Source organism: Burkholderia sp. USMB20, from assembly GCF_000949135.2.
In the GTDB taxonomy this organism is placed as follows: domain Bacteria; phylum Pseudomonadota; class Gammaproteobacteria; order Burkholderiales; family Burkholderiaceae; genus Burkholderia.
The window spans coordinates 56,663-114,333 of record NZ_JTAN02000008.1 but is presented as its reverse complement, the minus strand read 5'-3'; the positions used below and the strand labels follow the sequence as shown (position 1 = coordinate 114,333).

Genomic DNA, 57,671 nt, shown 5'->3' with positions numbered 1-57,671 from the left:
GGCAAGGGCCACGGCACCGACCGCGGCGTGATGCTCGGCCTGCTCGGCGACGCGCCCGACACCGTCGATCCCGAGACGATCGACGCGCGTCTGGAAGATGTCCGCAAGTCGAAGAAGCTCGCGCTGCTCGGCACGCATCCGGTGCCGTTCGTGCTGAAGGAGAACATCGCGTTCTACCGGCAGGCGCTGCCCGAGCACCCGAACGGCATGAAGCTGCGCGCGTCCGACGCGAACGGCGACGTGCTGGTCGAGCGCACCTACCTGTCGGTCGGCGGCGGCTTCGTCGTGACGGCCGGTGCGCCGAACACGAAGGTGCTGAGCGCGGCCGAGCAGATGACGCATCCGTTCCGCACCGGCGCCGAGCTGCTCGCGCTGACCGAGTCGACCGGCAAGTCGATCGCGCAGCTGATGTGGGAAAACGAGCGCGCGTGGCACACCGAGGAAGAGACGCGCGACGGGCTGCTGAAGATCTGGGCCGTGATGCAGTCGTGCGTGTCGCGCGGCTGCGGGATCGGCAACCCGGAAGCCGACGGGAACCTGCCCGGCCCGTTCCAGGTCAAGCGCCGTGCGCCGCAGCTGTATCGCGCGCTGACTGGCAATCCCGAGCGTGCGCTGCAGGATCCGCTGTCGATGGTCGACTGGATCAACCTGTATGCGATCGCGGTCAACGAGGAAAACGCGGCCGGCGGCCGCGTCGTCACCGCGCCGACCAACGGCGCGGCCGGCATCATCCCGGCCGTGCTGCACTACTACACGCGCTTCACGCCGGGCGCGAACGAACAGGGCGTGATCGACTTCCTGCTGACCGCCGCCGCGATCGGCATCCTGTACAAGCTCAACGCGTCGATTTCGGGTGCGGAAGTGGGCTGCCAGGGCGAAGTGGGCGTCGCGTGCTCGATGGCGGCCGGCGCGCTCGCGGCCGTGCTCGGCGGCACGCCGCGCCAGGTCGAGAACGCGGCCGAGATCGGGATGGAGCACAACCTCGGCCTCACCTGCGACCCGGTCGGCGGGATGGTGCAGATCCCGTGCATCGAGCGCAACGCGATGGCGTCGGTGAAGGCCGTCAATGCAGCGCGCATGGCGCTGCGCGGCGACGGCTCGCACTACGTGTCGCTCGACTCGGTGATCAAGACGATGCGCGAGACGGGCGCCGACATGAAGACGAAATACAAGGAAACGTCGCGCGGCGGGCTGGCGGTGAATATCGTCGAGTGCTGATGCAGGGTCCGGCGGTCATGCGGGTGGATCGATATCCCGCATGACCGTCGGACACAATCACCGCCATCAATCGTTCAGCCAGTTCTCCAGCCGCAATCCCGGATAGCTGACGAAATCCCGCTCGTTGTTGGTCACGAGCGCGACGTCGAGCGACACCGCGTGCGCGGCGATCAGCTTGTCGAGATGATCCCTCTTCCGCTCCCGGGTTGCGTCGCGGACCGGACCGTACGCTTGCGCCGCTGCGACGTCGAACGGAGCAACGGGGATATCGTCGATCAGCGCGGCGAGATGGCGACGCTCCCGCGCAGGATTCGCACATGCGGCGACGCCGTACTCGAGCTCGGCATACGTGATCGCCGACATCACCACATCTCCCGTGTAGCACTGCGCAAATCGTTTCGCGACTTGCTCAGGCTGGTTCTTCATCAGATAGATGCACATGTTGGTGTCGAGCATGTAGCGCGGCATTACAGCTCCTCGCGATCGGCCTGCTCCTGGTCGCCGCGCCCTTCGGCCATGAAATCCGGCCCGAATTTCGCGAATTTCTCGAGTACGCGGGTCAACGGCCGCCGTATCGGTCGAATACGGATTTCGTCACCGATACGCTCGATTTCCAGTTCGATATCGCTGCGCTCGTAGGCGAGGTCGGCAGGAATTCGCACGGCCTGCGAGTTGCCGTTCCGAAATACCTTCGTCGTGTGCATGTCGATCTCCGCATGGATGTACATGGGATGTACATTATCCGATGCGGTCTGCGATGTAAATCCATGTGTGTACATAACATGCGTTCCCTTGAAATCCTTCATCCGCCGCTCGACGCCGACTTGCGGATATCGGGCATCACGGCCACTGCCGTCGCGCATGCAGCACGCGGAGGATCTCGACGATCCCGTCAGCCGGTCTGATGCGATACACGAGCACGTAGTTCGGCGCGACCACCAGTTCGCGCGTGCCGGCCACTCGCCCTTGCCGATACAGCTCTGCACGGGCCGGCAACGCGGCGGCCCTTTGTTCCAGCAGTTCGTCGAGTTCGATTGCGGCCTGCGGGTCGTCCTCGCCGATGTAGTCCATGATCGCGGCGCGATCCTCGTACGCCTTCGGATTCCAGTGCAGCGCGAAGGTCAAGAAGCATCCCCTCGCCTGCCCGCGAGCCGTTCACGCAGCGCCGCACGGCGCGACGCGAAGTCGGCGCTCACCTCCGCGTCGGGAATCGACGCGCGCGGATCGTCCAGCGCCTGCTGCACCTGCTCGCGAAACCAGCGATCGTGGGCCGCTGCCTCGTGTGCCGCCCTCATCGCGGCCGCCCGATCGGGCCGGGTCGCCCGGCCGGCCGCATCCGGGTCGAACTCCGACGCATCCACATCGAAACGGCTGATGCCGATGTCGCGCAGAAAGCCGACCAGCGTTTCAAAGCGGCGAAACACCCGCACGTCGCCGCGTTTGGCCGACAGAAAGCGTTCATTTGTGCCGCAACGAGCCGAGATCGTCCACCCGCTGCCGCAGCCAACTACACGGGCCGCGTGCACGGCGCCGGCTTCGACCAGTTCCGTCAGCGTCTTTTGATCGATCGTTTCGGTTGCCATGGTGATCCTCGATCCAGCTAACCATCCGTTGGCCAAAATTTTACTATTGAATGGCATCCCACTTTATTATTGCTTGGGGTTCGATTTCCCTGCCGGGACAAGCATTCATCCCGACTCCCATCGTGTCCACTTTTCACTCTTGGCCCAGCGCGCACAAGCTGGCCGTTCGGCGAGCCGCACCGGCGAACGTGCAACATCCACGACCCGAGCTCCCCGCGTTCCGACACTTTTCACCGGCCAGCGTGCCGGCGCCCCGACAACAGGCGTAATCTGTACATCCCGCTACCCAGGGAGACGGCAGCCCATGTCGCATTCCAAGGATCTCGAGCCGCGCGCCACCACCGGCGCGCGACTGCTCGTCGATGCGTTGCTCGCCAATCACGTCGAACGCGTGTTCTGCGTGCCGGGCGAGAGCTTCCTCGCCGTACTCGATGCGCTGGCGGACGACACCGCGCGGATCCAGACGGTCGTCTGCCGCCACGAGGCGGCGGCCGCGAACATGGCGGAAGCGGTCGGCAAGCTGACCGGCCGCCCCGGCATCGCGTTCGTCACGCGCGGGCCCGGCGCGACCCACGCGTCGATCGGCGTGCACACCGCATTCCAGGATTCGACGCCGATGATCCTGTTCGTCGGCCAGTGCGCGCGCGAGCACCTCGACCGCGAAGCCTTCCAGGAAATCGACTACCGCCGGATGTTCGGCCAGATGGCGAAATGGGTCGCGCAGATCGACGACCCGCGCCGCACTCCCGAATACCTGAGCCATGCCTTCCACGTCGCGACGTCCGGCCGGCCCGGCCCGGTCGTGCTCGCGCTGCCCGAGGACGTGCTGTCCGACGCGTGCGCGCCGCAGCCCGTCGTGCCGGCCGCGAAACGCGTCGCGGCGTCGCCGTCGGCCGCGCAGGTCGACGAGCTGCGCGAACGGCTCGCGCGCGCCGAGCGGCCGTTCGCGATCGTCGGCGGCAGCGGCTGGACGCCCGACGCATGCGCGAACCTGCGCACCTTCGTCGAGCGCTGGCAACTGCCGGTCGCGTGCGCGTTCCGCTTCCAGGACACCTTCGACAACGCGCACCCGAACTACGCGGGCGACGTCGGCCTCGGGATCAATCCCGCGCTCGGCAAGCGGATCCGCGACGCCGACCTGCTGCTGGTGCTCGGCCCGCGTCTCGGCGAAGCGACGACGGGCGGCTACACGCTGCTCGACATCCCGAAGACGCGCCAGACGCTGATCCACGTGCACCAGGGCGCGGACGAGCTCGGCCGCGTGTATGCGGCCGACCTGCCGATCGTGTCCGGGATGCCGGAAATCGCGGCGCCGCTCGCGGCGCTCGAACCACCGGCGCACCCCGCGTGGGCCGGCACGGCCGCCGACGCGCACCGCGCGTACCACGAATGGCACGCGCCGCTGCCGATGCCCGGCGACGTCCAGCTCGGCGACGTGATGGTGCAGTTGCGCGAGCGCCTGCCGCACGACGCGATCCTGACCAACGGCGCCGGCAACTACGCGATCTGGCTGCATCGCCACTTCGCGTACCGGCACTTTCGCTCGCAGCTCGCGCCGACCAGCGGCGCGATGGGCTACGGGCTGCCCGCCGCGCTCGCTGCGAAGTCGCTGTATCCGTCGCGGGCCGTCGTCGCGCTCGCCGGCGACGGCTGCTTCATGATGGCCGGCAACGAACTCGCGACCGCGATGCAGTACGGGCTGAACATCGTCGCCATCGTCGTCAACAACGGGCATTTCGGCACGATCCGCATGCATCAGGAGCGCAACTATCCGGGGCGCGTGCACGGCACCGGGCTCACGAACCCCGATTTCGCCGCGTATGCGCGCGCGTTCGGCGCGCATGGCGAGACGGTCGAGCGCACCGCCGACTTCGCGCCGGCACTGGAGCGCGCACTGACCTGCGGGCTGCCGGCGCTGATCGAGATCCGCATCCCGCAGGACGCCAGCACGCCGGCCGCGACGCTCGAGCAGATCCGCGAGCAAGGCCGCCGCGCGCGCGGCGCGTGACCATGGAAATGCGCGCCGCGCCGGCCAGCCTCGCGCTGTCGCGCGACGACGCGCTGATGCATCCGGGCACGCTGCTCGCGCCCGACGGCACGCTCGTCGCACCCTACGACCTCGAGCACGGCAGCGGCCCCGCGGAGGATCACGTGCCGGCCGCGCCGGCGCTCGGCCTGCTGCACGCCGCCCACCGGCCGTTCCGGCTCGACTACGGCCGCACGGCGGACGTGTACGTGATCAACGGAATGGGCGTCGCGCTCGGCGACTCGGTGATCGGGCTGACCGCGCTCGCCGCGCTGCGCGCGATGCATCCCGGCCTGCGCTTCACGCTCTACCGGCCGGCCCGCGCGCCGCGCTACGTCGCCGCGCTGTATGCGCTCGCCGCCGACGTCGTCGCGCCGTCGCGTGCGCTGCCGTGCGCCGCCGACACACTGCCCCAGCACGCGCCGCGCATCGATCTCGGCAATCACCTGTACTGGCCCGCTTTCGCGCGACAGCCGATGATCGACTTCTTCCTCGACGCGCTCGGCGCGGACCCGGCCACGGTGCCGGCCGCCGCGAAGCGCAATCGCTGGCTCGCGCGGCTGGCCCTGCCCGCCCTGCCGGCCGAATGGCGGCGGCCGTACGTGCTGTTCTGCCCGAGCGCGAGCACCGCGGTGCGCAGCGTGCCGCCGGCGCTGCGCGCGGCTTTCGTGGAGCGGCTCGCGCGGCGTTACGGGCTGCCGGTGGTCGGCTTCGGCCCCGTCGCGCATCCGGCCTATGTCGACGTGAGCCGCGACGCGGCCGATACCGCGCGCTTCATTGCCTGGGTCAGGGGGGCGAGCGTGCTGTTCGCGCCCGACACGGCCGCGCTGCATCTCGCCGACGGTTTCGACGTGCCGACGCTCGGCTGTTTCACGACGATCGGCCCGGCGCTGCGCGTGCGCGACTATCCGCACTGCGTACCGGTCGCGCTCGATGTGCCGGACGCTTTGCACGGGCTGCATCGCAGCGAGCGGCCGGACGACCTCGCGGCGGTCGAAGCCGCTTACCGGGCGATCGACTGGGATGCCTTGCCGTGGCCTGCGCCGCGTGAAGCGGCGGCTACCGCCGGTTAGGGATGGAGAAAAGGGAGTCGCCCGGATGACCGGACGCACCGCGGCATCCGCGCGCCGCCGCCCGCCTCACCCGGCCGCCACCGTCACCGCCCGCTCGCGCAGCGTCTCCGACGGCCGCTTGCCGAACAGCCGCCGATAGTCGGTCGCGAACTGGCTCAGGTGCCAGAAGCCCCACGCCTCCGCGACGTCCTGCACGGAACCGGCCGCCCGCCCGCACAGGTCGCGCCGCGCGCCGTTCAGCCGCAGCGTGCGCAGATAGGTCGCGGGCGCCATGCCGAGCACGTCCTGGAAACAGTACTGCAGCGTGCGCCGGCTCACGTGCAACTGCTCACACAGCTCGGGCACGCCGACCGGGCGCGTGCGGTGTGCGAGCACGTACTCGCGCGCCTGCTCGACAATCCAGCGCCGTGTCGACGGGGCGCCGCCCGCGCCGTCGTCAGCCGGTTGCGCGCACGCGTCGAACAGCGCGGCCAGCACCTCGGCCTGCAGGTCGTCGCGCTGCGCGTCGGGCAGCGGCCCGCCCGCGGCCGCCGCGCCGTCGAGGCGGCCGCCGAGCAGCGCACACAGGCGCGCGAGCCGCATATCGCCGATCTGGATCACGCGCTGCGCGAACAGCCGCTCGTCGAGCGCGCGGTGTTCGACTTCCTCCGCGTAGCGGCGCAGCACGTCGCCGCGCACGACCACGCCATAGATCGAGAACTGCGCGGGTGTCAGCAATTCGAATTCGACGTTGCCGGGCCGGAACGCGAGCGCGCCGGGGCCGATGCGGCACGCATCGACCCGCGCGGTGCCGTCGCTCGTCAGCGGGATGCCGAACCAGTATGCGTCGCCGCGCACCTCGCACGCCTGCCGCAGCAGGTGGCTGGTCGATTCGCGAAACAGCTTCATCGTGTCGAGCGGCAGTTCGGTCAGCGTGCCGACGAAGCGGCCGGCCGCGAGCTGGTCGTAGGTCTGCCGCCAGCCGATCAGGTTGCGCGCCTGCTCGTCGGCGTCGTGCGCGACGCTGACCACGGCCTGGCCGGCCAGCGCGTCGTCGCCCTGCGCGCTGCACCGCGTGTCCTCGGCCGTCGGCTCGGCCATGCACTCCACTCGTTGACCCATCATGTTCTCCTCACCCGCCCGGGACCACGTCCAACACGCAAGTCCCGTGCCGATCCGCGTTGTCCGGCGACAAGCCCGTCATTCAACGCCGTGCGGCCGATGCGCGCCATGCGGGCGCACCCGGAGGCGGCATGCCGCGCACCGCGCGGGTGCGGCATGCGTGCCGCCGGCCGCTCGGCGACGCGCTACGCGCCCGGCCGCAACCGCACGACCCGCGTGCCGCAATTGCCGTACGCCTGCGCGACCGCCAGTTCGACGATCGGACTGCCCGCCGGCCAGGGCGCCGCGTCCGCTTCCGGCAGATCGGTGCGCAACGTCGCGCGGCCGTTGATCCGGTAGCGGATGCCGCGCACGAAATCGATGAACAGCAGCCCGACGCCGCAGCCGTCGCACGCCAGCGCATCGAGCCGGTGGCCGCCGTGCGCCGGCAGCGCGAAGCGCAGCGTCTTCGTGTCGATCACGCGCACGACCGGCCATAGATCGCCGTTCGCGTCGCGCATGCCCTGCACGATGTCGCAGGCCATGCGCGCCGGGGCCGGGCCGCCGCTCGTCGTGCCGACGAACATGAACGGCTGCGATTCGACGAACTGGCGCACACCGATGCTCAGCCGCGTCGTCACGACGTCGCTCATCCGCTCGGCTTCGTCGGCGACGCCGAAGCGGTGATGCGCGTCGAGCTCGCCCGCGTGAAACACCGGGTGACGCGGATAGGATCCGGGCAGTTCTGACATGCTGGTTTCCGTCGGGGCGATCGGGGTGCGATACGGGCACGATACGGGCGCGAACGCGCACCGGCCGGTGCGAATGCCGACGCCCGTATCGAAGGTCGGAACACGAAAACGGCGAAGTGCCGGACGAACCGGCGCCAGCGCATTGCCGCCTCGCCGCGGACGCCGCCCGACGGCCGAAGGCTGGACAGCCAGCGCCCGACCGCCGCACCTTCCACGGCAAGCCGGCACCGGACGCGTCGCCGTCGTCCGGCACCGGCCGCCGTACCGGGCAGCGTTGCGCTGCCGCCCGGCCGGCCCCGGCACTTCGCCCCCTGCTGCGGCGATCAGAAGAACCCGAGCGCCTCGGCCTGGTAGCTGACCAGCAGGCACTTCGTCTGCTGATAGTTCGACAGCGCCATCTTGTGCGTCTCGCGGCCGATGCCGGACTGCTTGTAGCCGCCGAACGCCGCGTGCGCCGGGTACAGGTGGTAGCAGTTGGTCCACACGCGGCCGGCCTCGACCTCGCGGCCCATCCGGTACGCACGCGTGCCGTTGCGCGTCCACACGCCCGCGCCGAGCCCGTAGAACGTGTCGTTCGCGAGTTCGATCGCCTCCTGCTCGTCCTTGAACGTCATCACCGACGCGACCGGCCCGAAGATCTCTTCCTGGAACACGCGCATCTTGTTGTTGCCGAACAGCATCGTCGGCTTCACGTAATAGCCCGTGCCGAGGTCGGCGGCCGGTGCCGTGCGCTCGCCGCCCGTCAGGCATTGCGCGCCTTCGTCGCGGCCGATGTCGATGTACGACAGGATCTTGTCGAGCTGCTGCTGCGACGCCTGCGCGCCGATCATCGTCTGCAGGTCGAGCGGGTGGCCGCCCTTGATGCGCTCGACGCGCGCGACGGCCTTCTCGATGAAGCGTTCGTAGATCGATTCCTGGATCAGGATCCGCGACGGGCACGTGCACACTTCGCCCTGGTTGAGCGCGAACATCGCGAGGCCTTCGAGCGCCTTGTCGAGGAACGCGTCGTCCTGGTCGAGCACGTCGGCGAAGAAGATGTTCGGGCTCTTGCCGCCCAGTTCGACCGTCGACGGGATCAGGCTCTCGGCCGCCGCGCGCAGGATGTGCTTGCCGACCGGCGTGGAACCGGTGAACGCGATCTTCGCGATCCGCTTGCTGGTCGCGAGCGCCTCGCCCGCCTCCTTGCCGAAACCGCTGACGATGTTGATCGTGCCGGCCGGGAACAGGTCGCCGATCAGCTCCATCAGCACCAGCACCGACGCGGGCGTCTGCTCGGCCGGCTTCATCACCACGCAGCAGCCGGCCGCGAGCGCCGGTGCGAGCTTCCACGCGGCCATCAGCAGCGGGAAGTTCCACGGGATGATCTGGCCGACGACGCCGAGCGGCTCGTGGAAGTGATACGCGACGGTGTTGTCGTCGATCTCGGAGATGCCGCCTTCCTGCGCGCGGATGCAGCCCGCGAAATAGCGGAGGTGGTCGATCGCGAGCGGCAGGTCGGCCGCCATCGTCTCGCGCAGCGGCTTGCCGTTGTCGATCGTCTCGGCCACCGCGAGCAGCTTCAGGTTCTTTTCCATCCGGTCGGCGGCGGCGAGCAGCAGGTTCGCGCGCTCGGCGACCGACGTCTTGCCCCACTTGCGGCGCGCGGCGTGCGCGGCATCGAGTGCGACCTCGATGTCGTCGGCGCTGGAGCGCGGCACGCGGCAGAACGGCTTGCCGTTGATCGGCGACACGTTCTCGAAATACTCGCCCTTCACCGGCGGAACCCACTTGCCGCCGATGTAGTTGTCGTACTGCTGACGGTACGGGTATTCGACGTCGAGGCCCAGTTGTTTCAGGTCAAACGGGTTCATACATGTCTCCTGTTCATCGTGCTTGTGTGAATGCAGCGCCGGTTGGATCGCGCTGCACGGTTTACGCAACATGCGTGCCAAACCGGGCGAAAACGGAACAGGAGCGGTGCGTCCGGGCGCCCGCCGGGGGCGATGCCGGCGCACGGAACACGAGTGTCCCGATTCTGAACACCGGGACGGCACAGCGGGTACGACGGGTGTTCGGATTTTTCACAGCGCAGCTGCGCATGCACCGCTGCGCGCCACGCTCGCCGCATGGCATGTCGCTTGCGTGCGGAACGCGGATCCGCACGCATCGGCCACGCGCCGACCGAACCATGAACCAGCCGGGCCCCTTGAGCGACGATGTCATCGCGTTCATCCATGAACAGGCATTCCTGATCGTCGCGACCGCGAACGCGGCGGGCGACGCCGACTGCTCGTATCGCGGCCGGCAGCCGCGCGCGGACGGTTCGTTCGCCCCGCTCGTCGACCTGCCCGATCGCCGCACGCTCGTGCTGCCCGACTTCGCGGGCAACAACCTGTTCAACACGATCGGCAACCTGCTTGTGAATCCGGCGATCGCGCTGCTGTTCGTCGATTTCGTCCGGCAGACGACGTGGCTCGTGCAGGGGCGCGCGACGATCGACGAAGACGCGGGAAGCCGCGCGCAGCTGTGGCCGAATGCGCTGCGTTATGTGGTCGTTAACGTGGAAAGCGCGCACGCGCGGGCCGATGCGGAATTGCCGCCGCTCGTGCTGGCGTGAGTCGCCGCACCATGCTGTCGTTGCGGCGCGGCGCGCGTGCCTGGGCCGGTGAGGCGCCGCGGCCGCTCGTGCTGGCGTGAGGCGCCGCACCATGCCGTCGTTGCGGCAAGGCGGGCGCGCATGGGCCGATGAGGCGCTGCGGCCGCTTGCGCAAACGTGACGCGCCGGGCGAGTCGTCGGTGCATGAGCGCGCCGGCGCCGTTCCCGATGAACGTGTGCCCGGCGACGCAACGCCCTACGGTCATTCGCGCGCGGGGCCGATCGTCGGTACGCGGATTCGCGCCATCGCAAAATGCCCGGGCGTGCGGTCCGCGATTGTCGACCTGCACGCCCCCGACGACGCCCCGCTCACCGCACACTCACCGCCCGCTTGCTTCCACGCAAGCCGGTTCGGTCCGGCGACGCGCCCGGGCGTCGGTATGCGCCTGTTCGCCGTCATCGCCGCGCGCTTCCGCCACTGCCGGCCGTGCACCGAGAAACGCGAACACCACCACCGCACACAGCACCGTGACGACCGCGAGCCCGATCAGCAGCCGATCGAATGCATGCACATAGCTCGCGAGCAGCGCCGCACGACCGACGCCCGGCAACCCGGCCGCCGCACCGGCGAGATCACCGGTCGCGAGGCGCGCGGCCGCCCGCAGCGTCGCGTCGGATGTTCCCGTCGCCGCCTGCCGCAAATCGGCGTGCGCGAGGGTCGCCAGCACCGCGCCGGCGATCGCTAACGCGATCCCTTCGCCCGCCACGCGCGTCGTGCTGAAGATCCCGGTCGCCATCCCCGCGCGCTCCTTCGGCACGACGCTGACCGACAGCCCGTCCATCAGCCCCCACGGCATGCCGGCCCCGACGCCGATCGCGAGCATCGGCGCGATCGCCGCCGGCCCCGCGCCGCCGCGCAGCGCGACGCCCAGCCATACGAGGCCCGCCGCCGCGAGCAGGAGCCCGAGCCCCGAGATCACGCCGGCCGACAGCCAGCGCGTGAGCGTCGCCGCGACGAGCGGCACGACGAGCATCGGCGCGGAGATCGCGAGCATCAGCCAGCCCGCGTCGATTTCGCTGAAACCGTCGATGCCGATGAAGCGCAGCGGCAGCACGACGAGCAGCACGATGTAACAGCAGCAGGTCGACACCGGCAGCACCTGCACGCCGACGAAGCGCGGAATCCGGAACAGCGAGAGGTCGAGCATCGGCCGCGCGACGCGCGTCTCGATCGCGACGAATGCGCACGCGCCGAGCACCGCGCCCGCCAGCAGCACAACGACGAGCGGATGCGTCCAGCCGCGCGCGGGTGCCTCGATCACGCCGAACGTGAACAGCGTGAGCGCGGCGGTGAACGCTGCGGTGCCGGGCCAGTCGAGCCCCGTCGCATGCGGATCGCGCGACTCGTGCATGCGCGGCAGCCCGAACCCGAGCGACGAGGCGCCCGCCGCCGCGCCCGTGACGAAGATCGCACGCCAGCCACCGTGCGCGATCAGCCAGCCGGCGAGCACCGGCCCGAACGCGAGCCCGATGCCGAAGGTCGTGCCGAGCAGGCTGAACGCACGCGTGCGCGCCGCGCCGTCGAACTCCTGCGCCAGCGCGGCCGTGCCGCCCGCGAGCGCCGCAGCCGCCGCGAGCCCTTGCGCGCCGCGCAGCAAGTCGACCGCGAGCATCGACGGCGCGAACGCGAGCGCAACCGACATCAGCGTGAAGCCGCCGACGCCGATCGCGAACACGCGCTTGCGGCCGAACTGGTCGGCCAGCGCGCCCGCCGCCATCAGGAAACTGCCGAACGCGAGCATGAACGCGTTGGTGATCCAGTTCATCGCGACCGGGCCGCCGTGCAGGTCGCGGCCGATCGCGGGCGTCGCGACCGCGCCGCCCGAAAACGACAGCGGCAGCGCGACGGCGGCCATGCAGACGGCGGCCAGCACCCACGCGCGCCGGCGTGCCGACGTGGCTGAGTCGGCTGAAAACGGGTGATCCATCATTGCTCCTCGAAAAGCCGGCGCGGATGCGCCTCAAGCGCGATCAAGGATAATTTCGATTCAATCACCGAAAAACAATGCGTTGCTCCGTATATAACGGACTAAAATTCCTCAATTCACCGCATCGCATCCGCTCGCCCGACAACGTCGATGGAAAACCTGAACGGCATCGCCGCCTTCGTCCGCACCGCCGAAGCGCTCAGCTTCGTCGCGGCCGGCCGCGCGCTCGGCATCTCGGCGTCCGCCGTCGGCAAGACGATCGCGCGGCTCGAGCAGTCGCTCGGCGTGCGCCTGTTCAACCGCACGACGCGGCGCGTCACGCTGACCGACGAAGGGCGCCATTTCTACGAACGCTGCCAGCGGATCCTCGAGGATTTTCGCGACGCGGAGGCGACCGTGACGGCCGCCGCGCAGCGCCCGCGCGGCAAGCTGCGCGTGAGCCTGCCGGTGATCGGCTACCGGTTCCTGCTGCCGGTGCTGCCCGAATTCAGGCAGCGCTATCCGGACGTCGAGCTCGACCTGGATTTCAATGACCGGATGGTCGATGTCGTCGAAGGCGGCTTCGACGCGGTGATCCGCAGCGGCCCGCTGTCGGATTCGAGCCTGATGTCGCGGCGGCTCGGCCCGTTCGCGTTCGTGCTGTGCGCGACGCCCGCGTATCTCGCGCAGGCCGGCACGCCGCGGGCGCCGCGCGATCTCGAAGCGCACGATTGCGTGCGCTACTGTTTCCCGACCACCGGCAAGCTGCAGGACTGGGCGCTCGCCGCCGACGACGGCACGCCGCTGAAGCTGCGCACCGCGATGACCTGCAACAACATGGAAGCGCTGCGCGGCGCGGTCATGGCGGGGCTCGGCATCGGCTACATGCCCGATTTCCTCGCGCGCGACGCGCTGGACACGGGTGCGCTCGTCACGGTGCTCGACGACTACCGGATCGCGCCGGGGCAGTTCTCGATCGTGTGGCCGTCGAGCCGGCAGCTGTCGCCGAAGCTGCGCGTGTTCGTCGACTTCCTGTGCGAGCGGCTGTTCAAGTAGACAAGTAGACGGACGGCGCGGTCGCGCCATCGATCCTCAACGATCAGCACCAATCCGCGCCAATCCGCCTCAATCCGCGCCGATCCGCTCCGCTTCCGCCTGCGGCAACAGCGCATCGCTGTCGTCCTTCAGCCCGACGCCCGTGAGGCCGAGCCGGCGCGCGTGCGTCATCAGGTAGTGCAGCTTGTGCGCGGCCGCGGCGTGCGGCAGCCCTTCGGGCCGCACGTTCGAGATGCAGTTGCGCAGCGCGTCGTGGCAGCCGACCTTCGGCGCCCAGGTCAGGTACACGCCGAGGCTGTCCGGCGAGCTGAGCCCCGGCCGTTCGCCGATCAGCATCGCGACGACCTGCGCGCGCAGCAGTTCGCCGATCTCGTCGCCGAGCGCGACGCGCGCCTGCGTCGCGACCACCACCGGGCCGATCCGCCAGCCGTCCGCTTCGAGCCGCGGGCACACGGCCTGCAGCAGCGGCAGCGCCTGCTTCGCGGCCGCGAACGCCGACAGCCCGTCGCCGACCACGAACACCACCTCCGGCGCGTCGTCGAGCGCCGCGCCGTAGCCGGCCAGCAGCGCGCGTCCGTCATCGGACAGCTTGCGGCCGAGATCGGGCCGGCGCAGGTAATGCTGGCGGTCGGGCGCCGCGCTCTGCACGCCGAGCGTCGCGAAGCCGGCCGCGTCGATCTCGCGGCGTAGCGCGTCCGCGTCGAGCGGCTGGTGCACCGCGTCGCGCGCCTGCGCGTGCGACAGGTTGAACGCGAGCAGCGGCGCGGTCGGCAGGCTGCTGCCCGCGCGGCCGAGCGCGATCCGCGCGTTCGTGAACGACTTCAGCTGCGCCCACGGGTTCTTTTCGACGGCGTCGCTCATGCCGAAATCCCCATCCAGTCGTTCGCGCCCGCGAGCAGCGGCACGCGCGCGCTCGCGGCGCGCAGCGCGCCGTGCGCGTCGGCGATCTCCATCGTCTCCAGCCATTCCTCGAACTCGGGCGCGCGGCGCAGGCCGAGCACCTCGCGCACGTAGAGCTGGTCGTGAAACGACGTGCTTTGATAGTTCAGCATCACGTCGTCCGCGCCCGGGATGCCCATGATGAAGTTGATGCCGGCCGCGCCCAGCAGCGTCAGCAGCGTGTCCATGTCGTCCTGGTCGGCTTCCGCGTGATTCGTGTAGCAGATGTCGCAGCCCATCGGCACGCCGAGCAGCTTGCCGCAGAAGTGATCCTCGAGCCCCGCGCGGATGATCTGCTTGCCGTCGTACAGGTATTCGGGCCCGATGAAGCCGACCACCGTGTTCACGAGGAACGGATCGAACTTGCGCGCGACCGCATACGCGCGCACCTCGCAGGTCTGCTGGTCGACGCCGAAATGCGCGTTCGCCGACAGCGCGCTGCCTTGCCCCGTCTCGAAGTACATCAGGTTGTTGCCGACGGTGCCGCGCTTGAGCGACAACGCGGCCTCGCGCGCTTCGCCGAGCAGCGCGAGCGAGATCCCGAAGCTCGCGTTCGCCTTCTCGGTGCCCGCGATCGACTGGAACACCAGGTCGACCGGCGCGCCCTTCTCGATCGCCGCGATCGTGTTGGTCACGTGCGTGAGCACGCACGACTGCGTCGGCACGCCGTAGCGTTCGCGGAACCCGTCGATCATCGCGAGCAGCTTCACGATCGCCGCGAGGCTGTCGGTCGCCGGGTTGATGCCGATCATCGCGTCGCCGCAGCCGTACATCAGCCCGTCGAGCATCGACGCGGCAATGCCCTTCACGTCGTCGGTCGGATGGTTCGGCTGCAGCCGCACCGACATCCGGCCGGCCAGCCCGACCGTGTTGCGAAAGCGCGTGACGACGCGGCGCTTGCGCGCGGCCGCGATCAGGTCCTGGTTGCGCATCAGCTTCGACACCGCCGCGACCATCTCGGGCGTGAGGCCCGGCGCGATCCGTTCGAGCGCGGCGCCGTCGGCCGCGGGCGACAGCAGCCAGTTGCGGAAGTCGCCGACGGTGAGATGCGAGATCTCCGCGAACGCGGCCGCGTCGTGATCGTCGAGGATCAGGCGCGTGACCTCGTCGTGTTCGTACGGAATCAGCGCTTCGTTCAGGAACGCCTTCAGCGGCACGCCCGCGAGCGCGATCTTCGCGGCCACGCGCTCCTCCTCGCTCGCCGCCGCGACGCCGGCGAGCTGGTCGCCCGAGCGCAGCGGGCTCGCCTTCGCGAGCAGCGTCTTCAGGTCCGCGAAACGGTACGTGCGCGGACCGATCGTCTCCGTGTAGGACATCGTTCGAATCTCCTTGCCAGTCCTTGCCTTGCCTGACGCCGACGGCGCGCCCGTTCGACGGGGCGCGCCGCATGCCGTCACGAACGGCCGTTCGGGTCGGCCATCCTCATTCCCCGAGCAGCGCGTCGCCCGGTGCGCTCGCACGCTGCGAACGGGTCGCGAGGAAGTACGCGTAGCCGAGCGCGAGGAACGCGATGAACACCATCGCCACCAGCCCGTTGAAGTACACCATCGTCGCAAGGCAAATCAGGGCTGCAACGATCGCGAACGCCGGGAAGAACGGGTACAGCGGCGCGCGGAACGGACGCTCCAGGTTCGGCTGCGAGCGGCGCAGCTTGAACAGCGCCGCCATGCTTACGATATACATCACGATCGCGCCGAACACCGACATCGTCACGATGTTCGCGGTGAGCGTCTGGCCGCCGAACTGGATCAGCTCGTCGCTGTAGATCGCGGCGATGCCGACCACGCCGCCCGCGAGAATCGCGCGATGCGGTGTCTTGAAGCGCGGATGCACCTTGCCGAGCCACTCCGGCAGATAACCTTCGCGGGCCAGCGCGAAGATCTGGCGCGAATAGCCGAGGATGATCCCGTGGAACGACGCGACGAGCCCGAACAGCCCGAGCCACACGAGCATGTGCATCCAGCCGCTGTTCGCGCCGACGATGTACTTCATCGCCTGCGGCAGCGGGTCGTTGATGTTCGCGAGCTTGGTCCAGTCGCCCGCGCCGCCGGCGAACACCATCACGCCGATCGCGAGCGTGACGAGCGTCAGGATGCCGGCCACGTACGCGATCGGGATCGAGCGCTTCGGGTTCTTCGCCTCCTCGGCGGCCATCGCGACGCCTTCGATCGCGAGGAAGAACCAGATCGCGAACGGGATCGCGGCGAACATGCCGTGGAATGCGCCGACGCTGAAATGATCGGCACCCGACCAGCCGCCCTTCATGAAGTTGCTCCACGCGAAGCCCGGCGACACGACGCCCATGAACACCAGCAGCTCGAAGATCGCGAACAGCGTGACGACCAGCTCGAACGTCGCGGCAATCTGCACGCCGACGATGTTCAGCGCCATGAACACGAGATACGCGCCCATCGCCGCGTGTTTCGGTTCGAGCCCCGGAAACTGCACGTGCAGGTACGCGCCGATCGCGAGCGCGATCGCGGGCGGCGCGAACACGAACTCGACGAGCGTCGCCGCGCCGGCGAGATAGCCGCCCGCCGGGCCGAACGCGCGGCGCGCATACGCGAACGGGCCGCCCGCGTGCGGGATCGACGTCGTCAGCTCGGTGAAGCTGAAGATGAAGGTGGTGTACATCGCCGCGACGAACAGCGCGGTGACGACGAAACCCAGCGTGCCGGCGCTCGCCCAGCCGTAGCTCCAGCCGAAGTATTCGCCTGAAATCACGAGGCCAACCGCGATGCCCCACAGTTGCCAGGTCCCGAGCGTCTGCTGCAGCGCGGGCTGGCCGGACGACTTGGCGCCGGCGGCGGGCCGGCCATTCGACTCTGCTTTCATCGGATTCTCCTGAAAGGCGCCGGCCTGCGGGCCCGCGCGACTGAGAATCGATGCTAGAGAGTCATTAAACGACGTGTTATCGAAATTCGGCAAAGATGACGGCTGACGTTTCGCTGACGGCAACGGTGGGCGGTGGGCGGCTCTCCACGAGCGTCATGCACACACCGTCCGGCCGCGCGAAGCGGCCGGACGGCCGACGCGTCACCGGCGTTACTGACCGCCGCCGCGCTGGTTGAACCAGCGGTCGAGCAGCTTGCCGGCCGCCTCGCGGCCGCCGAGGCCGAACGACAGCGCGACCGCCACCGCGATCGCACCGAGCACGAGGCCGAATGCGAGCTGCACGATCTCGTTGGCGATGCCCATCGCGCGCAGCCCCATCGCGAACACCAGGCCGAGGATCGCGAACTGCGCGATCCGTGCGAACAGCACGCTGTGCTCGCGGTCGGCCTGCTCGATCACGCGGCGCGCGAGGCCCGCGAGCCACACGCCGATCACGAGGATCACGCCGCCCGTCAGCACATGGCCGCCGAATTCGATGAACAGCGTGACGACGTCGCGCACCTGCGTGAAGCCGAGCCGGTTCGCGGCCTCCACCGACGCGAACAGCATCGCGAAGAACACGATCAGCCGCGCGACCAGCACCGACGGCTGCAGGATCCCCGAGAACACGCGCTCGACGCCGAGCACGGCCGGCAGCCCGTCGGCGCCGGCGGCTTCCAGCAGCTTCTGCGCGAGCGACGCGACGAAGCGCGCGAAATAGAACGTGACGAGCACGATCACGATCGCCGCGACGATGTCGGGCACCGCGCCGAGGAACTGGTTCAGCATGTTGGTGGCGGGAATCGAGATTGCGTCGATCTTCAGCGCGTCGAGCGCGGAGATCAGCGTCGGCACGAACACGAACACGTAGACGATGGTGCCGATCAGGCTCGACACGCGCACCGGCGTCGGGCTGTCGAGACCCTGCGTGAGGCGATCGGCGCCGGCGGCAACCAGCAGGTTCGTCACGAGGCCGCGCAGCACGCGCGCGACGACCCAGCCGACGAAGCCGATCACCGCGGCCGCGAACAGGTTCGGCACGATCGCGAGCAGCCTGTCGACCATCCCCTGCACCGGCGACAGCAGGCCGGACAGCGCGAACGACGCGAGAATCGCCGGCAGGAACATCAGGATCACGAGCCAGAACAGCACGTCGCCCAGATAGCCGCTCATCGGCTGCATGCCCGCGCTTTCGGACAGCTTGTCGTCGACCTTGCTCGCCTTCAGCGCACGGTTCGCGAGGCTGCGCAAGAGCGACGCGATCAGCCACGCGATCAGCGTCAGCGCCGCGCCGCCGATCAGGTTCGGCAGGTAGTTGACGATGTGGGTGACGAGCAGCGAGAACGGATTGGACACCGCGTACAGGTTGAGCACGTTGAAGATGCCCACCGCGGTGACGAGCAGTACGAGCCAGAACAGCCCGCCGGCGATGATCCGCTCGACGCACGCGCCCTGGCCGGTGCTTTCGTTGATCCGCTGATCGACCTTCAGCGCGTTGAGCAGCCGGAGCGCGCCGGCCCGCACCGCGACGGCGATCAGCCAGCCGATCACCAGGATGCCGATCGCGCCGGCAATCTTCGGCAGGTATCCGCCTAGCGTGGTCTGCAGCGACGTGATGAAGCTGGAAGCATCCATTTCTTCTTCTCCCGAAAAACGTGGCGTTGCGATTGAACATCGACGAACTACCTGCGTACTTCGAAAACCGTGCGTTGCCGCCCCAAGCAACTTACCCGAGAAAAATGACGCGATCACCCGATTTCACCGTCTTTAACTTTAGACATATCTCGACGGGGACGAGACCCCATTTCGGCGAAATTAAAAAGGGGCGGATTTTGTTGGCCTACGCATCTCCGCAAGATTTATCAATCGGCGGCGTGCTACCGTGACGTCGATTCCTGCCGGGGGACGTACGCATGACCGTCGACACGAAAGCCGAAACGCCCGCGTGGGCCCGCTATGCAGCACGCATCGCGCGCGTTCACGACCACATCCGCACGCACCTCGACGACACGCTCGACCTGAACCGGCTCGCCGACATCGCGTGCCTGTCGCCGTATCACTGGCAGCGCGTCTATCGCGCGCTGTACGGCGAGTCGATCGTGCTGACGGTGCGGCGGATGCGGATCGTGCGCGCATCGGAGGACCTCGTCTGCACGGCGCTGCCGCTCGACGCGATCGCCCGGCGCGCCGGCTACGGTTCGACGCACGCGTTCGCACGCGCATTTCGGGATGCTTACGGCGTGCCGCCCGCGCAGCACCGGCGCGCCGGGGTCCACCGGCCGATCTATCCGTTACAGCGAGGAGAGGAAGACATGTTCAAGCATGAAGTCGAGATCCGGCGGCAGCCGGAATTGCGCGGTTATGCGGTGGCGCATACGGGCGCTTACCTGAAGGTCGGCGACGCGTTCGGGCAGATCGGCGCGTGGATCGGGCAGCACGGGTTGATCGGCCCCGGCGCGAAGATGATCGGGATCTTCTACGACGATCCGGATACCACGCCCGAAGCGCAATTGCGAGCGAAAGCGTGCTTCGTGCCTGCCGACGGCGCGCCGGACGTCGAGCCGACGCCGCCGGTCGAGCGCGTCACGATCGCGGGCGGCGAGTATGCGGTGCTGCTGCATACCGGGCCGTATGCGGACCTCAAGACCGCTTACCAGTGGCTGTATGGCGACTGGCTGCGTCACTCGGGCCGCGAAGCCGCCGATGCGCCGCCGTTCGAGCTGTATCTGAATACGCCGATGGATGCGGCGCCGGCCGACCTACGCACCGAGATTCATTTGCCGCTGCGTTGAGCGGCAGGTCCCGGGTTCGGGGGGGCGGGGGTCGGGGTTCGGGGCTCGGGGCTCGGGGCTCGGGGCTCGGAACTCGGAACTCGGAACTCGGAACTCGGAACTCGGAACTCGGAACTCGGAACTCGGAACTCGGAACTCGGAACTCGGAACTCGGAACTCGGAACTCGGAGACTCGGAGACTCGGAAGCTCGCTCGGAGCGAGCCCGCACGCCGTGGCCCGGCGACGCCCGTTGCAGGCGCCACGCCGCCCTTGGAGATCGGCCGTCACGCCGGCATCGAGGCCGACGCTCGAGCCTTACCCGGCCTGCGTGCCGCAGCCCGGACAGAAGCGCGCGTCAGCGGCCAGCGCCGCGTGGCAGCGGCTGCATGCCTTGCCCCGCTGCGCTACACCACACTGCGCGCAGAATCGCGCATCCGCCGCGTTGATGGCGCCGCAGCCCGCACAGGCGAGCTGACGCAGCGGCACGTTGCTGCCCGGGCCGCCCTGCGCGTCGGCCGACGGCTGCCAGCCCCAGCCGTGACGATCGCGGCCGCGCGCATCGTGGCCGCCATGGCCTTCCCGGCCCGCTCCGCCATGATGCTCGCCGCTACCGTGGCCGCTTCCATGCCCACCGCCATGACCGCCGCCGTGGCCACCCAGGATCCGTTTCAGAAAGCTCATCGCCCGCTCCTCGTCACTGCGTCCGCGCGCTGTCGAACACGCCCGTCTTCGACAGCAGCCGCAAGCCGTTGCCGACGACGATCAGGCTCGCACCCGCATCGGCGAACACGGCCATCCACATCGTGCCGAGCCCGGCGACCGTCAGGCCGAGGAACACGATCTTCACGCCGAGCGCGAAGCCGATGTTCTGCACCAGCACGCGGTGCGTCGCGCGCGACAGCCGCACGAACGCGGGAATCTTGCGCAGGTCGTCGTCCATCAGCGCGACGTCGGCCGTCTCGATCGCCGTGTCGGTGCCCATCGCGCCCATCGCGAAGCCGATGTCGGCGCGCGCGAGCGCCGGCGCGTCGTTGATCCCGTCGCCGACCATCCCGACCGCGCCCGCACCCGCGCCGCCCGCCGACAATTCCTCGACCGCCGCGAGCTTGTCCTCGGGCAACTGGTTGCCGCGCGCATCGTCGATGCCGGCCTGCTGCGCGATTGCCTGCGCGGTGTGCGGGTTGTCGCCGGTCAGCATCGCGGTGCGGATGCCGAGCGCGTGCAGGTCGGCGATCGCCGCGCGGCTGGTGTCCTTGATCGTGTCGGCCACCGCGAAGATGCCGAGCACGCGCGTGTCGTCGACCAGCATCACGACGCTCTTGCCCTGCCGCTCGAGTGCGTCGAGCTTCGCCTCCAGCGCCGGCGAGCAGCGTTCGAGCTCCTCGACGAGCCGGTGGTTGCCGAGCCAGTAGCGCGCGCCGTCGATCGTGCCGCGCACACCGCGCCCGACGATTGCTTCGAATTCCTCAACATCGGAGAACGCTGCCGTCTGCGCGTCGCGCGCCGCCGCGGCGATCGCCTGCGACACCGGATGATCGGAGCGCGCCGCGAGGCTCGCGCCGAGATGACGCACGCGCGCCGCGTCGACGTCCGTCGCATGCAGGTCGAAATCGGTCTGCACCGGCTTGCCGTGCGTGATCGTGCCGGTCTTGTCGAGCGCGAGCCACGCGAGCTTGCGGCCTTCCTCCAGATACACGCCGCCCTTCACGAGAATCCCGCGCCGCGCGGCGGCCGCGAGCCCCGACACGATCGTCACCGGCGTCGAGATCACCAGCGCGCACGGGCACGCGATCACGAGCAGCACCAGCGCGCGGTAGATCCAGTCGTGCCACGCGCCGCCCATGACGAGCGGCGGCGCCACCGCGACCAGCAGCGCGACCGCGAACACGATCGGCGTATAGACGCGTGCGAACCGGTCGACGAAGCGCTGCGTCGGCGCCTTCGCGCCCTGCGCTTCCTCGACCGCGTGGATGATCCGCGCGAGCGTCGAGTTGGCGGCAACCGCGGTCACGCGATAGTCGAACGAACCCGCTTCGTTGATCGTGCCCGCGTACACCACATCGCCTGCCGTCTTGTCGACCGGCAGGCTCTCGCCGGTGATCGGCGCCTGGTTCACCGTCGAGCGGCCCGCGACCACTTCGCCGTCCAGCCCGATCCGCTCGCCCGGCTTCACGCGCACGATCGCGCCGAGCGCGACCTGCGCGGCCTCGATCGTGCGCCACGTGCCATCGACGTCCTGCACGGTCGCGGTGTCCGGTGCGAGCTGCATCAGGCCCTGGATCGCATTGCGCGCGCGATCGAGCGACTTCGCCTCGATCAGCTCGGCGATCGTGAACAGCACCATCACCATCGCGGCTTCCGGCCACTGGCCGATCGCCATCGCGCCCGTCACCGCGATGCTCATCAACGCGTTGATGTTCAGGTTGCCGTTGCGAATCGCGATCCAGCCTTTCTTGTAGGTGGTCAGCCCGCACGTGAACACGGCCGCGAGCGCCAGCACCGCCGACAGCCACACCGGCAGGCCGGCCCAGCTCACGGCCTCGGACGCGATCGCGGCGACGCCGGCGACCGCGAGCGGCCACCACGGCTTCGCGGGCGGCGGCGCGACCGGCGTTGCCGGCGCGTCGGCCGACGCGGCCTCCGGCGTCATCCCGAGCGTACGGATCGCGCTTTCGATCGCAGGCTGCGCACCGGCCACGTGGTCGACGGTCAGCATCCGCTGCATCAGGTTGAATTCGAGCGCCGACACCTGCTGCATCCCGCCGAGCTTCTTGCGGATCAGCATTTCCTCGGTCGGGCAGTCCATCTGCATGATCCGGAACGCGGAGCGCACATGACCCGACGCGGTCGCGCGCGCGGCCGGCAGCGGTGCGAGCGTCAGCGCGGCCGGCGCGCAGCAGGCACCGGCCGCATGGTCGTGGTCGTGGTCGTGGTCGTGGTCGTGGTCGTGGTCGTGGTCGTGGTCGTGGTCGTGATCGTGATCGTGATCGTGATCAGCATGGTCATGCGCGCCGTGCCCGTGCCCGTCGTCGTGCGCGTGGCCGTGCGCATCGCCATGCCCGTCGCCGTGCGCGTGGCCGGCATGGCCACCGTGGTCGTGCCCAGCGAGGTGCGCCGATGCCTGATCGTGGTCATGGTCGGGGCCGCATCCACGCGACTGCCCGTCGCGCGCCGCCGCGTCGCCGTGCGCGTGCGCGTGCTCGCCGGCCGCCGACGCCGCGTGACCAACTGTCGCCGCCTGCGGGTCGCGCGCATCGGCGCAGCAGGTCTCGGCGCCGCCGGCATGACGGTGTCGTGGGTCGTGGGTACGCTGCGCGTCGGTCATGACAACCTCCTCTATGGCTTGACGGAGTACAGTTAACACCCTGAAGCCACTACAAGGTCAACCCTTGCAAAGGAGAAAGCCATGAAGATCGGCGAACTGGCCAAGGCGGCCCGCTGCACACCCGAGACGATCCGCTTCTACGAGAAGGAGGGGTTGATGCCGGATGCGGAGCGCACCGATTCGAACTACCGCAACTACACCGACGTGCACGTCGAGCGGCTGCGCTTTATCCGCAACTGCCGCGCGCTCGACATGGCGCACGACGAAATCCGCGCGCTGCTGCAGCTCACCGACACGCCCGCCGACCCATGCGATTCGATCAACGCGCTGCTCGACGAACACATCGGGCACGTCGATGCGCGCCTCGCGGAACTGACGCATCTGCGCGACCAGCTCACCGAATTGCGCCGCCAGTGTGTCGGCGAACATTCGGTCGAGGACTGTGGAATCGTGCACGGTCTCGCGACGATGGAAACCGTCGCGCCGGCCGCAAAGCGCTCGCACCTCGGCTGAAACCCTTGCGGAATATGATAGTCTATCGGATACTAGTTATATTCTTACTAGGCATAACATAACTATTCATGTCGACAAGCCGCCCGTCTCCGCTCGCGCTCGCGGTCCTCGCGACGCTCACCGAAACGCCGATGCATCCGTACGGGATGCTGCAGCAGCTGAAGGTGCGCGGCTACGACGAAGTCGTCAACGTGCGGCAGCGCACGAGCCTCTACCAGACGATCGACCGGCTGCTGCGCGACGGGTTGATCGCCGTGCACGACACCGAGCGCGACGGCGCGTTTCCCGAGCGCACGCTGTACACGCTGACCGAAGCCGGACATACGGCCGGCCAGGCATGGCTGCATGCGCTGCTCGCCGAGCCCGCGCGCGAGTTTCCGGCATTCGGCGCCGGCCTCGCGTTCCTGCCGCTGCTCGATGCCGACGATGCACGCCGGCAACTCGAGCGCCGCATCGCCGCGCTCGAAGCCGAACGCGAACGTCTCGAGTCGCTGCGCAACGCCGCGCAGAACGACCAGGTGCCGCGCCTGTTCCTGCTGCACAACGAGCATGCACTCGTGCTGCTGAACGCGGAGCTCGACTGGGCGCGCAGCGTCGTCGAACACCTGAAGATCGGCGCGCTGCGCTGGGTCGACGGCTGACGCGCAGCCATCGGCGCGCGTCGCTCAAAGCACCTTGCCGGGGTTGAGCACGCCGACGGGATCGAGCGCGGCCTTCAGGCGCCGCATCAGGCCGATTTCGGCTTCGCTGCGCGTGTGCGCGAGATAGGCGCGCTTGAGCATGCCGATGCCGTGCTCCGCCGACACCGAGCCGCCCAGGTCCCGGACGACCGTGTAGACGCAGCGATCGATCGCATCGGCGTTGGCGTCGCCCATGCCGTCGAGCGATACGCCGACATGCACGTTGCCGTCGCCGACGTGGCCGAAGAAGAGACACACGATGTCGGGCCAGGCCGCGCGCAATGCCGCTTCGCAGCGCTCGGCGAACAGGCCGAGTTCGCCCGTCGGCAGGCTCACGTCGAAGTTCACCAGATGCGGCAGCGCATCGATTGCGAGCCCTTCGCGCAGCGTCCACAAGTCGCGCGCCTGCCGCTCCGACGTCGCCAGCGCCGCATCGTCCACGAGCCCCGCGTCGATCGCATCCGCCAGGCCGTTTTCCAGCGCCGCGCGCGCATCGCCGCCCGGTGCGCTCGTCGCGCACTCGATCAGCACCGCGAAGCCGCCGTCGCCCGAGAACGGCGCGACGACGCCGGGAGTATGACGCGCCACGTAGTCGTAGAAGGCCGGCCACATCGCTTCGAAACTGACGAGCTCGGGCAGTGCGCGCAGACGGTTCCACAACCCGACCACGGCATCGTAGCCGTGCACGCGACAGAGCGCGGTGGCCGGTGCGGCCAGCTTCGGATGCAGCCGCAGCACGGCACGCGTGACGATGCCGAGCGTGCCTTCGCTGCCGATGAACAGCTGCTTCAGGTCGTAGCCCGCGTTGTTCTTCAGCATCCGGTTCATCGACGACACGACGGTGCCGTCGGCGAGCACGGCTTCCAGGCCGAGCACCTGCTCGCGCATCATGCCGTAACGGATCGCGCGCGTGCCGCCCGCGTTGGTCGCGAGCATGCCGCCGATCTGGCACGAACCGCGTGCGCCGAGATCGACGCCGAACGTGAAACCCGCCGCGTCCGCGGCCTCCTGCACCGTCTGCAGCGGCGTCCCGGCGCGCACCGTCATCGTGCCCGCCGCCGCATCGATCGACTCGACGCCCGCGAAACGCTCCATCGACAGCACGATCTCGCCGCCCAGCGCGACCGCGCCGCGCGCGAGCCCGGTGAGGCCGCCCTGCGGCACGACCGGCTGCCCGAGCCGCGTGCACAGCGCGAGCGTGCGCGACACGTCGTCGACGCTGCGCGGCCGCACCAGCGCACGCGGCCGCACGCCGGCCGGCTCGTTGTACGCGGTGAAGTAGCGCGGATCGATCTCGGCCGCCCGCGTGACCAGCGTGTCGCCCAACGCGGCGACGAGCGCCGCCTCGAGCGCGTCGGCCGCCGGCGCGGCTACATCGTGGCCGCCACGCGCGGCGGCCGTCTCCAGGCTCTGCATCGTGCGCGTCCGCTTACTTGGTGGAGATGTCGATGTCGCCGAAGTACTTCTGGCCGAGCGACTTCACCGTGCCGTCCGCCTTCAGCTTGTCGATCGCCGCATCGAGCTTCCCCTTCAGCGCGTCGTCGCCCTTGCGCAGGCCGAACGCGATCCCGCTGCCGAGAATCCGGTCGTCGCGCACCGGCTGGCCGACGAACGCGAAGCCCTTGCCGTCCGGGCGCGACAGGAAGCCGCGCTGGCCGGCCGGCGCGAGCACCAGCGTCGCGTCGAGGCGGCCCGACACGAGGTCGGCATACACCTGGTTCTGGTCCTGGTACGCGACGATCGACACGCCGGCCGGCTCCCAGTGCGCCTTCGCGTAGGTTTCCTGGATCGACGCCTGCAGCACGCCGACGCGCTTGCCCTTCAGCGCTTCCGGCGTCGGCAGCAGGCCGCTTCCGGTGCGCGCGATCAGCTGCGTCGGCACGCGGTAGATGATCGTCGTGAAGTCGATCGCCTGGCGCCGCTGCTCGGTCGCGTTCATCGCCGAGTTGATCGCGTCGAACTTGCGGCCCTGCAGCGCGGGAATGAGCCCGTCGAACGACGTCTCGACCCACTTGCACGACAGCTTCGCGGTCTGGCAGACGGCATTGCCGACGTCGATGTCGAAGCCCTGCAGGTCGCCGTTCGGCGCCTTCGACTCGAACGGCGGATATTGCGCCTCGAGGCCGAAACGCAGCGTTTGCCCGTCGGCCGATGCCGCGCCGGAGCCGAGCGCGCACGCGAATGCGAACGCGAGTTTGAGGGTGTGTGCATGCTTCATCGTGATCTCCTGGCTGGCCGGTCGGCGCCGCGCTTCGGCACGTGCGCCGGTCCCGTCCGTGACTTTCGGTGCGACGTACACGTCGCCTGCTTGGGTGCGGGCCGCGCCCGCGATTACAGCGAACGCAACCGCCGCGCGCCCTCGATCAGCGTCGCGTCGTCCTTCGAGAAACTGAGGCGGATCACGCCCGCGTCGGTGCCGTCGGTGTAGAACGCCGACAGCGGAATCGTCGCGACGCGCGCATCGCGGATCAGGCGCAGCACGAAGTCGCTGTCGCGCTCGTCCGAGACGTGGCGGAACCGCGCGAGCATGAAGAACGAGCCTTCGCTCGGCAGCAGCTCGAAGCGCGACCCGGCCAGCTCGCGCGCCAGCAGGTCGCGCTTGGCCTGGTAGAACGCCGACAGGCCGAGATAGCTTTCCGGCCGCGCGAGGATCTCCGCGAACGCGACCTGCATCGGCGTATCGGCCGAAAACACCATGAACTGGTGCACCTTGCGGATCTCGTCCATCAGTTCGGCCGGCGCGATGCAATGCCCGACCCGCCAGCCCGTCACGTTGAACGACTTGCCGAACGACGACACGATCACGCTGCGCTCGGCCAGCTCGCGGTGACGCGCGACGCTCTGGTGCTGCGCACCGTCGAACACGACATGCTCGTAGACCTCGTCCGACAGCACCACGATGCCGGTATCGCGCGTGAGCTGCGCGAGCCGTTCGAGATCGTCGGCGGAGAACACGGTCGCGGTCGGGTTGTGCGGCGTATTGACGACGATCATCCGCGTGCGCGGCGTGATCGCGGCGGCCACTTCGTCCCAGTTCACGCGGAAATGTTCGGGCGACAGCTTGATCGCGACCGGCGTCGCGCCCTGCATCCGCACGATCGGCGCATAGCTGTCGAACGACGGCTCGAAATAGATCACTTCGTCGCCCGGATGCACGAGCGCGCTGATCGCCGCGTAGAGCCCTTCGCTCGCGCTCGCGATCACCGTGATCTCGGTGCCCGGGTCGTAGCGCGTGCCGTACAGCGCCTCGGTCTTCTCCGCGAGCCGTTCGCGCAGCGACGCGAGGCCGGCCATCGGCGCGTACTGGTTGTGGCCGTCGCGCATCGCGCGCGCGACGCCGTCGACGAGCGCCGGATCCGGCGCGAAATTCGGCGCGCCCTGCGACAGGTTCAGCGCATCGTGCTGTGCGGCAAGCTGGCCGATCACCGTGAAGATCGTCGTCCCGACGTCCGGCAGTTTCGAACGGGGCCTGGTGGCGCTTCGCATGAGTTCTCCTTCTGATGTCCTTCGGGCCGGCCCGTGCGATGCGCGCGGCCGGTCTCATCGGGAATGATTTAGCCCGAGCCAATATCGGCGGACAACCGAAAGTTCGTCATGGCGGCCATGCGTTTTTCTCATGAGCGGCCATACGCTTGGCTCGACGCCAAGGCCGAGTGACCGGCAATGCATGCGAATCGGGCATTTCCCCCGGACGCGCGCGGCCACGCCGCGCGTCACGCGCCCGCGGCCGCCAGGTAGGCGCTCAGCACGGCCCGCAACTCGCCGCGCAACGCCTCGAGGTCCAGTGCCGGCCCGAGCGTGAGCAGCGCCTGGGAGACGCCGCCGTAGCAGACCGCATGCGCCATCCGGGCGATCCCGTCGAGCCGCGCGGCCGGCGGCGGATCGTCGGCCTGCGCGAGCGCGTCGCGCCACAGCGCGACATAGGCGTCGTAATGCCGCCGGTACGCGGCGAGCGGCGACACCTGCCGCTCCAGCGCGAAAAACGCGCTCCACAGCGCGGCGTCGGCGCCGATCGCGTCGACCTGCAGGTCGGCGAGCGCGGCCGCGAGCTCGGCGCGCGGCGCGCCGCGCAACCCGTGCGCCGCATCGCGCAGCCGGTCGGCCAGCGCCAGCACGCGCCGGTGGATGCACAGCGCGGCGAGGCTCTGCTTGTCGCCGAAGTATTCGTAGAAGGTGCCGACGCTCACGCCCGCGACGGCCGCGATCTCGCGAATCGTCGCCTTCGCGTAGCCGCGCTCGAGCAAAAGCTGAACGAAGGCCTGCTGCAGCGCGTCGGACGTGGCCTGCGCGCGCGACTGGCGCGGCCGGCGACGCAGCGCGGGCGCGGGTTGCGCCGCCGGCTGGCCGGGCGGCGCCGGAACCTGAACATGTCGCGGCGGCATATTTGCTACTCTGAAATTCAGCGGAAACGCGTTTGACCGGCAGACCGCGACGCACGAGACCGGAGACAGCCCGATGACCGAATCGACCCGAGACGTCACGAACCAGTTCGACGAACTGGTCGACTATAACCTCTTCGCCACCGACGTCGCGCTGCGCGACGCACTCGCCCGCGCGGGCGCCGACTGGGCCGTGCCGCGGCTCGACGCGTACGGCGCGCGGCTCGGCAGCGCCGACACTGCACAGCTCGCCGACGAAGCGAACCGCCACGCGCCGGAACTGAACGCGTTCGACCGGCGCGGCCGGCGCATCGACCGCGTCGACTTCCATCCGGCCTGGCACACGCTGCTCGGCATGTACCGCAACGAAGGCTTCGTGTCGCTCGCGTTCCGCGACACGCGCCCCGGCCGCTGGGCCGCGACCGCGGCCGGCTTCTACCTGCACGGCCAGATCGAGGCCGGCACGCTGTGCCCGGCGACGATGACGCAGGCCGCGATTCCGGTGCTGCAGAAGGAGCCCGCGCTGTGGGGCCTGCTGCGCGACAAGCTGTACAGCGACGACTACGATCCGCGCGACGTGCCGGTCGCCGACAAGCGCTCGATCTGGTTCGGCATGGGGATGACCGAGAAACAGGGCGGCTCCGACGTGCGCGCGAACACGACGCTGGCGACCCCGGTCGGCGCGGGCGGGCGCGGCGGCGAATACCGGCTGCGCGGCCACAAGTGGTTCTTTTCCGCGCCGATGTGCGACGCGCACCTGGTCGTCGCGCGCACCGAAGCGGGCAGCCCGTCGTGCTTCTACGTGCCGCGCTGGCGGCCCGACGGCACGAAGAACGCGGTCGAGATCCAGCGGCTGAAGAACAAGATCGGCAACCGCAGCAACTCGAGCAGCGAGATCGAGCTGAACGACGCATGGGGGATCATGCTCGGCGACGAAGGCCGCGGCATTCCGACCATCATCGAGATGGCCACCTACACGCGACTGAACTGCGTGCTCGGCAGCGCGGCGATGCTGCGCCAGGGCGTCGTGCAGGCGATCGCGTACACGCGGCGGCGCCACGCGTTCGGCCGCGCGCTCGCCGAGCAGCCGCTGATGCGCACCGTGCTCGCCGATCTCGCGCTCGAAAGCGAGGCCACGCTCGTGCTCGCGATGCGCCTGGCCGACGCGTTCGAGCGCGACGACGCGCCGCGCGAACGCGCGTGGAAGCGGATCGTCACGCCCGCCGCGAAATTCTGGGTCTGCAAGCGCGCGGTCGAGCTGACCGGCGAGGTGATGGAGGTGTTCGGCGGCAACGGCTACGTCGACGACGGCCCGATCGCGCGCCTGTTCCGCGAAGCACCGGTCAACTCGATCTGGGAAGGCTCCGGCAACGTGATGTGCCTCGACGTGCTGCGCGCGGTGTCGCGCGAGCCCGACGCGGCCGCGGCGCTGCTCGCCGAACTGGCCGACCTCGGCGCGGGCGAACCGCGCATCCGCGCGGCGCTGGATACGCTGCGCGCGATGCTCGCGGCGCCGGCCGACACGCTCGAGGCGTCGGCCCGGTTGTTCGCGCAACGGCTCGCGCTGGTCGCGCAGGCGTGCCTGCTGCGGCGCGACGCACCCGCGTTCGTCGCCGACGCATTCGTCGCGACCCGGCTTGCCGCGCCCGACTGGGGCCGCATCGCGGGCGGCTTCGACCCGCACGCGTTCGACGTCGGCGCGCTGCTGCAGCGCGCGTACCCGGCCTGACGCGCCCGCTCGTTCTCCTCGCGTGGAGCCATGATGAACCTCGTCGCCGCCCTCGACCGCGCCGCCCGTGCGACGCCCGACAAGCCGTTCCTGATCCACGACGACACGACGATCACGTACGCCGCCGCGCGCGAGCGCTCGCATCGCGCGGCGGCCGTGCTGAGCGCACTCGGCGTCGCGGCCGGCGACCGCGTCGCCGCGATGTGCCTGAACACGCCCGCGTTCGTCGACCTGATGTTCGGCGCGTGGCGGCTCGGCGCCGCGTTCGTGCCGATCAACCACAAGCTGCAGGCGCCGGAAGTCGACTACGTGCTCGAGCACAGCGGCAGCAAGGTGCTCCTGTTCGACGCGGCGCTCGCGCCGGTGCTGGCGCGCGTGATCCATCCGGTGCGGCGGCTCGTCACCGAAGGCGACGCCGCCGGCACGCCGAACTTCGACGCGATGTGCGCGGCGATGGACGGCGTCGCGGGCATCGAGCCGGCCGACGGCGACGTCGCGCAGATCCTCTACACGTCCGGCACGACCGGCCGCCCGAAAGGCTGCGTGCACAGCCATCGCGCCGTGACGCTCGCAGCGATGCAGGCGGCGCTCGCGACCGGCATCGGCCGTAACGAACGCACGCTGATGGCGATGCCGATCTGGCATTCGTCGCCGCTGAACAACTGGTTCGGCGGCACGCTGTACGCAGGCGGCACCGTCGTGCTGCTGCGCGAATACCATCCGCTACGCTTCCTGCAGGCCGTCGAGCGTGAGCGCGTGACGCTGTATTTCGGCGCGCCGGTGTCGTATACGCTGCCGCTCGACACGATCGAGCGCTTCGCGGCGTTCGACCTGTCGAGCGTGCGCGCATGGCTGTACGGCGGCGGCCCGATCGGCGCCGCGCAGGCCGAACGGCTCGCGCATGCGTATCGCAGCAACGCGTTCTTCCAGGTGTACGGAATGACGGAAACGGGCCCGGCCGGCACCACGCTGTATCCGGACGAACAGATCGCGAAGGCCGGCTCGATCGGTCGCCAGGGCGGCCCCGGCGTCGACCTGCGGGTCGTGCGGAGCAATGGCGCCGACGCGCTTCCGGGCGACACCGGCGAGATCTGGCTGAAGGCCGACAGCATGATGCTCGGCTATCTCGACGACCCGGCCGCGACGCGCGCCGCATTCGCGCCGGACGGCTGGTATCGCACCGGCGACATCGCGCGGATCGATCAGGATGGCTACCTGTTCATCGTCGACCGGCTGAAGGACATGATCGTGACGGGTGGCGAGAACGTCTATTCGAAAGAAGTGGAGGACGTGCTCGACGCGCATCCGGACATCGCGGAAGCGGCCGTCGTCGGCGTCCCGCATCCGGAATGGGGCGAGACGGTCGTCGCGCACGTCGTGCCGCGCGCGAGCGCCGCGCCCGATGCGGATGCGCTGCGCGCGTTCTGCGGCGAGCGGCTCGCCGCGTACAAGATTCCGCGCGAATTCGTGTTCGCGGAAACGCTGCCGCGCACGCCGACCGGCAAGCTGCAGAAGTTCCTGCTGCGCACGCGGCGCGAGCGCGAGTAACGCCGAAGCCAAAGAAAAAGCCACCGGACCCGACGGCCCGATGGCTTTTTCGCACGCGATGCGGGACGGGGCATTGCGACGCCCCCGCCCGCGCTCACGCCATGCTTACTTGCCGCCGATGCTCTTCAGCGGCTTCCACTCGCCCTTCTCGACCTTGTACATCGTGATGCCGCCGTTCTTCAGGTCGCCCTTCGCGTCGTACGCGACGTGCGACGACGTGACGCCGGCCATGTCGGTCTTCGCGAGCACCGGCAGGTACTTCGCCGGATCGGTCGAATCGGCCTTCTTCATCGCGTTGAGCATCGCCATCGCGCCGTCGTACGCGTACGGCGAGTACGTCTGCACTTCTTCGCCGAAGCGCTTCTTGTACTTGTCGGCGTAGGTCTTGCCTCCGGGCATTTCTTCGAGCGGCAGGCCTGCCAGCGATGCGATCGTGCCGTCGGCCGCGTTGCCCGCGATCTTCAGGAACGTCGGCGTCTTCACCATTTCGCCGCTCATCAGCGGTGCGGTGATGCCGAGCGTCTTCATCTGCTTGACCATCGGCGCTGCCTGCGAATCCGCGCCGCCGTAGTAGACGAGGTCCGGCTTCGCGGCCTTCAGCTTGGTCAGGATCGCCTTGAAGTCGACCGCCTTGTCGTTCGTGAATTCACGGTCGACGATCGTCGCGCCGCCGGCCTTCGCGGCCTTCTCGAACTGGTCGGCGAGACCCTGGCCGTAGGCCGTGCGGTCGTCGACGATCGCGATCTTCTTCATGCCGAGATCCTTCGACGCGAAGGTGCCCGCCACCGAGCCCTGCTGCGTGTCGGACGTCATCATGCGGAAGGTCGTCTTGTAACCCTGCTGCGTGTATTCCGGCGCCGTCGCCATCGCGATTTCCGGAATGCCGGCGTTCGCGTAGATGCGCGAAGCGGGAATCGTCGTGCCCGAGTTGAAGTGGCCGAGCATGCCCTTGATGCCGTCGTCGACGAGCTTCTGCGCGACCGTCGTGCCGGTGCGCGGGTCCGCCTGGTCGTCCTGCGTCTCGAGCACGAACTTCACCGGCTTGCCGCCGATCTTCGGGCCGGTCGCGTTGAAGTCTTCCAGCGCGAGCGCGATCCCGTTCTGCATATCCTTGCCGTAGTGAGCCTGGGCGCCCGTCATCGGCCCTGCATAACCGATCTTCACGTCATCCGCATGGGCCGTCCCCGCCAGCGACATGACAGCGACGAACGTCGCGCCTGCCAGCTTTTTCATCGTGTGTTGCATAGCTTCTCCTTGGTACCAGGGTAAATGGAGCGGCTTCGGGATCGCCTTGCCGCTTCCTTTGATTGATCCGAACGGCAAGGATGGTCAGCCGATCGTCATCAAATTCGCATTGCCGCCCGCCGCGGCCGTGTTCACGCTCACCGAGCGCTCGGTCAGCAGGCGCTCGAGCGCGTAGTCTTCCGCGTCGCCGTTCTCGAACGCGCCCGCCGACACGCCCTGCACCGACACGATCGGGCCCGGCCGCTGCGCGACGTCCTTCACGAGCGTCTGCAGCTCGTCGCTGTCGCCTTCGAACAGCACCGCGTCGAACGGCGCGTCGGCCTGCTTGCGCACGGCCGCATGCGCCTTCAGCGCAGCCGGCAGCGCGGCCACCAGCGCCTCGCCCGCGGCACCGGCGAACAGTGCGCGGTTGCCGGTCGCCAGCACCGCCGCGAACTGCGCGCGCGCGCCGCTCGGCGTTGCCGCGACACACAGCACCGTGCCGCGCGGGCCGAGTGTATACGTGTTTCGCTCGCCGGTCGGGCCGGTCAGCACCGCGGTCGCACCGGCCGGCACCTGCGCCAGGTAGCCGTCGCAGCGGGCGGCCAGCGCCGGTTCGCGCTGCTCGATCAGCCAGTCGCGCAGCGCGGTCAGCGCCGTCGCCGGGTTGCTGCGCTGTTCGCCATCGACCGCGCCGTCCGCGATCAGCGTCTGCGCGAGCGAACGCGGCAGGCCCGACGGACGCGTCGCGAGCAGGCGCTGCAGGTACAGCGCGCCGCCGGCCTTCGGACCCGTGCCCGACAGCCCTTCGCCGCCGAACGGCTGCACGCCGACCACCGCGCCGATCACGTTGCGGTTCACGTAGATGTTGCCGACGTGCGCGTTCGAGATCACGTGCGCGATCGTCTCGTCGATCCGCGTGTGGATGCCGAGCGTCAGGCCGTAACCCGTCGCGCGGATCTGCTCGAGCAGCTTGTCGAGCTGGCTGCGGCGATAGCGCACGACGTGCAGCACGGGGCCGAACACTTCGCGCTTCAGCTCGTCGATGCTGCCGATCTCGATCAGCGTCGGCGGCACGAACGTGCCGTGCGCGCAGGCTTCCGGCGACGGCAGCTGCGTGACGGTGTGGCCCTTGTCCTTCATCGTCGCGACGTGCGTGTCGATCGTCTGCTTCGCTTCGGCGTCGATCACCGGGCCGACGTCGGTCGACAAGCGGTCCGGGTTGCCGAGCGCCAGCTCGTGCATCGCGCCCTTCAGCATCGTCAGCGTGCGGTCCGCGACATCGTCCTGCAGACACAGAACGCGCAGCGCCGAACACCGTTGACCGGCCGAGTCGAACGACGACTGCATCACGTCCGCGACGACCTGCTCCGCGAGCGCCGACGAATCGACGATCATCGCGTTCTGGCCGCCCGTTTCCGCGATCAGCGGAATCGGCTTGCCGTCCGGGTCGAGGCGCGCGGACAGCGTCTTGTTGATCAGGCGCGCGACTTCGGTCGAGCCGGTGAACATCACCGCGCGCGTGCGCGGATCGGCGACCAGCGCCGCGCCGACGGTCTCGCCGGTGCCCGGCAGCAGCTGCACCGCGCCGGCCGGCACGCCGGCCTCGCGCAGCAGGCGCACGGCCTGGGCCGCGATCAGCGGCGTCTGTTCGGCCGGCTTCGCGAGCACCGTGTTGCCGGCCGCGAGCGCGGCGGCGACCTGCCCCATGAAGATCGCGAGCGGGAAGTTCCACGGGCTGATGCAGACCACGGGGCCGAGCGGACGGTGCGTGTCGTTCGAGAATTCGTCGCGGATCTGCGCCGCGTAATAGCGCAGGAAGTCGACCGCTTCGCGGATTTCGGCGATCGCGTTCGGCAGCGACTTGCCGGCTTCGCGCACGATCAGGCCCATCAGCGTGTGCATCTGCGCTTCGAGCAGGTCGGCCGCGCGCACCAGGCAGTCGGCGCGCGCATCGACCGGCGTCGCCTGCCAGATCGGCGCGGCTGCCACCGCGTGCGCGAGCGCCGCGCTCACGTGCTCAGCCGTCGCTTCGCTGACCGTGCCGACGATGTCGCGCTGGTCGGCCGGGTTGCGCACGTCGCGCGCGGGGGCGTCGGCGAGCGCGTCGTCGGCGAGCATCGGCGCCGCGCGCCACGGATGGTGCGCGCTCGCGAGCAGCGCGGACGACAGCGATGCGAGACGGTGTTCGTTCGACAGGTCGAGGCCCATCGAGTTGGGACGCTCGTCGCCGTACAGGTGGCGCGGCAGCGGAATCTTCGCGTGCGGCGCGCCGAGCGGCACGACCTTCGACGCCTCGTCGACCGGATCGGCGACCAGTTCCTTCACCGACACGGTTTTATCCGCGATGCGGTTCACGAACGACGTGTTCGCGCCGTTCTCCAGCAGGCGGCGCACCAGATACGCGAGCAGCGTTTCATGCGTGCCGACCGGCGCATACACGCGGCACGGACGGTTCAGCTTGTCGCGGCCCGTGACTTCCTCGTACAGCGGCTCGCCCATCCCGTGCAGGCACTGGAATTCGTACTGGCCCGGGTAGTAGTTCTGGCCCGCCAGGTGATAGATCGCGGCCAGCGTGTATGCGTTGTGCGTCGCGAACTGCGGGTAGACGGCGTCGGGTGCCGCGAGCAGTTTCTTCGCGCACGCGAGATACGACACGTCCGTGTAGATCTTGCGCGTGTAGACCGGATAGCCTTCGAGGCCGTCGACCTGCGCGCGCTTGATTTCGGTGTCCCAGTACGCGCCCTTGACGAGGCGGATCATCAGGCGGTGACGGCTGCGGCGCGCGAGGTCGATCAGGTAGTCGATCACGAACGGGCAACGCTTCTGGTAACCCTGCACGACGAAGCCGATGCCGTTCCAGCCCGCGAGTTCCGGATCGAAGCACAGCGCTTCCAGCAGGTCGAGCGACAGCTCGAGACGGTCGGCTTCTTCCGCGTCGATGTTCAGGCCGATGTCGTAGCGGCGCGCGAGCAGCGCGAGCGCACGCACGCGCGGCAGCAGTTCGCTCATCGTGCGGTCCTGCTGCGAGCGCGAGTAGCGCGCGTGCAGCGCCGACAGCTTGATCGAGATGCCCGGGCCTTCGTAGATGCCGCGGCCGCCGGCCGCCTTGCCGATCGCGTGGATCGCCTGTTCGTACGACGCGTAGTAGCGCTGCGCGTCCTCTTCCGTCGTCGCCGCTTCGCCGAGCATGTCGTACGAGTAGCGGAAGCCGCGCGCTTCGTACTTGCGGCTGTTGGCCAGCGCCTCGGAAATCGTCTCGCCGGTGACGAACTGCTCGCCCATCAGGCGCATCGCCATGTCCACGCCCTTGCGGATCAGCGGCTCGCCGCCACGGCCGATCAGGCGCGTGAGCGCCGACGACAGGCCCGCTTCGCTGTTGGTCGTCACGAGCTTGCCGGTGATCATCAGCCCCCAGGTCGCCGCGTTCACGAACAGCGACGGCGCGTGGCCGACGTGCGAGCGCCAGTCGCCCTTGCTGATCTTGTCGCGAATCAGCGCATCGCGGGTCGCGCGATCGGGGATCCGCAACAGCGCTTCGGCCAGACACATCAGCGCGACGCCTTCCTGGCTCGACAGCGAGAACTCGTGGATCAGCCCTTCGACGCCGCCGCCCGAGCTCTTCTCGCGCAGCGCCTCGACGAGCTGCGTCGCGAGCGTCTGCACGTCGGCCTGCAGGTTCGCCGGCAGGCGCGCCTGGCCGAGCAGGAACGGCACGCATTCCGGTTCGGGGCGGCGATACGCGGCCGTGATCGCCGCGCGCAGCACCGATTGCGGCTGCACGTTCTGGGCGAACTCGAGGAACGGATGCGGCGAGTTGTCGTCGTCACCGTCCGGCGTCTGGCCGTCGGCGAGCTCCGTCACGCCGCTGCTGCCCGATAGTTCGGGCGGCAGCTGGCCGTGCTCGATCCGCTCGAGGTACGCGAAGATCGCCTGCTTGATCAGCCAGTGGGGAGTGCGCTCGAGACGCGCTGCCGCGTCTTTCAGGCGCGAGCGGAGAAGGTCGTCGACTTTGACGCCAAGAGTCGTGCTTGCCATGGTGGGTTCGTGCGCCGGTGCGAGCCCGGCAATGTGGTGTGAGAGGATGCGCGAAATCCTACGGCACGCAATAAAAAGGTGCAACCGAATTAAGAGATTGGTTGCACCTCGAAGTTACTCAATATAATCAGCCACTTATAAGGTTGCAACCTAGGGGTTGCCCGTGGTCGGTGGATCGGTGTTTTCCCTGATCGAGGGCGAGTTGGCGCGCGTGGGCAACCTTCGGTGTGCGCGGCGGAGGGGAAAGACGGGTTGCACTGGCCGGGTCGGCGGGTACCGCAGGCAGGTATGGAACGCGCCCGGCGGAGATCGCATGCCGCTCGGCGGCGAGCGGCGAGCGGCGGGCGGCGGGCGGCGGGTGGCGGGCCGTGGGCGACTGGCGACTGACCGCAATCGTGCGGTGCATCGAGGGGGAACGGTAGCGAGCCGGACGCTACGCTGCGCCGTGGCGACTTCGCGGTGTCGTGCCGGCAGCATCGTTCCGCGTAGCCGGTCAAACCCGCCGGCGAAGCGGAAGGAGGCTGGCCGGCATCACCGGCCAGCGCGGCGCAGCCCGCGAGAACGGGCTTGCGCCGCCAGCGTTACGACTGGACGAAGGCCAGCAGGTCGGCGTTCAGCACATCGGCGTTGACCGTCAGCATCCCGTGCGAATAGCCCGGATACGTCTTCAGCGTGCCGTTCTTCAGCAGCTTGACCGACTTCAGCGCCGAATCGGCGATCGGCACGATCTGGTCGTCTTCGCCGTGCAGCACGAGCGTCGGCACGGAGATCGACCGCAGGTCTTCGGTCTGGTCCGTTTCCGAGAACGCCTTGATGCCTTCGTAGTGCGCCTTCGCGCTGCCGATCATGCCCTGGCGCCACCAGTTCTGGATCACGCCCGGGTGCACCGTCGCGCCCGGCCGGTTGAAGCCGTAGAACGGGCCCGACGGCACGTCGAGGAAGAACTGCGCGCGATTGTCGGCAAGCGCCTTGCGGAAGCCGTCGAAGACCTCGAGCGGCAGGCCTTCCGGGTTCGCGTCGGTCTTCAGCATCAGCGGCGGCACCGCGCTGACCAGCACCGCCTTCGCGACGCGGCCTGCCGGCTCGCCGTGGCGGGCCACGTAGCGCGCGACTTCGCCGCCGCCGGTCGAGTGGCCGATATGGACCGCGTTGCGCAGGTCGAGCGCTTCGGCCACCGCGAACGCGTCGGCCGCGTAGTGATCCATGTCGTGGCCGTCGGAAACCTGCGCCGACCGGCCGTGGCCGCGACGATCGTGCGCGACCACGCGATAGCCCTTCTGAACGAAGAACAGCAGTTGGGCATCCCAGTCGTCGGAAGACAGCGGCCAGCCGTGGTGGAACATGATCGGCTGCGCATCCTTCGGGCCCCAGTCCTTGTAGAAGATGTCGACGCTGTCCTTCGTGGTGATGTAAGGCATGGCTTCAGGCTCCTTTGGGGTAGGTGAACGTCACGTGCCGGCCGGCCACCCGGCTGGATGTCGGTGTCGAACTGCGGCGCGGCGGCACACCACGCCGGTCGATGATGCGGCACCTGAGTGTTGTAGCGGAAAACCGCGACCGTGTCATGAAGCCAATTGCATACCGCCGTCTATCGGTTCTCCGCAGGCAACGACGATGTGTGGCGCGAACGACCATGCCGCGTTCGTCACCGGTCCGGACGGGCACAACCTCGCAGCGGTGTGCTCGCATCCCGAGACTTGACCATTCAACGCAACTAACCGTGCGATTTCGCACGCCCCAACCCTCGTGCCTCAACCGTCCGTCGACACGGTCACCGCCTCCCACGCGCGCATGTCGTCTTCCAGCGCCGACCATTTGGCGCGCACGAGCCGAAGCGCATCGCTGCCGAGCAACAGATGGGCCGGCGGATGGTCCGCCGCAATGACCGCGAGCATGGCACGCGCGGCCTTCGCGGGATCGCCCAACTGACGGCCGCTGTTCTCCTCGCGCGCGTGACGGATCGGCTCGAAGAGCGCGTCGTAATCGGCGATCGAACGCGGCGTGCGCGTCATCGAACGGCCGGCCCAGTCGGTGCGGAACGAGCCCGGCGCCACGGCGGTCACCGCGATGCCGAACGGCTCGAGCTCCTTGCCGAGCGTGTCGGAAATCCCTTCCAGCGCGAACTTGCTGCCGCAGTAATAGGCAATGCCGGGCATCGTGATGTGGCCGCCCATCGACGTGATGTTCAGGATGCGGCCGCGCCGGCGTGCGCGCATGAACGGCACGACGGCCTTCATCATCGCGACGGCGCCGAATACGTTCACGTCGAACTGTCGGCGCATCTCCGACAGCGGCGACTCCTCCATGATGCCTTCGTGCCCGTAACCGGCGTTGTTCACCAGCACGTCGACGGGCCCGACGCTCGACTCGATCTCCGCGACGACGCCGTCGATGCGCTCGAAGTCGGTCACGTCGAGCACGCGCCCGATGGCCGCATGCGGGGACAGTGCTTCGAACGCCCGCTTCGCCGCTTCGCTTCTCACGGTGCCGACCACCGTATGACCCGCGGCCAGCGCCGCTTGTGCGAGTGCACGGCCGAAGCCGCTGCTGACGCCGATGATGAGCATGATAGTGCCGGATGCCATGTGAGCTTCTCCCGAATGTCGATCGAAGCATGCATACTAGTCTGACGATCTACGTAAACTAAGCCCGGTTCCGCTGATTTTCTTGCATAAAACTATGAGCACCGCGCCCTCTTCGTCTCGATCGCCGCAGCTGCCCGCGCGCAGCCGCCAACACCTGATCGCGTTGCTGCATGCATTGGCGCCGGACGAAGGCTACAACCTGACCGCACTGCCGAGCGTGCGCATCCTGCGCTCGAACCGCGCGCTGTCGCGCACGCCGGTGCTGTACGACCCGGGCATCGTGATCGTCTGCCAGGGCAGCAAGCGCGGCTATTTCGGCGGCGAACGCTACCTGTACGACGAGGCCCACTACCTAGCCGTCTCGGTGCCCGTCCCGTTCAGCATGGAAACCGACGCAACGGCGGCGCACCCGCTGCTCGCGCTGTATCTGCACCTCGATTTCCCGATGGCCGCCGAACTCGCCGCGCAGATCGACCGCGAAGGGATCGCCGAACCCGTGCAGGCGCCGAGAAGCATGATGTCGACGCCGATGGACGACGCGATGCAGGCGACCGTGCTGCGTTTCGTCGAGGCGCTGCACCGACCGCTCGAAGCGGCGGTGCTCGGCCGCGGGTTGCTGCGCGAACTGTATTTCCGCGTGCTCACCGGCGCGCAGGGCAGCGCAATGCGCAACGCGCTGGCGATGCGCGGACAGTTCGGCCGGATCGGCCGTTCGCTGCGCCTGATCCACGCCGACTACGCACAACCGCTCGACGTCGCGCAACTGGCCGCGGAAGCCGGCATGAGCGTGCCGAGCTTCCATAGCCACTTCAAGGCGATCACACAGGTGTCGCCGATGCAGTACCTGAAGTCGACGCGGTTGCATCAGGCGCGCTTGCTGATGGTGCGCCAGGACCTGACCGCGGAGGCGGCCGGCCATGCGGTCGGTTATGCGAGCCCGTCGCAGTTCAGCCGGGAATTCAAGCGGCTGTTCGGGCTCACGCCCGCGCAGGAGACGAAGCGCATGCGTGCGCAGTTCGCGATTCCGGCGGCGTTCGAGGATGCGATGTTCGTGTCGTCACACTGAGCGACGCGCCGCGCACGGCACGCGTGACTCTGGCGGGCCCGAGGCCCCGTGCGTGAAACTAGTCGGTACGTGCACACTCTCCGCCCGCGGCATCGCGCACCAGACCCGCCAGCGATTTCAGGATGAACGCGGTCACGCCCCAGATGTCCTGCGTCTGATCCGCCCAGTACCAGGCGCCGGCGCGTTCGCCGTCGCCGTATTGCCGCGGCAGATCGGGATTCAGCAGCGTCGAAAACGGAAACTCGAAAATCGCCTCGACTTCAGCGGGTGCGGCTTCCCATGCGGCTGTTTCCGACACGAAGCCGATCACGGGAAAAATGGCGTGATTGCGCTTTCTCGTTTTATGAATCGGCAAGCTTCCGATCATCCGCACCGCATCGGGCGCGAGGCCGATTTCCTCGAACGCCTCGCGCAGCGCAGTCGCGCCGATGCTGGTGTCCGATTCCGCCGGACGTCCGCCGGGGAAACTTACGTGCGACGAGTATTCGCTGAGCCCCGACGATCGCTTAGTCAGCAGGATCGTCGGCTCGCGCCGCGTGACGATCGCAACCAGGACAGCGGAGAATTTCCACTGTCGGTCGTTGTCCGCGAGGTAGAGCTGCGCCGTGGGCCACGGCGTGTCGGCCGGGATCAGCAGGTTTTCCACGCCGCGTGCGAGCATTTCCAGCATGGATTGCGGTGAAGCGGTGCCCGCCGATGCGTTCGCGAGTCCACCCCCGGTTTTCAGGTGGCTTCCGTCGGATGCCATGTCTTCCTCCTGCATGCAGGATGCTGCAAGCGTTGAGCGACACTGAACCCGACCTGTGTTGCATGGGCACGGCGTCGTTGTGTTTGAACCGGACGGTTCCGGATTCGCAGGCGGCCGTCTGCTCCGGCGAAAAAATTGGCGCGATCGTTGCGAAAATTCGCGTGGCCGGGCCGAAGCGGAGAACCTTGATGATGCACGAAAATTGAAATGCCGAGCGACCGCGCATCGATCGATGCACTCGGTCCGGCAGAATGCAGGATCGTGCCGAAGCATCCCGACATCCGGGCGATGCTCGCACGCCCCGACCAGCACGCCCCTCTCACACGAGATCGAGATGACCCAGTACGCGTTCCGCCTGCTCAATGTATTCGCCGAATCGACGTTCGGCGGCAATCCGCTATGCGTGTTCGAAGATGCGCGCGGCATGGACGACGCGACCATGCAGGCACTGGCCGTGCAGTTCAACCTGTCGGAAACGACGTTCGTGCTGCCGTCGGCGCATGCGCATGCCCGCGTGCGCATCTTCACGCCCGGCCATGAAATGGCGTTCGCGGGCCATCCGACGCTCGGTACCGCGCATGTCGTGCGCGACCTGCTGAAGGCTGGCGACACACTCGCGCTCGAATTCAAGGCCGGCGTGGTCGACGTCAAAGCCGGCGACGACGTGTGGACGTTCACCGCCCCGCACGCGGGCATGCCGAAAACGGCGCCTTGCGCGTTGCCCGATACCGATACGGCGGCCATGCTGGGACTGACGACGGACGATTTTCTCGCGCCGCCGCTATGGGTCGACACCGGCGCGGACCAACTGCTGGTCGCCGTCAGGAACCCCGCGGCCGTGCGCCGCGCCCGGCCCGACAGCGCCTGCCTCGAGCGCTGGCCGACCAACAGCCTCGGTCGGAAGACCGCCTATGTGTTCGCGTTCGACCCGCATCGTCCCGGGAAAGTGGTCTCCCGCTATTTCTTTGCGAAACAGGGCGGCGGGATTTTCGAAGACCCGGGCACGGGGTCGGCCTGCGCGAATCTCGGCGGCTGGCTGCTTGCGGCCCATCACGCGCTGCCCGCCGCGTTTGAGGTCGAACAGGGCGAAGCCGTCGGCCGGCCTTGCCTGCTGCGGTTGTCGGTCAGCTCGAACGGTGAAATCAGCGTCGGCGGTCGCGTGGTCGAGCTCGGACGCGGCGTCATCAACGTGTAGACGCAACGACCTGCGACGCCGGACGCACGCGCGACACGCCGCCATCCATGCGTCGTGCGTGCTGCGGGCCGGCGCGGGAGCGATCGACGGCCGGGGCATCGACGCACGCCAGGCGTCGCCGCGCTTGCCATGCTGCACGCATCGCCCGCCCGAGCCGATCGCCGACATCAACGACCCGGCCGCCGAAATCGCGCACACGTCGTGCGCCGCCTGCAACGCGTGCTTCGGCACGGCAACCGTGTAGCCGCTCGTCGAGCGCGCGTAGGGCATGAGCAGCAGCGCTTCCATCACATGCTCGCGCATCTGGCCGAACCGCTCGCGCGGTTCGTGATCCTCGCGGCTGCACCCGATCGGCTTCGCGAATTCGACCGGGCGCGGCAACCGTCATTGCGCCGGGTCTTTCAGCTCGATCAGCAGATCCTTCGCCGCGACTCGCTCGCCCGGCTTCACGTGCACGGCCGCGATCTCGCAGTCGCGCTCCGCCGCGATGTGCGTTTCCATCTTCATCGCCTCGAGCGCGATCAGCGTCGTGCCGGCCGACACACGCTGCCCCGGTTGCACGGCGACCGTGACCACCGAGCCCGGCATCGGCGCGGCGACATGCAGCGGATTGGCCGGATCGGCACGCTGCAGGCCATGACGCTCCTTGCCCGCCTGCACGACGCTCTTCTGCTCGACGAGCGCGGAACGCGACTGGCCGTTCAGCTCGAACAGCACCTTCACGATGCCGTCCTGCGCGTCGGCATGCTGACCCTGCAGCGACACGAGCAGCGTCTTGCCCGGCTCGATGTCGATCGCCACTTCTTCCTGCGGCTGCAGCCCGTACAGGAACGCCGGCGTCGGCACGACCGACGTGTCGCTGTAGGCACGCACGTGCGCGTAATAGTCGACCGTCTGCTTCGGATACATCAGGTAGGACGCGAGCTGCCGGTCGTCGAGCGGGCGCTCGCACGCGGTCTCGGCCTGCTTGCGTGCCGCGTCGAGGTCGACCGGCGGAAGCTGGTCGCCGGGACGATACGGCGCCGGCGGTTCGCTCTTGAGCACCTTGCGCGACAGGTCCGCCGGGAACCCATCGGGCGGGAAACCCAGCTCGCCCTTGAACAGCGACACGACCGACTCGGGGAACGCGATGTCCTTGTCCGGATTGCGCACGTCGTCCACGCCGAGGTCGTTCGCGACCATCATCAGCGCCATGTCGCCGACCACCTTCGACGTCGGCGTGACCTTCACGATGTCGCCGAACAGGCGGTTCACGTCCGCATACGCGCGCGACACCTCGGTCCAGCGATGATCGATGCCGAGCGAGCGTGCCTGCTCGCGCAGGTTCGTGTACTGGCCGCCGGGCATCTCGTGACGGTAGACGTCGGCCGTGCCCGTGCGGATCTCCGATTCGAACGGCGCGTAATAACGGCGCACGCCTTCCCAGTACATCGACGCTTCGTGCAGGCGGTCCTGATCCAGCCCGGGATCGCGCTCGCTGCCGGCCAGCGCCGCCGCGATGCTCGACAGGTTCGGCTGCGACGTGAGCCCGCTCATCGCGTCGAGCGCGCCGTCCACCGCGTCGCAGCCCGCACCGACCGCCGCGAGCACCGACGCGGCGGCGATGCCGCTCGTGTCGTGCGTATGGAAATGCACGGGCAGCCCGGTTTCTTCCTTGAGCGCCTTCACGAGCGTCGCGACCGCCTGCGGGCGGCAGATACCGGCCATGTCCTTGATGCCGAGCACGTGCACGCCGGCCCGCTGCAGCTCGCGCGCGATGCCGACGTAATACTTGAGGTCGTATTTCGAGCGCGACGTGTCGAACAGGTCGCCGGTGTAGCAGATCGCGCCTTCGCAGAGCATCCCGCTCTCGCCGACCGCATCGATCGCCACGCGCATGTTGCGCACCCAGTTCAGCGAATCGAACACGCGGAACACGTCGACGCCCGCGCGTGCGGCCTGCTGCACAAAGAAGCGCACGACGTTGTCCGCGTAGTTCGTGTAGCCGACTGCGTTCGAGCCGCGCAGCAGCATCTGGAACAGGATGTTCGGCACGCGCTCGCGCAGCAGCGCGAGCCGCTCCCACGGGTCTTCCTTCAGGAAGCGCAGCGCGACGTCGAAGGTCGCGCCGCCCCAGCATTCGAGCGAGAACAGCTGCGACAGCTCGCGTGCGTAGAACGGCGCGATCGGCAGCATGTCGGCCGTGCGCATGCGCGTCGCGAACAGCGACTGGTGCGCGTCGCGCATCGTCGTGTCGGTCAGCAACACCTGCTTCTGGTCGAGCATCCAGCGCGCGAACTTCTCGGGGCCGAGCTCGCGCAGTCGATCGCGCGTGCCGGCCGGAATCGCCACCGCCGTATCGACCTTCGGCAGCACGGGTTTCGGCAGCGGCAATGCCGGCAGCGTGCGGCCGCTCATCTCGGCGTTGCCGTTCACGTTCAGCTCGCCGAGATAGCGCAGCAGCTTCGTCGCGCGATCGCCGCGCTTCGCGAATGCGAGCAGCTCCGGCGTCCTGTCGATGAAGCGCGTCGTCACGTCGCCCGCGATGAAGGCCGGGTGATTGATCACGTTCTCGAGGAACTGCAGGTTCGACGTGACGCCGCGAATCCGGAACTCGCGCAGCGCGCGATCCATCCGGTGAATCGATTCGGCGGCCGTCGGCGCCCAGGTCGTCACCTTGACCAGCAGCGAGTCGTAGTACGGCGTGATCACCGCGCCGCCGTAGGCGGTGCCGGCGTCGAGGCGCACGCCGAAGCCCGCCGCGCTGCGATAGGCCGTGAGCCGCCCGTAGTCGGGCAGGAAGTCGTTCTCCGGGTCCTCGGTCGTGATCCGGCATTGCAACGCGTTGCCATTCAGCGGAATCGCCTGCTGCTCCGGCACGCCGGCCGCGCGCGCGACGAGCGCACCCTCGCCGTCCGTCGCGTCCTCCGCGAGGCCGATCCGGCCGCCTTCGGTGATGCGGATCTGCGCCTTCACGATGTCGATACCGGTGATCATCTCGGTCACCGTATGCTCGACCTGGATACGCGGGTTCACCTCGATGAAATAGAACTGGCCGGTGTCGGCGTCCATCAGGAATTCGACCGTGCCTGCATGCGTATAACCAACCGCGCGCATCAGGCGCAGCGCCGATTCGCACAACGCCTGCCGGCCGTCGTGATCGAGATACGGCGCCGGTGCGCGTTCGACGACCTTCTGGTTGCGCCGCTGCACCGTGCAGTCGCGCTCGTACAGATGCACGACCGTGCCGTGCAGGTCGCCGAGCACCTGCACCTCGACGTGCCGCGCGTTGCGCACGAGCTTCTCGACGTATACCTCGTCGTTGCCGAACGCGGCCAGCGCCTCCCGGCGGGCGACAGGCAACAGTGTTTCGAGGTCCTGATCGTTTTCCAGCACGCGCATCCCGCGTCCGCCGCCGCCCCAGCTCGCCTTCAGCATCAGTGGATAGCCGACTTGCGCGGCCAGCGCGCGGCATGCGTCGAGATCGTCCGGCAACGGCGCGGTCGCGGGCATCACGGGCACGCCGGCGGCGATCGCCGCATTGCGCGCGGCCACCTTGTTGCCGAGCGTGCGCATCACGTCCGGCGACGGGCCGATCCAGCGAATGCCGGCGTCGATCACGGCCTGCGCGAAATCAGGGTTCTCGGACAGGAAGCCGTAGCCCGGATGGATCGCGTCGACCTTTGCCTGCCGCGCGACGCGCAGGATGTCGTCGATGTCGAGATACGCGGCGAGCGGCTTCTTGCCTTCGCCGATCAGGTAGCTCTCGTCCGCCTTGAAGCGATGCAGCGCGAGGCGGTCTTCCTTCGAATACACCGCCACCGTACGCATGTTCAGTTCGGCGGCGGCACGCATCACGCGGATCGAGATTTCCGAGCGGTTCGCGATCAGGATGGACTGGATGGGGGTAGGCGTCACGGCGGCCATGGATAGTGAATGGTTGAATTGAGTTCGCCGCCGCGCCGTGCTCCGCCCGCCTGCTTCATTGGGCGGCGTGCGGATCGTCGCGTCGGTCATTCGCGGTGCATCGTCGCGGCTTGCGCCAGTCGACATGTTCGCCAGATCGCCGGATGATCGCTATCGACATCGCGACGACGAATAGCATCCAGCCGACCAAACGGAAATAAGGGAGGGGATCGCCGACCGGTCCGGTCGTCGGTCGAACCACGGCGAGCCCGTGGCACGAACCGCGCTCGCGACAGGATCAATCGCGGTGATCGAACAGCGGTGCGTGATCCATCCAGTCGTAGCCTGCCGTTCCCTTTGCCCACGCCCAGTTCGTATCGCGGCGGCGTTCACCGGACGATTCGCGCGTCGTCGCGGATCGATCTGCTTCCACCGCGCGTTCGCGCGCAACGCGACGCGCATCGTTCCCGGAAACCGTGTTTCGTTTGCCGTAGCCAGTCATTGCATTCACCTTACGATTGAAAAGCGGGTCGCCTCGAACTGTGCGGTTCGTTTCGTCAGGAAAGAACGGTCGGACGAGAGCACATCGAGCATGTCGTCTCGTAAAGGCAAAAAGCAGGCCACATCGAATATCGAACGGGCGGCGTTGATGGATGGGGCTCGGGCGCGCAGGCCGGCCTCGTACCGGCTCAGATATGGAATCGAAGTTTCAATTCTGAAATCCCGCGAGCTGGGACGGATCGTCCGAGCGGACCGATGGGTCAGGAGGGGTCGACGTTAATCGACCCGTATCGCACGCCGAGGGCAAACGGATCCGATATCGCGCTATCGGCGCGTCTCGCCTCCATCAGATCCCGTGCGCGCTTAACCGCGCGCCGTACCAGCGCGAGAACCGGTCGACGTAAGCCTCGGTGAACGGCGAGAACACGCCCGGCGCATACGCAGGATCCTGGGTGCCCGCGTGCGTGATCTCGACGAGGTGCTTGTCTTGCGTATTCGTCGCGACCCATACCTCGGTCAGATCCGACAGCGTGTAATCGACGCCCTCGACCGCGTCGGCATGGACGAGCCATTTCGTGCGCACGAGCGTCTTGTCCGGTGCGAGCGGGATGATGTACGAAATCACCGCGTGGTCGCTCATCACGTGGGTCCACGAATTGTGCGTCCACAGATGCGTATCGCCGAGATCGCGCCGTTGCAGGTCGCCGAACAGCTTCGTGCTCGCCACCTTCGTGCTGATCGTCTGCGATTCGCCCGCGCCGGCGATCACGAGCTGCTGCGTCCTGAACTGCGTGACGGCATCCTCATCGAGCCATTCGACGGCCGAGCCGAGGAAGCCTTCGCGCGCCCAGTTCGCCTGGCAGCTGGCGTTGCGCGCCTGGTATTCCTCGAACGCCCGAAGCTGTTCGTCCGTGAGGTTTTCCGGGCAGAAGCCAAAATCCTCGGGCAGGAACGACGCGGTCAGCTCGGGATGGGTGCCCGCGCAGTGATAGCACTCGCGGTTGTTCTCGATCACCAGCTTCCAGTTGCCGTGCTCGACGATCTCCTGCTCGAACGCGATCTTTGTATGCCGCAGGTCGTACGGCGCGAAGCGCGGCGCCATCGTGTCCTCGAGCTTCGCGATGTCCTCGGGTGCATCGTCGTCGAGGCACACGAAGATGTGCGTGCCGATGATGCGCGTCTTCACCGGAATCAGGCTGCGGCAGGTCGTGTCGAAATCCTTGCCCATGTGCGTCGCGTGGCGCAGCGTGCCATCGAGGTCGTACGTCCATTGATGATAAGGACACACGAGCATTCCGACGGTCGACTTCCCCGCCTCCTTCAGGCGCGCGCCACGGTGACGGCACACGTTCCGGTAGGTTCGGACGTTCTCGTCGTCGTCGCGCACGATGAAGATCGACGACTTGCCGATGTCGACGGTCGACACGTCGCCGGGCTCCGGAACGTCGGCCGTCACGCCGACCAGGATCCAGTGCTTCCGGAAGAAGATCTCGACATCCGTTTCGAAGACGTCCTGACGGCCGAACAGTTCACCGGGCATCCCGTGGCCCGGTTGGCGGCTGCGGATCAGGTCGCCGTGCGCCTTGACTTGCACTTCGGACATCGTCTTTCTCCAATCCCAAGGTTCGTGAAATCGCGCGGCTTCGAATGTTCCGCGTCGATTTCAGTATTGGATCGATGAAAAAGAGCGTCAACGCGCTTTATTTTCGTTCTGGTATTACCTGGGATCATGCGAAGCGGACAGAGCGAAAATCGCCGCGAAAGTCTGCCGGCGTGCCTGCGTCAGTCCTGCCTGACGTCCGCGCGCAGCCAGTCGACGAGGCCGTCGATCGCCGGCGTGATCGTCTTCCCGTGCGGCACCACGATGTAGTAGGCGTCCGTCATCTGCAAGGACGCCACCGGCAACCGCACCAGTTCCCCGGCGTCGAGCAGGCCGTGGACGAGCCGCCCCCAGCCGAGCGCGACACCATGACCATAGCGGGCGGCATCGATCGCATCGGTATATAAGCTGCAGCGCAACGCGTAATTCAACCGGTCGGGCCGGAAGCCGGCGGCATGGAACCACGCCTCCCACCCCATCCAGCCCTCGGACGTCGAATCGGACTCCACCAGCGCGACGGCGGCGAGTTCCGCCAGCGATTCCGGCGCGCCGTGCTGCCGCAGCCAGGCCGGCGAGCAGACGGGAAAGACTTCTTCGTCGAACAGGCGGATCGCGGTGCCGTCGGCCCAGCGACCGTTCCCGTAGCGCACCGCGATGTCGATTTCGTTGTGGCGCAGATCGGCGGTGAACATCAGCGTCGCGAGACGCAACTGCAACTCGGGCTGCGCGGCCTTCAGCGCGGCAAGCCGCGGCAGCAGCCGGAAATGCGAGAACGCGGAGGTCGCCGCGAGGACGAGTTCCTGCCGGATCGGGCCGCTCGTCAGACGGTCGAACACGCCGGCGATCTTCTGCATCGACTCGGCCATCACCCGGTACAGCGCCGCACCCTCGTCGGTCAGTTCGATCGAGCGATGCAGCCGATGGAACAGGCGCGTGCCGAGCAGGTCCTCGAGGAACTTGATCTGCCGGCTCACCGCGGCCTGCGTGACGCCGAGTTCGTGCGCGGCCAGCGTGAAGCTGCCGAGGCGGGCGACCGCCTCGAACTCGACGAGCGCCGTCACGGACGGGATCAGACGGCGATAGCCTTTGGGGGTTGCGGACGCAGGTTTCATCTGACGAACGCGTGGTGCGGGGGCCGCATGCTATTGACCGATCTCGACCCCGGCATCGAGCCAGCCGCGCATCATCACGCCGACCTCGTCGCCCAGCCACTTCCGGAACAGCCGGTATTCCTCGCGCGGCTGCGCATTCCGGTGCGTGATCAGATAGTGATGGCGATCGCGGAACACCAGCACGTCCTGTACCGGACGCACCAGGGTGCCTTGCTCGATCTGCCGGTGCACGAGGTGATGCCAGCCCAGCAGCGTCCCCTCGCCGGCCTCGGCCTGGGCGACGAGCAACCGGTAGTCGTTGCTTTCCAGATACTTGTTCTCGGTCAGCGTGTCGGTACCGTCGCCTTGCTGGAACCAGTTGCGCCACACGCGCCAGTCGACGTGCTCGCACACCTGCGCGCGGCCGAGCATCGACAGGTTCAGGGTCGGGCACGACAGCAGGTCCAGCGGCTTCAGCGACCGGCCGCGAAAATGGCGTTCGTGAAAGGACGGGCTGCAAACCGGATACACGATGTCGTGAAACAGCGGCTCGGCTTCGAACTCGGGCTCGCGCGGCGGGTTCTTCGTGATGATCACATCGGGCTCGATGAGCCCGTCGAGTTCCATGAAGTGTTCGGTGACGATCACGTTCAGCCGGATATCCGGAAACCGCTCGCGAAACGCGGGCAGCCGCGACGACAGCCAGAGCGCCGAGAACGTATGCGACACGCAGATCATCAGCGCGTGCCTGTCGGTGCGGCGCACCGCCTCCGCCGCCTCGGCGATGTTCATGATCGACAGGTACCGGCAGCTCAGCAGCTCAGCAGCTCGGCAGGTCGGCAGGTCGGCAAGCTCGGTTCCGAGGAAGCGGCGCGCGGCACGACGACCGCCGCCGCCCCGCTCAGATATCCAGCGGATCGACCTCGACGCTCCACCGCAGCACGCCCTTCAGCGCGCGCAGTTCCGGCTGCCATGCGCGCAGCGCGTGCTGCAGCGCGGCCCGCGACGCGCTTTCGAGCAGCAGCTGCGCGCGGTGGACGTTCGCGACCTTCACGATCGTCATCGGCACCGCGTCGTACACGGTCACGCGATCGGCACCCGGCAGCCCCGGCAACGCGGCCGCGGCCTGCAGCAGGAACGCGAGCGCCGCGTCGAGCGTGCGCCCCTCGGCGCGCAGCAGCGCCTGGTAGACGAACGGCGGCAGGTGCGCGTCGCGGCGCTCGCCGAGCGTCGAATTCGCGAAGCCGACGTAATCCTGTCGGCCGAGCGCGTGATACAGCGCGTGACGCGGATAACGCGTCTGCACCAGCACCTCGCCCGGCAGCCCCGCGCGCCCCGCGCGGCCGCTCACCTGCATCAGCTGCGCGAACAGCCGCTCGCTCGCGCGGAAGTCATGCGAGAACAGCGCGGTGTCGGCATTGAGCACGCCGACGAGCGACACGCGCTGGAAGTCGTGCCCCTTCGCAATCATCTGCGTGCCGACCAGGATGTCGACTTCACCGGCGTGCACATCCGAGAACAGCGCCTGCGCACTGCCCTTGCGCCGCGTGCTGTCCGCGTCGATCCGCAGGATCCGTGCGCCCGGCACGGCCTCGGCGAGCGCCTCCTCGATGCGCTGCGTGCCGCGCCCGAGCGGCGCGATGTCGACGTTCCCGCATTCCGGGCACGAACGCGGAATGCGCGCTTCCCAGCCGCAGTGATGGCAGCGCAACGCGTGCTCGGGTTTGTGCAGCACGACATAGGCGCTGCAGCGCGGGCAACCGGCGACCCAGCCGCACGCGTCGCACGCAAGCTGCGGTGCGTAGCCGCGCCGGTTCAGGAACACGAGGCTCTGCTCGCCGCGCTCGAGCCGCGCCTTCAGCGCCGCGACGAGCGGCCCCGACAGCCCGCCCATCGACGCGCGCCCGCGCCGCCGCTCCTCTTCGAGATCGATCAGCCGCACGGTCGGCAGCGTCGCGTCGGCCACCGCGCGGCGCGACAGCGTGAGCCGCGTGTAGCGCCCCTGCTCGGCCTGCCACCACGTCTCGAGCGACGGCGTCGCCGAACCGAGCACGACCGGAATGCCGAGATGCTTCGCGCGCCACACCGCGAGATCGCGCGCCGAATAGCGCAGCCCTTCCTGCTGCTTGTACGCGGGCTCGTGCTCCTCGTCGACGACGATCAGCGCGAGCGTCGGCAGCGACGCGAGCACCGCGAGCCGCGTGCCGAGCACGATCCGCGCGCGGCCCGTATGTGCGGCGAGCCAGTTGCGCGCCCGTTCGCCTTCGGCGAGCCCGCTGTGCAGCGTGACGATCGCGTCGTCGGCGAGCGTGCCTGCGAAGCGCGCGCGAAACGCGGCCTCGAACTGCGGCGTCAGGTTGATTTCGGGCACGAGCACGAGCGCCTGCGCGTCGGGCCGCGCATCGAGCAGCGCGGCGAGCGCATGCAGATACACCTCGGTCTTGCCGCTGCCGGTCACGCCATGCAGCAGGAACGGCGCGAAGCCCTGCGCGGCGCGGATCGCGTCGAGCGCCTCGGCCTGCTGGTCGGTGAGCGCCGGCGGCGCAGTTCGTCCACCGGTTGTCGACAGGTTATCCACAGCTTTGGGCACAGGCGCGTCGGCCCAGCCGATTTCCTCGATCGCGACCCAGCCGCGCGCCGCCCAGTCGTCGAGCGTGGCCGCCGCCTTCGGATGCAATGCGCGCGCATCGGGCAGCGTCAGCGAATCGGTGTCGGCGAGTGCCTGCGCGAGCCGCCGCAGCGCGGCCCCGCGCGCGGGCAGTGCATCGGGCAGCGCCGCGCGGCCGGCTTCGGTCAGCCGGTGACGCACCTCGGGCGCCAGCAGCCGCCCCCAGCGCTCCGCGTCGCGCAGCGCCTGCGGCAACGCCGGCAGCGCGACTTCACCGCGACCGCGCTGGTAGTAGTCGGCCGCGAAAGAGACGAGCGCAAGCCAGTCCGGCGCCAGCGGCGGCAGCTCGGTGCAGATCGCGTCGATTGCCCGCAAGCGGGACGGCGGCACGTCGGTGTGAGTCGTCACTTCGCAGACGAGGCCGACGACCTGCCGCTTGCCGAACGGCACCTGCACCAGGGTGCCTGGCTCGGGCGCCGGCTGGACGTCGCAGCGGTAGTCGAACAGGGTGGCGAGCGGATGGTCGAGGGCGACCCGCAGGTAGGTGCCGTCCATCACCGCGCTCCGGCGGCGCACAGCGCACGGACGACTTGCATCCGAGTCCGCATCACGGTGACGGACTTAAAGTAAAACTTCAGATTCGGCGCTAAGTTTTGGATTCGCATTAGGAATCGCCGTATACCCTGACCAGCCTGTGGATAACTTTGTTGAGAACTCCCCGTCCAATCGCCGCAAAGCGCGCGGGGCCGTGCTTTCCGCTGTTTCCGGCCGCCGTGTGCCGCGCCCCGCGGAGCCTTATTCCATAAGGCTGCTATTCAAATTACCCAACCATAGCGAGACAATTCGACCGATGCAGGGCTCTACCGCGCTGCAACGTGGAAAATGTGCATAAGTCAAGTCTTGACAAGCGATGGATCGGCAACCGGGGCGGGGTTGCGCCCTGTTTAGCGCCGACAGCGAAACGCCGTCATCCCGCAGTGCAGCATGACAACGCTTGCGCTCAGCCCGCCGCTCCGCTACGAATCTTGCGGCTGTGCGTGTGCACTTCGTCGACGAGTTCGGCGACGTGGTCGGGCGACGTGAACTGCGAGATGCCGTGGCCGAGGTTGAATACGTGGCCGGGATGATTGCCGTAGCTGTCGAGTACCGCGCGGGCCTGCTCGCGCACCGCGGCCGGCGGCGCAAACAGGATCGTCGGGTCGAGGTTGCCCTGCAGCGCAACGCGCCCCGCGACACGTTCGCGTGCGGCGCCGAGGTTGACCGTCCAGTCGAGCCCGACCGCGTCGACGCCGGTCGCCGCGATTTCCTCGAGCCACAGCCCGCCGCCCTTCGTGAACGTGATCACCGGCACGCGCTCGCCGTCGTGCTCGCGCTTCAGTTGCGCGACCACGCGACGGATGTAGTCGAGCGAGAAGCGCTGGTATGCGCCGTCCGCCAGCGCGCCGCCCCACGTATCGAAGATCATCACGGCCTGCGCGCCGGCTTCGATCTGCGCGTTCAGGTACGCGGCCACGGCCTGCGCGTTCACGTCGAGGATGCGGTGCATCAGGTCGGGGCGCGAATACGCCATCGACTTCACCGTGCGGAAGTCGTCCGACCCGCCGCCTTCGACCATGTAGCACGCGAGCGTCCACGGGCTGCCCGAGAAGCCGATCAGCGGCACGCGCTGGCGGCCCTGGCCGTCGGTCAGCGCGCGGCGAATCTCGCGCACGGCGCCCGTCACGTAGCCGAGCGTTTCCTCGATGTCGGGCACCGCGAGCTTCGCGACATCGGCCTCGGTGCGCACCGGATGCGCGAACTTCGGCCCTTCGCCGACCTGGAAGTCGAGGCCGAGGCCCATCGCATCGGGAATCGTCAGGATGTCCGAGAACAGGATCGCGGCGTCGAGCGGGAAGCGCTCGAGCGGCTGCAGCGTCACTTCGGTCGCGTAATCGGGATTCTTCGCAAGGCCGAGGAAGCTGCCGGCGCGCGCGCGCGTCGCGTTGTACTCGGGCAGGTAGCGGCCAGCCTGGCGCATCAGCCAGATCGGCGTGTAGTCGGTCGGCTCGCGCAGAAGCGCACGCAGGAAGGTGTCGTTGAGCAGGGTATGGGCCACGGTAGGAGCGACGATGCGAAGGCAAAGCGGCATTTTACCGGAGCGGGGCCGCACGGCTGCGTATGTCGATGCGATGGCGGCCATATGACGCGCGCGATGGCTCCGTTATGATCGGACGCTGATATCGAACCGATCCACGGAGGAGACCGATGAAGACACTTGCGACGCGCGCCGCGCTCGCCGCCGCCACCCTGCTTTTCTGCGCCGCCGCGCACGCGCAGGGTACGACCGCGACCGCACCGTCGTCCGCGGCCGCGGCCGGCTCGCGGCTCGACGACGTGCTCGCACGCGGCACGCTGCGCGTGTGCACGACGGGCGACTACAAGCCGTATTCGTACTACCGGAGCGACAGCCGCTTCGAGGGCATCGACATCGACATGGCCGAGTCGCTCGCGAAATCGCTCGGCGTGAAGGCCGACTTCGTGAAGACGAGCTGGTCGAACCTCACCAACGACTTCGTCGCGAAGTGCGATATCGCGGTCGGCGGCGTATCGACGACGCTCGAGCGCCAGAAGCGCGTGTTCTTCACGCAGCCGTACGTGGTCGACGGCAAGACGCCGATCGTGCGCTGCGCGGACGCAGACAAGTACCAGACCGTCGCACAGATCGACCGGCCCGAGACCCGCGTGATCGTGAACCCGGGCGGCACCAACGAGCGCTTCGCGAAGCAGTTCTTCACGCACGCGAACCTGACCGTCTACCCTGACAACGTGACGATCTTCAAGCAGATCCTCGCGGGCAAGGCGGACGTCATGGTGACGGACGCATCCGAGACGCTGCTGCAGCAAAAGCTGAATCCGGGCCTGTGCTCGGTGCATCCGGACAAGCCGTTCCAGTTCGGCGAAAAGGCGTACATGGTGCCGCGCGGCGACGTCGTGTTCCAGCAGTATGTCGACCAGTGGCTGCACCTCGCGCTGTCGACCGGCGAATACCAGGCGATCGCCGACAAGTGGCTGAAGTAAGCGCGATCGCGGGCGGCAACGGCGGCCGATAGCAGACAACGCCGCCGCTATCGCAGCAGGCGAACGGGGCGCGGGCGGCGGTATGGCCGTCCGCCGCACCGCCGTTACACACGGCGCAGGGGGCTGAAGACGTAAAACCGCGAAAATTGGCCGAATAGCCGACTACCGCGCGCGCCGATCACGTTTCAAAATCTTTCTGACGAATGAATCGTCATATGCGATATGTGCCGCGCGATGCACATTCGGGCGTGTAAATCGGCCATTCACCGATGCCGATACGCATGAAAAACGCATTATGTGCAACCGCTGAAAACTCTGCGGAAAAGATGGGTAAATATGACCTTTTTCAGGACCCCGAAAACAGCAAAAAATCCCGGAAAGCCTTATCTGGCGGGCGTTACAACCTGAAACACTTTGTTACCGCGAGGGGTGAGCAATTCGCCCACAATGGCCTCAACGGTTTCAACACGGATGCGGTCTCGTGTGCCAAGTGTGAGCGGACGCGAAGCGCTGCGAGCCAGTCGGTCACGTACCGAAGCCCTTCCGAGGGGCATCCCTGTTGGAGTCGTTTCCGGCCCCCCGCCGGATCCGGTTTCATCTTTGGTCTCCTCGCGCTAACCCCGTAGCGTGTGGTTTTTAGCGGGCTAATAAGCCCGCTTTTTTTCGTCCATCGAAAACGCAACGGCCCGCAGGCCGCCGCGTTTTTCCTGCGGCCGGCCAACCGGCCTCTCACGCGGTCTTCTGCACGTCCAGCTTCAGTTCCTTGATCATCCGGTCGCGCATCACGAACTTCTGCACCTTGCCCGTCACCGTCATCGGCAGCTCGTCGACGAAGCGGATGTAGCGCGGAATCTTGTAGTGCGCGATCTGGCCGTTGCAGAACGCGCGCACGTCGTCCTCGGTCATCTGCTCGTCCGCGCGCAGCACGATCCACGCGCACAGCTCCTCGCCGTACTTCGCATCGGGCACGCCGAACACCTGCGCGCTCTGAATCTTCGGATGCCTGAACAGGAATTCCTCGATCTCGCGCGGATACACGTTCTCGCCGCCGCGAATCACCATGTCCTTCAGCCTACCGACGATGTTGCAGTAGCCGTCAGCGTCGAGCGTCGCGAGGTCGCCCGTATGCATCCAGCCGTCGACCAGCACCTCGCGCGTCTTCGCGTCGTCGTCCCAATAGCCGAGCATCACCGAATAGCCCTTCGTGCACAGCTCGCCCGTCGCGCCGACCGGCACGATCTCGCCGTTCGGATCGACGATCTTCACCTCCAGGTGCGGCTGGATGCGCCCGACCGTCGTCGTGCGCTTCTCGAGTGGATCGTCGGTCGAGCTCTGGAACGACACGGGGCTCGTCTCCGTCATCCCGTACGCGATCGTGATCTCGCGCAAATGCATCTGCGACACGACGCGCTTCATCGTCTCGATCGGGCACGGCGAGCCGGCCATGATGCCGGTGCGCAGCGTCGACAGGTCGAACTTCGCGAAGTCCGGATGATCGAGTTCCGCGATGAACATCGTCGGCACGCCGTGCAGCGCGGTACAGCGTTCGTCGGCCACGGCCGCGAGCGTCGCGACCGGATCGAACGCCTCGCCGGGGAATACCATCGCCGCGCCCTCCGACACGCACGCGAGCACGGCCAGCACCATCCCGAAGCAGTGATACAGCGGCACCGGGATGCACAGCGAGTCCTGCTCGGTGAAACGCATCGCCGCCGCGATCGAGCGTGCGTTGTTGACGACGTTGCGGTGCGTGAGCGTCGCGCCCTTCGGGCTGCCGGTCGTGCCGCTCGTGAACTGGATGTTGATCGGCTCGGTGGCCACGAGCGTCGCGCCGATCGCGTCGAGCCGCGCGACATCGAGCGTGTCGCGGCCGCGCGCCATCACGTCCGCGAAGCGGAACATGCCGGCCGGCGCCGCCTCGCCCATCGAAACGACCGTGCGCAGGCTCGGCACGCGCGCCGCATGCAGGTCGCCCGGCGTCGCG

General features: G+C 68.3%; 44 protein-coding genes and 1 pseudogene (2 of these 45 running past the window's edge). 15 read left to right on the top strand and 30 right to left on the bottom strand.

The window, feature by feature from the left end; genetic code table 11:
• Positions 1-1,218, top strand: the 3' portion of a protein-coding gene (locus PL79_RS11060; RefSeq protein WP_044848377.1) for an L-serine ammonia-lyase. 171 nt of this gene lie to the left of the window's left edge; the window shows 1,218 of its 1,389 coding nt (coding positions 172-1,389); its start codon lies off the left edge, out of view; the stop codon is at positions 1,216-1,218.
• 66 nt (positions 1,219-1,284) lie between these two features.
• On the opposite strand, the gene PL79_RS11055 is transcribed toward PL79_RS11060, so the two are convergent.
• The 4 genes from PL79_RS11055 to PL79_RS11040 form a co-directional block, all read right to left on the bottom strand.
• Complete coding sequence (locus PL79_RS11055) at positions 1,285-1,686, bottom strand: type II toxin-antitoxin system VapC family toxin (protein ID WP_044848378.1); 402 nt, start codon at positions 1,684-1,686, stop codon at positions 1,285-1,287.
• Positions 1,686-1,922 (bottom strand): type II toxin-antitoxin system VapB family antitoxin, encoded by a 237-nt coding sequence (vapB, locus tag PL79_RS11050; RefSeq protein ID WP_044848395.1) that lies wholly within the window; start codon positions 1,920-1,922, stop codon positions 1,686-1,688. Before vapB ends, PL79_RS11055 begins: the two co-directional genes overlap by 1 nt.
• Before the next feature lie 136 nt (positions 1,923-2,058).
• Positions 2,059-2,343: a type II toxin-antitoxin system RelE/ParE family toxin gene (locus tag PL79_RS11045; protein ID WP_044848379.1), complete on the bottom strand. Its 285-nt coding sequence runs from the start codon at positions 2,341-2,343 to the stop codon at positions 2,059-2,061.
• Positions 2,340-2,801, bottom strand: a complete 462-nt coding sequence (locus PL79_RS11040; protein WP_044848380.1) for an antitoxin PaaA2 family protein — start codon at positions 2,799-2,801, stop codon at positions 2,340-2,342. The genes PL79_RS11045 and PL79_RS11040 overlap by 4 nt, the downstream gene beginning before the upstream one ends.
• Positions 2,802-3,105: 304 nt before the next feature.
• On the opposite strand from PL79_RS11040, the gene PL79_RS11030 reads away from it, so the two are divergent.
• Together PL79_RS11030 and PL79_RS11025 are read left to right on the top strand one after the other, a co-directional pair.
• On the top strand, positions 3,106-4,809 hold the full coding sequence (locus PL79_RS11030) for a thiamine pyrophosphate-binding protein (RefSeq protein ID WP_044848381.1): 1,704 nt from the start codon (positions 3,106-3,108) through the stop codon (positions 4,807-4,809).
• A gap of 2 nt (positions 4,810-4,811) precedes the next feature.
• Positions 4,812-5,900, top strand: coding sequence for a glycosyltransferase family 9 protein (locus PL79_RS11025; protein WP_135801033.1), 1,089 nt, complete (start codon positions 4,812-4,814; stop codon positions 5,898-5,900).
• A gap of 66 nt (positions 5,901-5,966) precedes the next feature.
• On the opposite strand, the gene PL79_RS11020 is transcribed toward PL79_RS11025, so the two are convergent.
• The 3 genes from PL79_RS11020 to exaC form a co-directional block, all read right to left on the bottom strand.
• Positions 5,967-7,001, bottom strand: coding sequence for a helix-turn-helix domain-containing protein (locus tag PL79_RS11020; RefSeq protein WP_044848383.1), 1,035 nt, complete (start codon positions 6,999-7,001; stop codon positions 5,967-5,969).
• Between the two features lie 185 nt (positions 7,002-7,186).
• Positions 7,187-7,732 carry a hypothetical protein gene (locus tag PL79_RS11015; RefSeq protein ID WP_044848384.1) on the bottom strand — a complete coding sequence of 182 codons (546 nt, stop codon included), beginning with the start codon at positions 7,730-7,732 and terminating at the stop codon, positions 7,187-7,189.
• 323 nt (positions 7,733-8,055) lie between these two features.
• On the bottom strand, positions 8,056-9,582 hold the full coding sequence (gene exaC / locus PL79_RS11010) for an acetaldehyde dehydrogenase ExaC (RefSeq protein WP_044848385.1): 1,527 nt from the start codon (positions 9,580-9,582) through the stop codon (positions 8,056-8,058).
• A gap of 317 nt (positions 9,583-9,899) precedes the next feature.
• Here exaC and PL79_RS11005 point away from each other — a divergent pair, with 317 nt between their 5' ends.
• Positions 9,900-10,328, top strand: a complete 429-nt coding sequence (locus tag PL79_RS11005; protein WP_044848386.1) for a pyridoxamine 5'-phosphate oxidase family protein — start codon at positions 9,900-9,902, stop codon at positions 10,326-10,328.
• 359 nt (positions 10,329-10,687) lie between these two features.
• Here the strand turns inward: PL79_RS11005 and PL79_RS11000 are convergent, their stop codons facing one another.
• Positions 10,688-12,295 carry an MFS transporter gene (locus PL79_RS11000; protein ID WP_044848387.1) on the bottom strand — a complete coding sequence of 536 codons (1,608 nt, stop codon included), beginning with the start codon at positions 12,293-12,295 and terminating at the stop codon, positions 10,688-10,690.
• A gap of 150 nt (positions 12,296-12,445) precedes the next feature.
• Between PL79_RS11000 and PL79_RS10995 the strand changes: the two genes are divergently transcribed.
• Positions 12,446-13,330 carry a LysR family transcriptional regulator gene (locus PL79_RS10995; protein ID WP_044848388.1) on the top strand — a complete coding sequence of 295 codons (885 nt, stop codon included), beginning with the start codon at positions 12,446-12,448 and terminating at the stop codon, positions 13,328-13,330.
• 69 nt (positions 13,331-13,399) lie between these two features.
• Here the strand turns inward: PL79_RS10995 and eutC are convergent, their stop codons facing one another.
• The 4 genes from eutC to PL79_RS10970 all read right to left on the bottom strand — a co-directional run bounded on the left by eutC (position 13,400) and on the right by PL79_RS10970 (position 18,778).
• Positions 13,400-14,191: an ethanolamine ammonia-lyase subunit EutC gene (eutC, locus tag PL79_RS10990; RefSeq protein ID WP_044848389.1), complete on the bottom strand. Its 792-nt coding sequence runs from the start codon at positions 14,189-14,191 to the stop codon at positions 13,400-13,402.
• Positions 14,188-15,585: an ethanolamine ammonia-lyase subunit EutB gene (locus tag PL79_RS10985; RefSeq protein WP_044848390.1), complete on the bottom strand. Its 1,398-nt coding sequence runs from the start codon at positions 15,583-15,585 to the stop codon at positions 14,188-14,190. The genes eutC and PL79_RS10985 overlap by 4 nt, the downstream gene beginning before the upstream one ends.
• A 106-nt stretch (positions 15,586-15,691) precedes the next feature.
• Positions 15,692-17,104, bottom strand: a complete 1,413-nt coding sequence (gene eat / locus PL79_RS10980) for an ethanolamine permease (protein WP_044848391.1) — start codon at positions 17,102-17,104, stop codon at positions 15,692-15,694.
• 210 nt (positions 17,105-17,314) lie between these two features.
• On the bottom strand, positions 17,315-18,778 hold the full coding sequence (locus tag PL79_RS10970; protein ID WP_044848392.1) for a mechanosensitive ion channel: 1,464 nt from the start codon (positions 18,776-18,778) through the stop codon (positions 17,315-17,317).
• A gap of 278 nt (positions 18,779-19,056) precedes the next feature.
• On the opposite strand from PL79_RS10970, the gene PL79_RS10965 reads away from it, so the two are divergent.
• Entirely contained in the window at positions 19,057-19,935 is an 879-nt protein-coding gene (locus PL79_RS10965; RefSeq protein ID WP_044848393.1) for an AraC family transcriptional regulator, read from the top strand.
• A 295-nt stretch (positions 19,936-20,230) separates the two neighbouring features.
• Here PL79_RS10965 and PL79_RS10960 read toward each other — a convergent pair whose 3' ends face one another.
• A complete protein-coding gene (locus tag PL79_RS10960) occupies positions 20,231-20,596 on the bottom strand; it encodes a zinc ribbon domain-containing protein (protein ID WP_044849056.1) in 366 nt (121 codons plus the stop codon).
• Positions 20,597-20,609: 13 nt separating this feature from the next.
• On the bottom strand, positions 20,610-22,721 hold the full coding sequence (locus PL79_RS10955) for a heavy metal translocating P-type ATPase (RefSeq protein WP_235879252.1): 2,112 nt from the start codon (positions 22,719-22,721) through the stop codon (positions 20,610-20,612).
• Between the two features lie 105 nt (positions 22,722-22,826).
• Here PL79_RS10955 and PL79_RS37150 point away from each other — a divergent pair, with 105 nt between their 5' ends.
• From PL79_RS37150 to PL79_RS10945, 3 genes are all read left to right on the top strand, one after another.
• Complete coding sequence (locus PL79_RS37150; RefSeq protein WP_235879251.1) at positions 22,827-23,276, top strand: hypothetical protein; 450 nt, start codon at positions 22,827-22,829, stop codon at positions 23,274-23,276.
• A 45-nt stretch (positions 23,277-23,321) separates the two neighbouring features.
• Complete coding sequence (gene cadR / locus PL79_RS10950; protein WP_014895515.1) at positions 23,322-23,753, top strand: Cd(II)/Pb(II)-responsive transcriptional regulator; 432 nt, start codon at positions 23,322-23,324, stop codon at positions 23,751-23,753.
• Positions 23,754-23,821: 68 nt separating this feature from the next.
• On the top strand, positions 23,822-24,394 hold the full coding sequence (locus tag PL79_RS10945) for a PadR family transcriptional regulator (protein ID WP_044849058.1): 573 nt from the start codon (positions 23,822-23,824) through the stop codon (positions 24,392-24,394).
• A gap of 24 nt (positions 24,395-24,418) precedes the next feature.
• On the opposite strand, the gene PL79_RS10940 is transcribed toward PL79_RS10945, so the two are convergent.
• From PL79_RS10940 to PL79_RS10925, 4 genes are all read right to left on the bottom strand, one after another.
• Complete coding sequence (locus PL79_RS10940) at positions 24,419-25,849, bottom strand: FAD-binding oxidoreductase (protein ID WP_044849059.1); 1,431 nt, start codon at positions 25,847-25,849, stop codon at positions 24,419-24,421.
• Between the two features lie 13 nt (positions 25,850-25,862).
• Positions 25,863-26,651 (bottom strand): ABC transporter substrate-binding protein, encoded by a 789-nt coding sequence (locus tag PL79_RS10935; RefSeq protein ID WP_044849065.1) that lies wholly within the window; start codon positions 26,649-26,651, stop codon positions 25,863-25,865.
• Positions 26,652-26,764: 113 nt separating this feature from the next.
• Positions 26,765-27,919 carry a pyridoxal phosphate-dependent aminotransferase gene (locus PL79_RS10930; RefSeq protein WP_044849060.1) on the bottom strand — a complete coding sequence of 385 codons (1,155 nt, stop codon included), beginning with the start codon at positions 27,917-27,919 and terminating at the stop codon, positions 26,765-26,767.
• Positions 27,920-28,146: 227 nt separating this feature from the next.
• Positions 28,147-28,815 carry a TetR/AcrR family transcriptional regulator gene (locus PL79_RS10925; protein WP_044849061.1) on the bottom strand — a complete coding sequence of 223 codons (669 nt, stop codon included), beginning with the start codon at positions 28,813-28,815 and terminating at the stop codon, positions 28,147-28,149.
• A gap of 73 nt (positions 28,816-28,888) precedes the next feature.
• Here PL79_RS10925 and PL79_RS10920 point away from each other — a divergent pair, with 73 nt between their 5' ends.
• The gene (locus tag PL79_RS10920; RefSeq protein ID WP_044849062.1) at positions 28,889-30,541 is read left to right on the top strand and encodes an acyl-CoA dehydrogenase family protein; all 1,653 of its coding nucleotides are present in this window, start codon (positions 28,889-28,891) and stop codon (positions 30,539-30,541) included.
• A 33-nt stretch (positions 30,542-30,574) separates the two neighbouring features.
• Positions 30,575-32,089 (top strand): class I adenylate-forming enzyme family protein, encoded by a 1,515-nt coding sequence (locus PL79_RS10915; RefSeq protein ID WP_044849066.1) that lies wholly within the window; start codon positions 30,575-30,577, stop codon positions 32,087-32,089.
• 105 nt (positions 32,090-32,194) lie between these two features.
• Here PL79_RS10915 and PL79_RS10910 read toward each other — a convergent pair whose 3' ends face one another.
• The 4 genes from PL79_RS10910 to PL79_RS10895 all read right to left on the bottom strand — a co-directional run bounded on the left by PL79_RS10910 (position 32,195) and on the right by PL79_RS10895 (position 39,936).
• Entirely contained in the window at positions 32,195-33,334 is a 1,140-nt protein-coding gene (locus PL79_RS10910) for a branched-chain amino acid ABC transporter substrate-binding protein (protein WP_044849063.1), read from the bottom strand.
• Positions 33,335-33,418: 84 nt separating this feature from the next.
• Positions 33,419-37,351, bottom strand: a complete 3,933-nt coding sequence (gene putA / locus PL79_RS10905; RefSeq protein ID WP_044849064.1) for a trifunctional transcriptional regulator/proline dehydrogenase/L-glutamate gamma-semialdehyde dehydrogenase — start codon at positions 37,349-37,351, stop codon at positions 33,419-33,421.
• 581 nt (positions 37,352-37,932) lie between these two features.
• Positions 37,933-38,769 carry an alpha/beta fold hydrolase gene (locus tag PL79_RS10900; protein WP_044848485.1) on the bottom strand — a complete coding sequence of 279 codons (837 nt, stop codon included), beginning with the start codon at positions 38,767-38,769 and terminating at the stop codon, positions 37,933-37,935.
• A gap of 333 nt (positions 38,770-39,102) precedes the next feature.
• On the bottom strand, positions 39,103-39,936 hold the full coding sequence (locus tag PL79_RS10895; RefSeq protein ID WP_044848484.1) for an oxidoreductase: 834 nt from the start codon (positions 39,934-39,936) through the stop codon (positions 39,103-39,105).
• Positions 39,937-40,030: 94 nt separating this feature from the next.
• On the opposite strand from PL79_RS10895, the gene PL79_RS10890 reads away from it, so the two are divergent.
• The gene (locus PL79_RS10890; RefSeq protein WP_044848483.1) at positions 40,031-41,002 is read left to right on the top strand and encodes an AraC family transcriptional regulator; all 972 of its coding nucleotides are present in this window, start codon (positions 40,031-40,033) and stop codon (positions 41,000-41,002) included.
• Between the two features lie 58 nt (positions 41,003-41,060).
• On the opposite strand, the gene PL79_RS10885 is transcribed toward PL79_RS10890, so the two are convergent.
• The gene (locus tag PL79_RS10885) at positions 41,061-41,765 is read right to left on the bottom strand and encodes an NUDIX hydrolase (protein ID WP_044848482.1); all 705 of its coding nucleotides are present in this window, start codon (positions 41,763-41,765) and stop codon (positions 41,061-41,063) included.
• A gap of 17 nt (positions 41,766-41,782) precedes the next feature.
• Here PL79_RS10885 and PL79_RS36110 point away from each other — a divergent pair, with 17 nt between their 5' ends.
• Both PL79_RS36110 and PL79_RS10880 read left to right on the top strand, forming a co-directional pair.
• Positions 41,783-41,956, top strand: a complete 174-nt coding sequence (locus PL79_RS36110; RefSeq protein ID WP_193759837.1) for a hypothetical protein — start codon at positions 41,783-41,785, stop codon at positions 41,954-41,956.
• Between the two features lie 128 nt (positions 41,957-42,084).
• The gene (locus PL79_RS10880) at positions 42,085-42,945 is read left to right on the top strand and encodes a PhzF family phenazine biosynthesis protein (protein WP_044848481.1); all 861 of its coding nucleotides are present in this window, start codon (positions 42,085-42,087) and stop codon (positions 42,943-42,945) included.
• A gap of 384 nt (positions 42,946-43,329) precedes the next feature.
• On the opposite strand, the gene PL79_RS10875 is transcribed toward PL79_RS10880, so the two are convergent.
• From PL79_RS10875 to hemE, 6 genes and pseudogenes are all read right to left on the bottom strand, one after another.
• Positions 43,330-46,851 carry a pyruvate carboxylase gene (locus PL79_RS10875; RefSeq protein ID WP_044848479.1) on the bottom strand — a complete coding sequence of 1,174 codons (3,522 nt, stop codon included), beginning with the start codon at positions 46,849-46,851 and terminating at the stop codon, positions 43,330-43,332.
• An 826-nt stretch (positions 46,852-47,677) separates the two neighbouring features.
• The gene (locus tag PL79_RS10870) at positions 47,678-48,934 is read right to left on the bottom strand and encodes an aromatic ring-hydroxylating oxygenase subunit alpha (protein WP_044848477.1); all 1,257 of its coding nucleotides are present in this window, start codon (positions 48,932-48,934) and stop codon (positions 47,678-47,680) included.
• Positions 48,935-49,113: 179 nt separating this feature from the next.
• Positions 49,114-50,043, bottom strand: a complete 930-nt coding sequence (locus PL79_RS10865; protein ID WP_044848476.1) for a LysR substrate-binding domain-containing protein — start codon at positions 50,041-50,043, stop codon at positions 49,114-49,116.
• 30 nt (positions 50,044-50,073) lie between these two features.
• Positions 50,074-50,841, bottom strand: a pseudogene (locus PL79_RS10860) (LysR substrate-binding domain-containing protein); the annotation flags it as partial.
• Positions 50,842-50,923: 82 nt separating this feature from the next.
• Complete coding sequence (locus tag PL79_RS10855) at positions 50,924-53,185, bottom strand: primosomal protein N' (RefSeq protein ID WP_044845241.1); 2,262 nt, start codon at positions 53,183-53,185, stop codon at positions 50,924-50,926.
• Positions 53,186-53,630: 445 nt separating this feature from the next.
• Positions 53,631-54,725, bottom strand: coding sequence for a uroporphyrinogen decarboxylase (gene hemE, locus PL79_RS10850; protein WP_311766328.1), 1,095 nt, complete (start codon positions 54,723-54,725; stop codon positions 53,631-53,633).
• Positions 54,726-54,874: 149 nt separating this feature from the next.
• On the opposite strand from hemE, the gene PL79_RS10845 reads away from it, so the two are divergent.
• Positions 54,875-55,687: a transporter substrate-binding domain-containing protein gene (locus tag PL79_RS10845; RefSeq protein ID WP_044845239.1), complete on the top strand. Its 813-nt coding sequence runs from the start codon at positions 54,875-54,877 to the stop codon at positions 55,685-55,687.
• Positions 55,688-56,416: 729 nt separating this feature from the next.
• Here the strand turns inward: PL79_RS10845 and PL79_RS10835 are convergent.
• A protein-coding gene (locus tag PL79_RS10835) for an AMP-binding protein (RefSeq protein WP_044845238.1) crosses the window boundary here: on the bottom strand, positions 56,417-57,671 show its 3' portion. 473 nt of this gene lie beyond the right edge of the window; the window shows 1,255 of its 1,728 coding nt (coding positions 474-1,728); its start codon lies off the right edge, out of view; it ends in the stop codon at positions 56,417-56,419.

Excerpts from the sequence above, each read along its gene's own strand:
- PL79_RS11055 (WP_044848378.1), bottom strand. The coding sequence starts at position 1,686 with ATGCCGCGCTACATGCTCGACACCAACATGTGCATCTATCTGATGAAG.
- vapB (WP_044848395.1), bottom strand. The coding sequence starts at position 1,922 with ATGCACACGACGAAGGTATTTCGGAACGGCAACTCGCAGGCCGTGCGA.
- PL79_RS11040 (WP_044848380.1), bottom strand. The coding sequence starts at position 2,801 with ATGGCAACCGAAACGATCGATCAAAAGACGCTGACGGAACTGGTCGAA.
- PL79_RS11030 (WP_044848381.1), top strand. The coding sequence starts at position 3,106 with ATGTCGCATTCCAAGGATCTCGAGCCGCGCGCCACCACCGGCGCGCGA.
- PL79_RS11025 (WP_135801033.1), top strand. The coding sequence starts at position 4,812 with ATGGAAATGCGCGCCGCGCCGGCCAGCCTCGCGCTGTCGCGCGACGAC.
- PL79_RS11020 (WP_044848383.1), bottom strand. The coding sequence starts at position 7,001 with ATGGGTCAACGAGTGGAGTGCATGGCCGAGCCGACGGCCGAGGACACG.
- PL79_RS11015 (WP_044848384.1), bottom strand. The coding sequence starts at position 7,732 with ATGTCAGAACTGCCCGGATCCTATCCGCGTCACCCGGTGTTTCACGCG.
- exaC (WP_044848385.1), bottom strand. The coding sequence starts at position 9,582 with ATGAACCCGTTTGACCTGAAACAACTGGGCCTCGACGTCGAATACCCG.
- PL79_RS11005 (WP_044848386.1), top strand. The coding sequence starts at position 9,900 with ATGAACCAGCCGGGCCCCTTGAGCGACGATGTCATCGCGTTCATCCAT.
- PL79_RS11000 (WP_044848387.1), bottom strand. The coding sequence starts at position 12,295 with ATGGATCACCCGTTTTCAGCCGACTCAGCCACGTCGGCACGCCGGCGC.
- PL79_RS10995 (WP_044848388.1), top strand. The coding sequence starts at position 12,446 with ATGGAAAACCTGAACGGCATCGCCGCCTTCGTCCGCACCGCCGAAGCG.
- eutC (WP_044848389.1), bottom strand. The coding sequence starts at position 14,191 with ATGAGCGACGCCGTCGAAAAGAACCCGTGGGCGCAGCTGAAGTCGTTC.
- PL79_RS10985 (WP_044848390.1), bottom strand. The coding sequence starts at position 15,585 with ATGTCCTACACGGAGACGATCGGTCCGCGCACGTACCGTTTCGCGGAC.
- eat (WP_044848391.1), bottom strand. The coding sequence starts at position 17,104 with ATGAAAGCAGAGTCGAATGGCCGGCCCGCCGCCGGCGCCAAGTCGTCC.
- PL79_RS10970 (WP_044848392.1), bottom strand. The coding sequence starts at position 18,778 with ATGGATGCTTCCAGCTTCATCACGTCGCTGCAGACCACGCTAGGCGGA.
- PL79_RS10965 (WP_044848393.1), top strand. The coding sequence starts at position 19,057 with ATGACCGTCGACACGAAAGCCGAAACGCCCGCGTGGGCCCGCTATGCA.
- PL79_RS10960 (WP_044849056.1), bottom strand. The coding sequence starts at position 20,596 with ATGAGCTTTCTGAAACGGATCCTGGGTGGCCACGGCGGCGGTCATGGC.
- PL79_RS10955 (WP_235879252.1), bottom strand. The coding sequence starts at position 22,721 with ATGGACTGCCCGACCGAGGAAATGCTGATCCGCAAGAAGCTCGGCGGG.
- PL79_RS37150 (WP_235879251.1), top strand. The coding sequence starts at position 22,827 with ATGGTCGTGGTCGTGGTCGTGGTCGTGGTCGTGGTCGTGGTCGTGGTC.
- cadR (WP_014895515.1), top strand. The coding sequence starts at position 23,322 with ATGAAGATCGGCGAACTGGCCAAGGCGGCCCGCTGCACACCCGAGACG.
- PL79_RS10945 (WP_044849058.1), top strand. The coding sequence starts at position 23,822 with ATGTCGACAAGCCGCCCGTCTCCGCTCGCGCTCGCGGTCCTCGCGACG.
- PL79_RS10940 (WP_044849059.1), bottom strand. The coding sequence starts at position 25,849 with ATGCAGAGCCTGGAGACGGCCGCCGCGCGTGGCGGCCACGATGTAGCC.
- PL79_RS10935 (WP_044849065.1), bottom strand. The coding sequence starts at position 26,651 with ATGAAGCATGCACACACCCTCAAACTCGCGTTCGCATTCGCGTGCGCG.
- PL79_RS10930 (WP_044849060.1), bottom strand. The coding sequence starts at position 27,919 with ATGCGAAGCGCCACCAGGCCCCGTTCGAAACTGCCGGACGTCGGGACG.
- PL79_RS10925 (WP_044849061.1), bottom strand. The coding sequence starts at position 28,815 with ATGCCGCCGCGACATGTTCAGGTTCCGGCGCCGCCCGGCCAGCCGGCG.
- PL79_RS10920 (WP_044849062.1), top strand. The coding sequence starts at position 28,889 with ATGACCGAATCGACCCGAGACGTCACGAACCAGTTCGACGAACTGGTC.
- PL79_RS10915 (WP_044849066.1), top strand. The coding sequence starts at position 30,575 with ATGAACCTCGTCGCCGCCCTCGACCGCGCCGCCCGTGCGACGCCCGAC.
- PL79_RS10910 (WP_044849063.1), bottom strand. The coding sequence starts at position 33,334 with ATGCAACACACGATGAAAAAGCTGGCAGGCGCGACGTTCGTCGCTGTC.
- putA (WP_044849064.1), bottom strand. The coding sequence starts at position 37,351 with ATGGCAAGCACGACTCTTGGCGTCAAAGTCGACGACCTTCTCCGCTCG.
- PL79_RS10900 (WP_044848485.1), bottom strand. The coding sequence starts at position 38,769 with ATGCCTTACATCACCACGAAGGACAGCGTCGACATCTTCTACAAGGAC.
- PL79_RS10895 (WP_044848484.1), bottom strand. The coding sequence starts at position 39,936 with ATGGCATCCGGCACTATCATGCTCATCATCGGCGTCAGCAGCGGCTTC.
- PL79_RS10890 (WP_044848483.1), top strand. The coding sequence starts at position 40,031 with ATGAGCACCGCGCCCTCTTCGTCTCGATCGCCGCAGCTGCCCGCGCGC.
- PL79_RS10885 (WP_044848482.1), bottom strand. The coding sequence starts at position 41,765 with ATGCAGGAGGAAGACATGGCATCCGACGGAAGCCACCTGAAAACCGGG.
- PL79_RS10880 (WP_044848481.1), top strand. The coding sequence starts at position 42,085 with ATGACCCAGTACGCGTTCCGCCTGCTCAATGTATTCGCCGAATCGACG.
- PL79_RS10875 (WP_044848479.1), bottom strand. The coding sequence starts at position 46,851 with ATGGCCGCCGTGACGCCTACCCCCATCCAGTCCATCCTGATCGCGAAC.
- PL79_RS10870 (WP_044848477.1), bottom strand. The coding sequence starts at position 48,934 with ATGTCCGAAGTGCAAGTCAAGGCGCACGGCGACCTGATCCGCAGCCGC.
- PL79_RS10865 (WP_044848476.1), bottom strand. The coding sequence starts at position 50,043 with ATGAAACCTGCGTCCGCAACCCCCAAAGGCTATCGCCGTCTGATCCCG.
- PL79_RS10855 (WP_044845241.1), bottom strand. The coding sequence starts at position 53,185 with ATGGACGGCACCTACCTGCGGGTCGCCCTCGACCATCCGCTCGCCACC.
- PL79_RS10845 (WP_044845239.1), top strand. The coding sequence starts at position 54,875 with ATGAAGACACTTGCGACGCGCGCCGCGCTCGCCGCCGCCACCCTGCTT.